This window comes from Nonomuraea harbinensis, from assembly GCF_019396385.1.
GTDB classification, from domain to species: Bacteria; Actinomycetota; Actinomycetes; order Streptosporangiales; family Streptosporangiaceae; genus Nonomuraea; species Nonomuraea ferruginea.
The window spans coordinates 1-52,945 of the sequence record NZ_JAHKRN010000021.1 but is presented as its reverse complement, the minus strand read 5'-3'; the positions used below and the strand labels follow the sequence as shown (position 1 = coordinate 52,945).

Sequence of the window (52,945 nt, the reverse complement as noted above, 5' to 3'; positions counted from 1 at the left end):
GCTGCGCATCTCGGCCGCCAAGCTCGCCGAGAACCCGGAGCTGAGCGTCGCCTCCCGGGTGCGGGAGCTGCGCCGCCCGGAGCGGCAGCAGCGGTTCCCCGGCGACCCGGAGCAGGCTTTCGGGTCGGCGCTGGATCTGGCGTACGAGTCGCTCGGCCCGGCCCAGCGGCGCGCCTTCCGGCACATCGGGCTGCTGCCCGGCGGCCCTTTCACGCCCGAGGTGCTGGCCGCGGCGCTCGGCGTGCCGGTGCCGGAGGCGCTGGCGTCACTGGCCGGGCTGCACCGGGCGTATCTGGTCGAGCCGCTGCCCGGCTCCCGCTACCGGGTGCACGACCTGGTCAAGCGGCTGGCCAGGGAGCTGGGCAGGCACGCCGAGGCGGGCGTGCGGGAGGCCAGGGTACGGCTGCTCGACCACTACCTGATGACCGCCACGGAGCCGGGCACGCCGGGCGAGTGGTTCGAGGCCGAACGGCGTGCCCTGGTGTCGGTGGTGCGCACCGCCGAGGAGAGCGGCGCGTACGGGATCGCCTGGCAGCTCGCGCACGCCGTGTTCGAGCCGTTCAGGCGGCTGCGGTACTACGAGAACAACCTGGAGATCCAGCAGGCGGGGCTGGAGTGCGCGCAGCGGATCGGCAACCGGCGGGCCGTCGCGCTGATGCGCAGCCATCTGGGCTCGATCCACCGCGACATCGGCCCGTCCACCCGGGCGGCCCGCTACATCGGCGAGGCGCTGGCCGACTTCGCCACGCTCGGCGACCGGGAGGGCCGCGCCCGCGCGCTCATCGACCTGGCCGAGGTGCACGGCATCGCGGGCAACCTGGAGGACGCGCTGAAGGCGGCGGACGAGGCGCTCTGCGGCTACCAGGAGATCGGCGACCTGGCCGGGGTGGCCGACAGCCTGCACGCGCTGTCCCGCCTCCACCTGTCCCAGGGACGCCACGAGCCGGCGCTCCACCACGCCGGCCAGGCGCTGGAGGTACGGGAGGAGCTGGGCGACCGGCGCGGCACCGCGCAGAGCCTGATCATGCTGGCCCGGGTGCAGCAGAGCCTCGGCGAGCCGAACGCCGCGCTGTCGGAAGGGCTGGAGGCGCTGTCGATCTGCCACGAGCTGAGCGACGAGCACGCCGAGGCCGAGACGCTGCTCTGCCTGGCCGAGGTGTACGACACACTGCGGCTGCCGCACGACGCCCGGCGCGACGCCGAGCGGGCGCTGGCCGGCTACACCGCCACCGGCGACCAGCACGGCTCGGGCCGGGCGCTGTGCGCGCTGGGCCGCATCGCGCGCAACGGCTCCCGGTACGACGAGGCGCTGGCCCACTTCGAGCAGGCGCTGGCCGTACAGGTCGAGCTCCACCACGAGCAGGGCAAGGCCGAGACGCTCGGCGACATCGGGCTGGTGCACTGGCGGCTGGCCGACTACCTGCGCGCCGACGAGTACCTCACGCAGGCGCTGGCCATCAGCCGGGTGATCCGCGACCTGCCCATGGAGGCGCGCATGCTGAACCGGCTGGCCCGGGTGCGGCGCAGGCAGGGCCAGTCGCAGGTGGCGTTCGTGTACGCGCTGGAGGCGCTGGACATCGTGCAGGCCGCCGGCGGTCGTAGAGCCGAGGCCGACGTCCAGGAGACGCTCGCGAACACGTACCTGTCGCTCGGCCGGCACCAGGACGCGCTCCGCGCGGCCAGGCGGTCGCTGGAGATCAGGGAGGAGATGCGCGACGACAAGGCCAGCGCGCTGCTGTCGATCGCGCTGGCGCTGCACACCGCGGGCCGCCCGTCCTCCGCGCTGGCGTACGCGCGCCAGACCGTCGAGCTGCTGGACGAGACCGGTACGCGCGACCGCTGGGGCGCGGCGCTCACCACGCTCGCCATGATCCTGCTCGACCTGAACCGGCCCGAGGAGGCGTACGTGCACGCGGCGCGGGCCAGGGAGGTCCACCACGCCTGCGGCACCCGCCGCGACCTGGGCTGCGCGCTGCGGGCGCTCGGCCTGATCGCGTGGCGGCGGGGCGACGTCGCGGCCGCCGTGGCCCATCTGGGAGAGGCGGTGCGCACCCTCGACGAGGTGGGCGACGTGGTCGAGGCGCGAAAGGCCGCCCAGGAACTCCGACGAATGTCGTGAATTCCGCCCGGGGGAGGTCGCAGATCTGATCAGGTCACCGGCGTTCAACTGGTCTCACCGGCCACGGACAGCGGAGGTGATCCGGATGCTCAAGAACCATCTGCGTCGAGACCTGCGGTGGTTGAGGCGACAGGCGCGCGGGGACAGGCGGATCACCGTCCTGGTCCTCACCCTGGTACCGGCCGCGTGGACCCGCCAGCTCGCCCCGGGCGACGCGATGCCCGAGCCGGAGCTGCTGTTCCTGCTGTCGGCAGGGCTGCTGGCGGTGTCGGGCGCGGCCTGGTTCACGTCGGCGTACTTCCTGGCCAGGTCCGCGCGGGCGCGGCGGGAGCCGGTCGAGGTGCTGCGCCGCGTCACCCGCGTCTCCAGGGCCAAGGAGTGGGCGTTCATCGCGGCGGGCGCCTACGTGTCCTGGCACGTGCTGCAGTTCGTCACCGTGCTGGTCATGACCTGACCGGGACCGTCAGCCGGGGATGAGCCAGGCGGGGAACGCCGCCTGGTGCGGCCCGTTCTCCGGGTCGAGCTCGTGCCTGATCGTCGCGCACTGGTCCAGCATCGCCCCGTGCAACGACCACAGCTGGACGTTCTCGGTGTCGGGGACGCGCTCGGCGGCCAGCACCTGGTGCTCGCCGCTCTCGCGCAGCGCGGTCCGCAGCCGGCCGAGGTCGCGCACGCTGCCCCGGCCGAGCTGGAGCCGGCCGAACGCGGCGAAGGCCTTGGAGATGGCCAGCAGTTCGTCGCCGAGCGCCGCGGGCACCCGGTGGACGTCCTCCGCGGGTAGCCCGCGCACCCCGGCCGCCAGGTCGGTGAGCGACCTGGCGATGCCGCGCAGTTGCAGGCCCGCGTGGTCGAGGCAGGTCATGGCCTCGGCCACCTGGTCGAGCTGCTCGTCCTGCCGTCGCCGCCGGAGCGGCACCAGCCGGACCGACTCGGCGGCCTGCTCGGCCACCTCCTGGCTCTCCCGCAGGCGGGCGTCCACCTCGCGGGACCGCTCCAGCCAGCTTCTCGCCTCGTCCTCACCCCACGCGCCGCGCACGCCCTTGCCCATGGCGGCGGACAGCGACGACAGGTCACCGGCCAGCTCGGCCATCTCCCTGCGCGCCTCCTCCACGTACCGGGGCGGGAGCACGACCAGGTTGGCCAGGATGCCGATGACGGCGCCCAGCAGCAGGTCGACCAGGCGCTCCAGGCTGTACGTGGCGCCCAGCGCGAACACCAGCAGGGCGGTGATCGGGATCTGCACGTTCTGCTTGGGCAGGTTGAGCAGCCGGGTCACCACCAGCCCGCCCGCGACCAGGATGGCGAGCGTGATCCCGTTGATGCCGAGCAGGAGGATCAGCCCACCGGCGCCGAAGAGCCCGACCGTGACAGCCCCGACCTGCTGCACCCCGCGCACGACCGTGCCGTAGGCGGTGGCCGAGAACGTGAGCAGCACCCCGATCGCCCCCAGCACCGGCATCCTGTCCTGCAGCACCCGGGCCACCAGCCACCAGGCGAGCACGCAAGCGGCCGTCAGCTTGATCCCCTGGAGCAGCGGCTCACGCTCGGCGCGCAGCCATCCGGGCAGTCCCAGGCTGCGAGCGCGCTCCAGGATCAGCCTGCTCTGCCTGGAGATCCGCTCGAACGGCGGCAGCCCCTGCCTCGATCGCTCCCCCATCCCGGCATCGTCGCAGGAAGACAACCGCGTGAGCTGGGTAGACACCCTGCTTGAGTGGAGGTGGTGAGGATGGACGCCGAACTTTCAGGTCAGCTGGTGGTGCCGGACGGGGCGCGCGGCGTGGTGCTGTTCGCGCACGGCAGCGGCAGCAGCGGCCGCAGCCCGCGCAACAGGTACGTGGCCGCCGCGCTGAACGAGGCCGGGCTGGGCACCCTGCTGTTCGACCTGCTGACGCCGGAGGAGGAGTACGACCGGGCCAACGTGTTCGACATCGAACTGCTGGCAGGCAGGCTGCTGACGGCGACGGAGCGGGTGCGGGAGCATCCGGCCGCGGCGAACCTGCCGCTCGGCTACTTCGGCGCGAGCACCGGCGCGGCCGCCGCCCTCAGCGCCGCGGCCGAGCCGGACGCCGACGTGGCCGCGATCGTCTCCCGGGGCGGCCGCCCGGATCTCGCGGGCCCGCGTCTCGCTTCCGTACGGGCGCCGACGCTGCTCATCGTGGGCGGCCACGACGAGCAGGTGCTCGAACTGAACCGGGAGGCCCAGCGGGAGCTGGGCGGCGAGAGCCGCCTGGAGATCGTGCCCGGCGCCACCCACCTGTTCGAGGAGCCCGGAGCCCTGGACCAGGTCGCCGACCTGACCGGCTCCTGGTTCGTCACCCACTTCACGTGACCCGCGTCAGTTCTGCCGGGCGCCGCGGCGCTCCGACAGCCGCTTCCAGACGAACACCCCGACGGCCAGCACGACCAGGCCGATCACCACGTACGTGAAGATCCCGACGTACGTCTCGACGATCGGCCACTGCCGGCCCAGGAAGTAGCCGGCGGTCACGAGGGCGGTGTTCCAGATGAAGCTGCCCACCGCGGTGAGCAGCACGAACGTGGGCAGCGGCATCCGCTCGAAGCCGGCCGGGATCGAGATCAGGCTCCTGAACAGCGGCACCATCCGCCCGAAGAACACCGTCTTGCGACCGTGCCTGGCGAACCACTGCTCGCTCTTGTCCACGTCCTCCGGCTTGAGCAGCGGCACCTTCGCGTACAGCGCGTGCACCCGCCGCCTGCCCAGCAGCGCCCCGACCGCGTAGAGCGCGAGCGCGCCCACCACCGAGCCGATCGTGGTCCACAGCAGGACGTGCCAGAACACCAGCCCGCCCCTGCTCACCGTGAACCCGGCCAGCGGCAGGATGACCTCGCTCGGGATCGGCGGGAACAGGTTCTCCAGCGCGACCGCGATGCCCGCGCCGGGCGCGCCGAGCGTCTCCATGAGACCGGTGACCCACTCGACGATTCCGCCCAGACCGCTGGAAGTCATCCTCGTCCCTTCGTCGCACGTAGTCTCTTCCCGTACGCAGGCGCCTATTCCTCCCGGTCCGTCTCGGCCATCCATCTGAGACATTCCTCGGCGGGGAACGTTGTGGCAACCCTCCATGCGTGAATCCCGCCCCGTGGTGTGGGATCGAATCCGCACACACAATCGAGGAGGAGCGATGAAGTGGTTCTCCCCTGCAGACGTCGCCCGGGTGGCCGTCTTCGCCGCGCTGATCGCGGTGCTGGGGCTGGTTCCGGGGGTGAGCCTCTTCGGCGGCCTGGTGCCCGTCACGGCTCAGACCCTGGGGGTCATGCTGGCCGGGCTGATACTCGGCTCGCGGCGGGGGGCTCTGGCGGTGCTGGTGCTGCTCGCGCTGGTGGCGGTGGGGCTGCCGCTCCTGGCCGGGGGCCGGGGCGGGCTCGGCGTCTTCACCCAGCCGTCCGCGGGGTTCCTGATCGGGTGGCTGCCGGGCGCGTTCGTCACCGGGTGGATCGCGGAGCGCGGGGGGCGCAGCCCGAGCATGGTACGGCTGCTGGTAGCGTGCCTGGTCGGCGGCATGGGGGTCATCTACCTGTGCGGCATCCCGGTGTACGCGATCTTCGGTGATCTCACGCTGGGCGGCGCGGCCCTGTTCACCCTGACCTTCGTGCCGGGCGACCTGGCCAAGGCGGTGCTGGCCTCGTGGATCGCGCGAGGGGTGCAGCGCGCCTACCCGGGCGCGATCCCCACCGTCCACAAGCGTCCGAGATCCGGCGAGGAGGGCTGACCGGGGCATGCCAGTCGCAGCACAGGTCATCCGGCACGCCTCCACCCACCCCGACCGGGTCGCGATCTCCGGCCCGTACGGCGACATCACGTACGGCGCCCTGGCCCGTCGCGCGAGGGAAGAGGCGGCGTCCCTCACGGCCGCCCTCCTCCGGCCGATCCCTGCTCGGGCCACCCCACCGGCGGCCTCCCCGCCCCCGGCGGACGGGCGCGCCATCACGGCGGCTGCCCGGACGAGGGCGCCGGTCGTGGGCATCTGCCTGCGTGACCCCGTCGACCAGCTGATCGCCATCCTGGCCGCCGACCTGACGGGGGCCACACCACTGCTGTACGAGCCAGCCCTGCGCGACGGCGTCCCAGCGGACCTCCTCGTCGAGACCCTGCTCACCACCGGTCCGACCGACCCGGGCGCACAGACCCACCTCGCCGGGGTCGGCTCGGCGGGGCCGGTCACCCGGTCCTTGCCCGGCGGGGGATGGTTCGCGCCGTCGCCTGGTGATCTGGCGTGGGCGTGTTTCAGTTCGGGGAGCACGGGGCGGCCGCGTGCCGTCGTCCGTACGCGGGAGTCGTGGACGGGGTCGTTCGGGCCGGTGAGCGAGATCACCGGGATCGGCGTGGATGATGTGGTGCTGGTCCCGGGGCCGCTGACGTCTTCCCTGTACGGGTTCGCGGCCGTGCACGCGCTGGCCGTGGGCGCGACGGTGCTGGCGCCCGGCCGGTGGGCGCCGGGGTCGCTGCCGGAGCTGGCGCGGCGGGCGACGGCGGTGCACGTGGTGCCGCACCTGCTGCCACGGCTGCTGGACGCCCTGCCCGAGGACGCGCCGCTGCGGGTCGTCGTGGTGGGCGGGGCCGCGCTCCCGGCCGAGGTACGGGAACGCGCCGGGGACGTGCGGGTGGTCGCCTACTACGGCGCCACCGAACTGTCCTTCGTGGCCGTGGACGCCGACGGCGGCGGACTGCGGCCGTTCCCCGGAGTGGAGATCGAGGTCAGGCCGCCGCTGGGTGAGGTGTGGGCGCGCTCCCCCTGGCTGGCCGAGGGCTACCTGGGCGGCGTGGCGGGCCCGCTCAAGGCCGAGGACAAGTGGATGAGCGTCGGCGACCTCGCCGATCCGTACACCCCGGGAGAGCCGCTGCGGCTGCGCGGCCGTGGCGACGGCGCGATCCAGACCGGCGGCGCGACGGTGGTCCCCGAGGACGTCGAGGAGGTGCTCCGGCGCGCGCCCGGCGTGGGTGACGTCGTGGTCGTCGGTTCCCCGCACCCCGAGCTGGGAGCGGTCGTGACCGCCGTGGTCGAGGCCGGCGCCGGCCCGCTCCCGTCCAAGGCCACCCTGGAGAAGGTGGCACGCGACGGCCTGGCCGCCGCCCAGCGCCCCCGCCGCTGGTACGCGATCACCGACCTCCCCCGCACCCCGACCGGCAAGCCCGCCCGCGCCCAGGTAGCGGCCCGCCTGACCACCACCGACCCCGACCTGCGGAGACTCCCATGACGCGCCGCCCGACCACCGGCGACGCCGACCTGCGGGGACTCTCATGACGGGCCCGCACGATCCGGTGATCGTGGCCGCCCGCCGGACCCCGATCGGCACCGCCGGCCACGCGTTCAAAACGGTCACGGTCGACGCCCTGGCCGCCGCGGTGATCGGCGCGGTGGCCCGCGACGCCGTCGGCGATGGGAGGACCCCCACTCTTCTCGACGGTGTCGGTCCGGGGGACCTGTCGCGTGCGCACGTCACCCAGGCGTCCGCAGAGGACGTCGTGCTGGGGAACTGCATGGGGCCCGGAGGGAATGTGGCGCGGGTGGCGGCGCTGAGGGCCGGGCTGGGGGAAGGCGTGCCGGGGGTGACGGTGGACCGGCAGTGCGGGAGCGGGCTGGCCGCCATTCTGATCGCCGCCCAGGCCGTACGGAGCGGGGACATGGAGTTCGTGATCGCCGGGGGCGCCGAGAGCGCGTCGACCGCGCCGGTGCGGGCGTTTCGGGACGGGTCCCCGTACGAGCGTGCTCCTTTCGCCCCGGAAGGGCACCCGGATCCGGACATGGGGGAAGCGGCGGAGGCCCTCGGCGCGGCGCGCGGCGTGAGCCGTGAGCGCCAGGACTCCTATGCGGCCGCCAGCCACGCCAAGGCGGTGGACGCCCGGGCGGCGGGCAGGTTCGCGGCGGAGATCGTCCCGGTCGGGGAGCACTCCAGCGACCAGCGGCCGCGGACGCTGCGCCCGGCGACGCTGGCGCGGCTGCCCGGGGCGTTCGTGCCGGGGGGCGCGGTGACCGCGGGCAACTGCTCGCCCAACAGCGACGGCGCCGCCGCGGTGGCCGTCGTGCCGGAGCGGCTGCGTGATGGCAGGCCGGGGCTGCGGCTGGTGGCGGGCGCGGTGGTGGGGTGCGATCCGGCGCTGCCCGGCTGGGGGCCGGTGCCCGCCGTGCGCCGGCTGCTCGCCCGTACCGGCACGAGCCTGGAACGGGTGGCGGCGGTGGAGATCGTGGAGGCGTTCGCCGCGCAGACGCTGGCCGTCACCGACGCGCTCGGGCTCGACCCGCTGGGCGCGGACGCCGGGCGGGTGTGCGCGGACGGTGGCGCGATCGCGCTCGGGCACCCGTGGGGGGCCAGCGGCGCGGTCGTGGTGACGCGGCTGTTCAGCCGGCTGGTACGCGCCGGGGCGCCCCGGGGGACACTCGGGCTCGCGACGGCGGCGGTCGGCGGCGGGCTCGGCGTCGCCGCCCTGTTCGAGGTGGTTTGAGTGAAAGGGCTCGTCCTCGCCGAGGTGGTCGGAGTGCTCGCGTTCGCTGACGTCTATGTCCGGTCGAGGTGGTGTGAGTGATCGAGCTCGCTGACGTGCGTGTCCGGCTCGGAGAGCGCGAGGTGCTGCGCGGGGTGAGCGCGACGCTGGCCGAGCGGCGGATCGGCGTGATCGGGGCCAACGGGTCGGGCAAGAGCACGCTCGCCCGGCTGTTCAACGGGCTGGCGCTGCCCACCACGGGGACGGTGACCGTGCTGGGTCACGACACGCGGCGGCAGGCGGCCAAGATCCGGCGGCGGGTGGGGTTCCTGTTCACCGACCCGGACGCGCAGATCGTGATGCCGACCGTGGCCGAGGACGTGGCGTTCTCGCTGCGCCGCCACAAGCTCCCCGCCGAGGAGGTGCGGGACAGGGTGGCGGCCGTGCTGGAGCGGCACGGGCTGGCCGGGCACGCCGACCATCCGGCGCACCAGCTGTCCGGCGGGCAGAAACAGTTGCTGGCGCTCTGCTCGGTGCTGGTGCTGGAGCCGGAGATCCTGATCATGGACGAGCCGACGACGCTGCTCGACCTGCGCCACTCCAGGCTGGTGGCCGAGCACCTGCGCGTCCTGCCCCAGCAGGTGGTGGTGGTCACCCATGACCTGTCGCTGCTGGCGGACTTCGACCGGGTGCTGGTGCTGGACGACGGCAGGGTGGTCGCCGACGCGCCGCCGGACGAGGCGATCGGCCACTACCGCGGGTTGATGGCGTGAACGCCCTCACCGGCGCTTACGTGCCGGGCGACTCGTTCCTGCACCGGATGCCGACCGGGGCCAAGCTGGCGGTTCTGGCGGTCTGCTGCACCGGGCTGATCCTGCTGCCCAGCGTGTGGGCGATGGCGGGCGCGGCCGTGGTGGTCGTGCTGCTGTACGCGGTCGCGCGGGTGGGCGCGGCAGCGGCGTGGGCGCAGGTGCGGCCGGTCCTCTGGTTCGTGGCGGCGCTGTTCGTGATCCAGCTCGTCCTCGCCGGTCCGTCGGCCGCGGTCCTGGTGACGTCCCGGATCGTGCTGGCGGTCGCGCTGGCCGGGCTGGTCACGCTGACGACCAGGACCTCGGCCATGATGGCCACGCTGGAGCGCGCCCTGCGGCCCGCCCGGCGGGTGGGGCTGGACCCGTTCCGGCTGTCGCTGCTGCTCTCGCTCACCATCCGCAGCATCCCGGTCATCGCCGCGCTCGCCACCCGCGTACGGGAGGCGCAGCGGGCCAGGGGCGTCGAGTGGAGCATGCGCGCGTTCGCGGTGCCGCTGGTGGTGGGCGCGCTGCGGCACGCCGACGCCCTGGGCGAAGCACTCAGCGCCCGCGGCCTGGACGACTGACCGGCGCGCGGGGGTTCTCGCCCGCCATCACGTACGCGCCGCGCTCCAGGCGCTCGATGAGGCCGCGGGTCCACTCGGCGGCGCTCTCGGCGGTGTGCACCCACATGCCGAGCACCTCCCCCACCATGCCCCACGCCTCCGGGTCCTCGTCCGGCGACCAGTCGCGCCGGACCCGGGAACGCCACTCCTCCAGCGCCCGCACCCGCGTCTTCAGCAGCTCGACCGCCTCGGCCCTGGGCAGGTCGTCCATCAGGCCGGCTCCGGCGCTCAGCATGTCGAGCCGCTGGTCGGCCTTGGAGAGCGCGTGGCGGAGCAGCGCGAAGTAGTCGGCCTCGCCCGCCTCGGTGATCTCGTAGTCGATCCGGGGCGGGCCGCCGGCGGTGCTGGGCGCCTCCTCGTCCGCGCGCAGCAGTCCCTCGACGGCCATCTGGCGCAGCGCGTGGTAGATCGAGCCCGGCTTGAGCCCCGCCCACTCGTGCGCGCCCCACGACTCCAGGTCGGAGCGGACCTGGTAGCCGTGCGCGCTGCCGCGCCGCCGCACGGCCCCGAGCACCAGCAGCCGCACCACCGACATCGCCACTCCCTCGATCTTTGAGCATCCACCATAGTCAGAGCACTCGTGCCGGCGCGTGGTACCGATAGGGGGGTGATCGGGAGGTGGTGCGGCCGGCGGCGTCGTCCTCGTCGCGAACCCTCACGGAGCGCTCGCGGGCACGCGAGCTGGCCTCATGACGGCGACGCCCAGGCTGATCAGATTCCGGGGCGCGGTAGTCCGCGAGGAGGACGGCGTGCCGTGTGGCCGGGGGCTACCCCGGCCACCGATCGGGGAATCAGTCGACAAGGGGACCGGCGATGGTGGTGTAGCCGCCGAACTGGCCGGCCGGCTGGCCGTTGACGTACGGCCGGAAGTTGGACGCCAGCGCGCCGGAGGTCAGCCGGGCCAGCAGGGTCTGGTCGTAAGGGCCGCCGTTGGGGGCGGTGGCGAAGGCCGCGGGATTGCCGGTCGCCTCGCCGTCGACCCGCTCGTAGCCCACGACGCGGTCACGCCGGTAGGCGTAGACGGCGTTGTCGGGCCCGCGGACGTACAGGAAGTTGGTGGCGAGCGCGATGTCGCTGGTCGCGGTGAGGCCGTCCAGCGGCTGCCAGGTGGCGCCTATGGTGACGAGGTTCATGGTCCACACCCGGTTGTCCTCGCCCCGGGCCGCGATCTCGTACGCGTTGATGCCGAAGTCGTCGCGGACGGCGATGTTGCTGTTGACCCGCAGGTCGCCGATCGGCTCGAAGGCAGTGGCGGTGTTCGCGCTCACATTGCTGAAGTAGACGCGGTTGTCACTGCCCCGGACGAAGACGCGGACGTTGAAGGGAAGAGTGAAGAACCCGCGGCTGGCGGTGATGTCACTGGTGGCGAAACCGCCGAGGCTGCGCCAGCCCACCCAGGCTCCGTTGCGGCGGACGTTCGTCCACACCGCGCCATCGGTGCCCCGGGCGAAGAGTTTGACGCTGGCGGGCGGCTCGTCGAAGGCGACGATCGCCTCGACCTCGCCGGTCACCCTCAGACCAGGCACGATGGAGTAGCCGGTGACCACGCCGGACGGGGTGATGGTGTTGGTGTAGACCTGGTCATCGGTGCCGCGGACGTAGAACTCGGTGCCGTAGGAGGTCACCACGACGTTCGGGTCACCGACGATGACCCCTCCCAGCGACTGGAAGGGGCCGAACACACCGCCCGAGAACGTGCTGTACAGCAAGGAGCCGTCCGCGCCGCGCGCCGCCACCCCCTTGGCCGACCGGGTGAGGGTGTAGTCGTGGGCCACGCGCGGAGTGCTCAGGTCGGGCAGGCCGGCAGCGTAGGCGGGCGGAGGAGGACCGGCCGCCGCAGCGGGAGAACCGAAGGCCAGCAGGCCCAGAGTGAGTGCCAGGGCGGTGCCTGCCGCGAGTGGCCGGCGTAACCAGTGGCGTGGATGCTTCATCGCAGAGTCCTTTCGTCGACTTGGCGAAGCAGACTCTGATTCGTCGGCGTGCCACGGATGGATCACAAGAGTTTTGACTCACCCGAGTCAGGCAAGGTCCCGGGACGCGGCGCAGGCGCCGATCGTCGACCGCGCGCGACGTCACTCGACCGGATGCTGCCCGAGTCCCCGGTCGCGGGCGCGCGCGACGAGCGCGGCACGGTCGCGCGCCTGGAGCTTGGCGAGGATGGCGGCGACGTGGTTGCGCACGGTCTGCGCGAAGCGCTTGAAAGGCGAAGCCCGTCAGCGCCGAAGGCACGGAGGCCGAAGGCGCCTTGTGGGAACGCCTGAGCTGCAATGCGCGAAGCGCCCGCTGGGCGAAGCCCTTTGGGCGCCGCAGGCGCCGGGGTTGCGCCGGAGGCGCCTCAGAAGAACGGCTCAGCTGCGACTCTGGTCCAGGGGTCAGGCCTTGGATGCCGCTTCACGGATGCGGGTGGCGTAGTCACGCCAGTAAGGGTCGCCCGGCTCAGGGAAGGACGTGTCGCCCGGGTGGCGCCCGCCCGAGCCGTCGATGAGCTCCCTGATGATGTCGGCGTGGCCGGCGTGCCGGGACGTCTCCTGGATCATGCGGACCACCAGCTGCCGCAGCGACGCCTCCCTGCGCCCCTCCGGCCACCACGGGACGGTGCCGACGGCGGCGAGGTCGAGGGCCTCGATGGTCTCGTCGGCGTGGGTGCAGGCGCGGCGGTAGAGGCCGGTGAGGTAGTCGGTGGTCTCGCCTTCGGCCGCCCACATGTCGGCGCCGTCCCAGATGGTGCCGTCGTCTTGCCATGACATCCGCTCCGGCGCTGGCCGCCCGAACACCTCGCCCAGATAGCCGTACTCCAGGCCGGCCAGGTGTTTGACCAGGCCGAGCAGGTTGGTGCCCGAGGGCACCATGGGCATCCGCATGTCGGCGTCGCTCAGCCCGTCGAGCTTGAACAGCATCGCGTCGCGTACCTCTTGGAGGCTCGCGCGCAGGATCTCCTTCTCGGTCACCCTCCACACCGTACGAGACGCCACCGACAGATGAGAGCGCCCTCATCTTCCGCTCACTGACCGCTCACCACGGAACGAAAGGCTTTAACCAGTACGAACGAGAAAGAGGACTGACATGAAGAAGATCTCCCTGGTTCTGGCCGGCGCCCTGCTCGGCTCCGTTTTCGCCGCCGCTCCCGCCTACGCGGACGACCGGACGTGCCGGGGCGTCATCCGCGCGGTGTCCGTCGACGGCGACATCAAGGTGCCCAAGGGCAAGAAGTGCACGCTCGTCGGTACGAAGGTGGACGGCAACGTCAAGGTGGGCGAGGGCGCCACCCTTGTAGCGCGCGGCATCCGGGTGGACGGCGACATCCAGGCCGAGGAGGCGCGGCGCGTGTCGGTGACCAAGGGCTCGAAGGTGGACGGCAACATCCAGGTCAAGGAGAGCGGGACCGTCACCGTCAGCTCGGCCCGGGTGGACGGCGACATCCAGATCGAGGAGAACCGCGGCCGGGTCAAGATCTACAAGAACAAGGTCGGCGGCAACCTCCAGTGCGAGGAGAACCGCCCCGCGCCCACCGGCAAGGGCAACCGTGTGGAGGGCGACAAGGAAGGCCAGTGCCGCCGTTTCTAACAGCTCCATTGCGGAGGGATTACCCCGGTCAAAACAGCGTTTTGGTAGTCAATAACCCGGGTAAGGGCGTCTTTAGCTTCTGAGCACCAATTATTTCAGGAGCCCCAGATGTCTCGCATCACGCTCACGGCCGCCGCACAGGATTTCCTTCGCGCCGACGAAGTGGTCTTCTTCGATTGGCACGTCACGGGCCTCTGCTGCGCCGACGCCGGCGAGTTCTCAGTCAGGCCGTTGCGGCGGTCCCGGTTACCGCGAAGGGCCCGGAGGCTGGGGACCGATCTGGTGTACGCCCACCCCTCCGCCTGGGTGCATCTAGTCGAGCTGCCCGTGACGATCGACTGCCGTCCGCTGTGGCGCTGGCGGCGCTTCACCACCGATCTGCCACCGGACGCCGGACTCCGCTGCTGCCTGGGCCGTCCCATATATGGGAGGTAATCGGTGAAGGTGCGCTCCATCATCATCTGGACAGCGGTCGCCTTGATAGGCGCCGCCGGCTGGGGCGTGCTCGCCCTGTCCAGGGGTGAGAACGTCAACGCGGTCTGGTTGCTCGCCGCCGCACTCGGCTCGTACGCCATCGCCTACCGCTTCTACGCCCGGTTCATCCAGCGCAAGGTCCTCCGCACCGACGACCGGAGGGCGACGCCGGCCGAACGGCTCGACAACGGCATCGACTACCAGCCCACCGACCGGCGGATCCTGTTCGGTCACCACTTCGCCGCCATCGCCGGGGCGGGCCCGCTGGTCGGGCCGGTGCTGGCGGCCCAGATGGGCTACCTGCCCGGCACCATCTGGATCGTGGCCGGCGTGATCTTCGCCGGGGCGGTGCAGGACATGGTGATCCTGTTCTTCTCCATGCGCCGCAACGGGCGCAGCCTCGGTCAGATGGCCCGCGACGAGATCGGGCCGGTCGGCGGGGTGGCGGCGCTGATCGCGGTCTTCGCCATCATGATCATTCTGCTGGCGGTGCTGGCGCTGGTCGTGGTGAACGCGCTGGCGCAGTCGCCGTGGGGCGTGTTCTCGATCGCGATGACGATCCCGATCGCCCTGTTCATGGGCTTCTACCTGCGGGTGCTCCGGCCGGGCAAGGTCGTGGAGGTCTCGGTCATCGGCGTCGCGCTGCTGATCCTCGCCATCGTCGCCGGCGGGTGGGTGCAGGACTCGAGCTGGGCCGGGGTCTTCACGCTGAGCCCGTCGGCGCTGGCGCTGTGGCTGATCGCGTACGGGTTCATCGCGGCGGTGCTGCCGGTGTGGATGCTGCTCGCGCCGCGCGACTACCTGTCGACGTTCATGAAGATCGGCACGATCGCGCTGATGGCGGTCGGCATCCTGGTCACGATGCCGGCGATGCAGAACACCGCGTTCACCGAGTTCGCGTTCAACGGCAAGGGGCCGGTGTTCGCCGGGTCGCTGTTCCCGTTCGTGTTCATCATCATCGCCTGCGGCGCGCTGTCCGGGTTCCACGCGCTGATCTCCTCCGGCACGACTCCGAAGATGATCCAGAAGGAGTCCCAGGTACGGATGATCGGCTACGGCTCCATGCTGATGGAGTCGTTCGTGGCGGTCATGGCCATCGCCGCGGCCTCCATCCTGAGCCCCGGCCTCTACTTCGCGATGAACTCGCCCGCGGGGGTGCTCGGCGCCACGGTCCAGACGGCGTCCGAGGCGGTCACCAACATGGGCTTCGTCATCACGCCGCAGGAGCTCCAGGCGGCCGCGGCGGCGGTCCAGGAGGAGACCCTGATCGCCCGTACCGGAGGAGCGCCCACGCTGGCCGTCGGCATCTCGGAGATCTTCTCCGGGTTCCTCGGCGGCGCCGCGCTGAAGGCCTTCTGGTACCACTTCGCGATCATGTTCGAGGCGCTGTTCATCCTCACCACGGTCGACGCCGGCACCCGTGTGGGCCGGTTCATGCTGCAGGACACGCTGGGCAACGTGTGGAAGCCGATGCGCAAGGTCAGCTGGTGGCCGGGGCTCCTCGCGACCAGCGCGATCGTGGTGGGGGCCTGGGGCTACTTCCTCTACCAGGGCGTCAACGATCCGCTGGGCGGCATCAACCAGCTCTTCCCGCTGTTCGGCATCGCCAACCAGTTGCTCGCGGCGGTGGCGCTCACCGTCGCCACCACGCTGCTGATCAAGAGCGGGCGGCTGAAATGGGCCTGGGTGACCGGTGTCCCGCTGGCGTGGGACGTCGCGGTCACGCTGACGGCGAGCTACCAGAAGGTGTTCTCGCCCGACCCGGGCCTCGGGTTCTTCGCCCAGCGCGACCGCTACCAGACCGCACTCGACCAGGGAGAGGTCCTGGCCCCGGCCAAGTCGATCGGCGACATGGAACGGGTCGTCTTCAACTCCACCGTCGACGGCGTCCTTGCCGCGCTGTTCGCGATCCTCATCATCATCGTGATCGTGGACGCCGCACGGGTCTGGATCGTCGCGATCCGCTCCCGGGCGCCGCTGCCCGACACGGAGGCCCCGTACGAGGAGTCGAAGATCGTGGCGCCGGCCGGGCTCATCGCGACGCGTGAGGAGCGCGAGCTGATGGCCGGCGCGGCCGGTCCTCCGAAGGGAGACTGACGCGGGACCGGCAGGGCGGCGACCCGCCCTGCCGGTCCGGTCAGGCCAGCAGCCCGGCTATCTCGGCGATGGTGGCCCGCTGATTTTTGATCATCTCTTTCGCCAGGCGCAGGGTCGGCTGGTGTCTGCCCTGGTCGAGCACCTTCTCGGCCATCTCGGTGCCGGAGGCCAGGTGTCTCGACAGCACCGTCAGCCAGGACTTGTCGAACTCCGCGCCCGACATCCCTTCCAGCACCTTGATCTGCTCGGCCGACAGCATGCCGGGCATGGAGTGCGCGACCTTCGCGTCGTCCGGCGGCACCTTCCGCTTCCACTCGCGCAGCCAGGACGCCATCTTGTCGATGTCGGCCTGCTCCAGGGCGATCAGCCTCCCGCCCAGATCCTGCACGTACAGGTTGTCCGCCCGGCCCTCCGCCAGTCCGGCGAGCTGGATGGTCTGCCGGTGGTGCGGGATCATCTCCTGGGAGAACCGGATGTCGGCCTCCCCGTACGCGGCCTGCGCGGCGGGCAGCGGCTCTCCGGTGGCGGGCGCGCACGCGGCGGACGCGGGCACGCACAGGGCCAAGGCGGCGATCAGCAGGCGGGTCCGCACCCGCATCAGCTCCCCTCGATGGTTCGATCACTCCGAGGTACGCGCCGGTTGCGGAGAAAGTTCACGATTGGTTCTGAGCCCTCGGTGGATCCAGTCGTACGCGACGGCCATGGGTGAGGGCTCGGGGTCGAGGCCCCGTACGGCCGCGACCAGCTCCCAGTAGCGCGCGGCGCGCGGATCGTGCCGGTCGAAGGCGCGCAGGACCTCGTCGCGGTCGCCGCCCATGACGGCGAGGGCGCGTTCGAGCACCGGGACCGCCTCGGGCGCGGCGGGCGAGACCCCCGCCTCGACCGCCCGCAGCGCCTCCTCCGCCATGGCCGCGCTCTCCCGCTGCCATGTCCCGTGGTCGTACGGACGGTCCCAGAAGTCCGCGGACGTCTCCCGCAGGTTGCGCCGGAACCCGTCGTCGGCCAGCAGGTCCATCAGCTCCAGCCACGCGTCGAGCTGGGCGGCCGTGGGGTCCTCGGGCAGCTCGGGGGCCATGCACGCGCGCATGTCCGCCAGCCACTCCCGCTGGGCGGGGCTGCCGCCCACGTCGTCGATGAACGCGTCCAGCAGCGTCTCCATCTCGGCCGCGCCCAGCCGCCCGAGGGTGTGCAGCCGGCGCAGGTCCTCGTCGGCGGGGTCGTCCTTGGCGAGGGTGGCGCGCAGCACGGCCCGGGCCCGCTGCAGCGCGGCGAGCTGGGTCTCCACGGCCCGCAGGTGGAGGGCGAGCACGTCCTTGAGCCCGCGCCGCCCCAGCGAGCGGATCGTGGCCAGGTCGACGCCGATCTCCCGCAGTGTGCGCACGAGCTCCAGGTGGACGCGGTGCTCGTCGGTGTAGCGGCGGTAGCCCGAGGGGGTGCGGCCGGGCGCGGGCAGCACGCCCTCGTCGGAGTAGAACCGGATGGTCTTGACGGAGAGACCGGTCAGCTGCGCCAGCTTGCCGATCGAATAATCCATTTGAGTCTCCTGTTACGGGAGACTTTAGCTTAGCCCGCATGGCGAAGAACAAGGTGACCAGGGTCGTCACCATGCACCTGAACGCGGGCGAGGCCGGCCCGGCGACCGTCGGCAAGGACCTCGGCCCGCTCGGCATCAACCTCATGCAGTTCTGCAAGCAGTACAACGAGCTGACCGCCGGCCGGCGCGGCTACGTGATACCGGCCGTGGTCACGGTCTACGAGGACCGGGCCTTCGACATCACCGTCAAGCAGCCCACCACGGCCTCGCTGATCCGCCAGGTGACCGGGCTGAACGGCGGCAGCCCCCGCCCCGGCCACCAGAGCGGCGGCGTCGTCACCACGGCCCAGCTCAGGCAGGTGGCCGAGGCCAAGCTGCCCGACCTCAACACCGACGACCTCGACCAGGCGGTCAAGATCGTGGCGGGCACGGCCAGGTCCATGGGGCTGGACGTCAAGGACTGATCATCAGAAGGCGGCGGGGCGGGCCACGTAGCCGGCCTTCTTCACCGCGGCGACGAGTTCGTCGGCACCGACCTCCGCCGGGTCGTGGACGACTTCGACGCGGGACGAGGCGAAGTGCACCTTCACGGACTCGACACCGGGAAGCCGGCGGACCTGCTTCTCGATCTTGTTCACGCAGGACGGGCACGAGAAGCCCTCGGCACGGAGGATGGTCTTGGTGGTCTCTGTGACGGACATGGTCCTGGTCTCCTTCCTCACCGGTCTTTCCTGGTGACGACCTCAAGCTACCGATCCGGCGCTCCGGCTTCCTTGACCTACGTCAAGCTCCGGGCCGTGTGACAGGCTGGTGCCATGGCCGAGGACGACCTGTGCGTGACACGTGTTCCGATCTTCCAGGGGCTGACTCGCCAGGAACAGATCGACGTCGCGCGGTTCGCGCGCCCGGTGGCCGTGGTGAAGGGGGAGACCGTCTACGGCCCCGGGCGGGCGGTCTCCCGCCTGCTGGTGATGCACAGCGGCCAGCTCAAGATCAGCCATGTGGCGGCCAACGGCCAGGAGCAGATCCTGCGCACGGCGGCCAACGGCGACGTGGTGGGCGAGCGCGCCTTCCTGACCGGTCACAGGCCGGACCACTTCGCGGTCGCTCTCGAGGACAGCCGGATGTGCGTGTTCGACCACGGCGACCTCGCGGCGTTGCTGCGCGACTACCCGGACATCGGCCTGCGGATGCTGCGCACGCTGTCCGACCGGCTCACCTCCGTCGAGCGGCTGCTCGCCGCGATCACCTCCAGTGATGTCACCGCGCGCATCGCGGCCTATCTGCTCGACCTGCCGGCCGACGTACGGGACGGGGTACCCGTGGTCCGGCTGCCGATGGCCAAGAAGGACGTCGCCGCCTACCTGGGAACCAAGCCGGAGACCCTCAGCCGATCCCTCGCCGCGCTCTCCGCGGGTGGCGTCATCCAACTGCACGGGCGCCGCGACGTCGGCATCCTCGACGTCGAGGCTCTGGATCGGGCGGCCGTCCCGGCTTGACCTGCGTCAAGGAACTCCAGGGCGTCCCGGCCTAACGTCGAGATCAGACGTGGACCAGGAGAAGGAGCTGACGCAGATGGACAGGGTCCGGGCCTGGGGTTCGTGGCGGTGGAGTGTGCCGCTGGTGAGCGGCCTCCTGATCGTCGCGTCGTTCGCGGCGTCGGCCGCGCTGGGCGCCGAGATGCCCGGCGACGTGCTGATGGTCGCGGCGGCGGTGGTCGCCGGCTGGGGAATCGTCGTCAAGGCGGCCCGAGCCCTGATGGCGCGCGTGGTCGGCATCGACCTGCTGGTCTCGGTGGCCGCGATCGGCGCGCTGATCATCGGCGAGTACTGGGAGGCGGCTGCGGTGACGTTCCTGTTCGCCGTCGGTCACGCGCTGGAGAACGCCACGCTGAGCAGGACGAGGTCCGCCCTGGCCGAGCTGGTCGCGGTGGCCCCCGAGGTGGCCGTGGTGCTTCGCGACGGCCACCAGGTGGAGGTACCCGCCGCCTCGGTGGCGACCGGTGAGACGGTGCTGGTCAAGAACGGCGCGAAGGTGCCGGTCGACGGGGTCGTGATCGACGGTACGGGGGCGCTGGACGAGGCGTCGATCACCGGTGAGTCGATCCCGGTGGAGAAGACCACCGGTGACCAGGTGTTCGCAGGCACGGTCTCCATGGGCGGCTTCCTGCAGGTGCGTGCCACCGGTGTCGGTGCCGACACCACGCTGGCCCGGATCATCCACCGGGTCGAGGAGGCGCAGGACGCCAAGGCGCGTACCGCGGCGTTCATGGACCGCTTCTCGGCCTGGTACACCCCGGCGATCATCGTCCTGTCCCTCGTCCTCGGCCTGGCGACCGGCGACGTCGTGCTGGCGCTGACGCTGCTGGTCATCGGCTGCCCCGGCGCGCTGGTGATCTCCATCCCGGTTGCGATCGTCGCCGGCATCGGTCGTGGCGCCAAGGACGGCATCCTGATCAAGGGCGGGGAGTTCCTGGAGACCTCGGCCAGGGTCGACGCCGTCGCGCTGGACAAGACCGGCACGCTGACCGAAGGACGGCCGTACCTGACCGACGTGGTCTCCCTGGACGAGGTGTGGAGCCGCGCCGACGTGCTCGGCTGGGCGGCCCGCGCGGAGGCCGGCTCGGAGCATCCGCTGGCGCGCCCGATCGTCGACGCCGCGCGTGCGGAGGGCCTGGACGTCGCCGGTCTTCCGGAGGCCACCGAACCGGTGCCGGGAAAGGGGATCGTCGCGACCCTCGACGGTCGCCGCGTCGCGGTGGGCAACCTGGCGCTGCAGGAGGACGAGGGCGTTCCGTACGCCGCGGCCGCCGGCGTGGTCGACGGGATCGCCGCCGCGGGCCGCACCCCGATGGTCGTGGCCGTGGACGGCCGGTTGGCCGGTGTCGTCGCCGTGGCCGACCGGGTCCGCCCCGACGCGGCGCGGATGGTCGCCGACCTGCACGCGGCCGGCGTGCGCAGAGTCGTCATGCTCACCGGGGACACCCGGCGGGTCGCCGAAGCCGTCGCCGCTCAGGTCGGCGTCGACGAGGTCCATGCGGGCCTGCTGCCGGAAGACAAGCTGGAGGTCGTTCGCGACCTGCAGGCCCGTGGACACGTGGTCGCCATGGTCGGCGACGGCGTCAACGACGCCCCTGCCCTGGCCACCGCCGACATCGGCGTCGCGATGGGCGCGGCGGGCACGGGTGTGGCGATCGAGACCGCGGACATCGCCCTGATGAAGGATGACCTGTCCAAACTGCCCCGGGCCGTCAGCCTGGCCCGCCGCACCGTCTCGGTCATGCGCCAGAACATCGCGGTCGCCCTGGTCACCGTGGGCGCGCTCCTCGCGGGGGTGCTCCTGGGCGGCGTCACGATGGCGATCGGGATGCTCGTGCACGAGATGTCCGTCCTGGTGGTCATCGGCAACGCGATGCGGCTGCTGCGCCGCCGCGGCGCGCCTCGGGACGGCGGCAGCGCCACCGGGCGGGCGCCGGACCGGCTCGATGTCCGCGACAAGGACCGGCAGCGAGCCTGACTCATCGAGGTACGGCCGGGCCCACGGGCCCGGCCGACGGCATGTGCCAGGATGATCGAAATCCGATTTCTGGGGGAATGTCGCATGTCTCTCGCATGGTTCGCCGACACAGCCGCACACCCGTACCCGCTCATCAGGGGCGGCGGGTTATTCCTGCTGGGGGTGGGGACGGGGTTCCTGCTCAGCTGGTTGTTCCAGAAGTACTGGCTGCAGTTCCTGATCGGTGGGTTCGTGGCCGGGTTCGTCGGGAGCGGGCTGAGCGCCCTGCTGCCGAGCCTGGGCCCGCCCTCGGTGGCGCAGATCGGAGGCCTGGTGGGATCGTTCGTCCTGGAGGCCGGCCTGATCTATTGGGTGCTCACCAAGACCAAGGGGGCCGACTACCGGACCGTCATCCTGTGGATCCTGTTCGTGGTCGGAGTCCACTTCGTCCCCATGGGCCTGGCGCACGGGCCGCTGATCAGCATCCTCGGCGTCGTGACGATGGTCAACGCCTACGTCGGGCTCAGGACCGGGGCGCCGCTGCGGATGTTCGGCTTGATCGACGCCCTGCTCAAGTTCGGTTTCGGGGCCGTCATGCTGTTCGTCCATCCGGCGCTGACCTTCACCTGAGCACCGCGGATCCCACCCGGTTATCGTGGACGGGGTGACCGCTGATGAGACGCGCGACGAGGTGCGGCTGACCAATCTCGACCAGCCGCTGTTCGACGGGGCTGACGCGACCAAGCGTGATCTGGTCGACTACCTCGACGCGGTACGCGACCGCATCCTGCCCGCCCTGCGCGGGCGGGCGCTGTCGGTCATGCGGGTGCGGCCGGGGCAGGCGCCGTTCATGCAGAAGAACCTCCCCAAGTACGCCCCCTCGTGGATCCGCACGGTGACCATCTGGGCGGAGGCGTCGCACCGCCAGGTCTCCTACGCGCTCTGCGACGACCGGCGGACGCTGCTCTGGTTCGCCAACCAGCGGGCCGTCGAATACCACCCCGCCCTGCTCGTCGGCGACCACTTCACGCACCTGGTGCTCGACCTCGACCCGCCGGAGGGCGGCGACTTCTCGCTGGTGGTGCGGGCCGCCGGGCTGATCAGGGAGGCGCTCGCCCAGGCCGGGCTGTCCGGGGCGGTCAAGACCTCCGGGGCCAAGGGCCTGCACGTGTTCGTGCCGGTCGTGGCCGGGATCCCCATGGAGGACCTGGCCGCGGCCACCCGGGCCGTCGCCGCGCGGGCCGAGCGGCTCGACCCCGCCCTGGCCACCACCGCGTTCATCAGGGAAGACCGCCAGGGCAAGGTGTTCCTCGACTCGACCAGGGCCGGCGGGGCCACCGTGGTGGCCGCCTACAGCCCGCGGATCAGGCCCGGGACGCCGGTCTCGTTCCCGGTCGGGTGGGACGAGCTCGACCGGGTGACGCCGCGCGACTTCACCATCAGGACCGCCCCCGGCCTGCTGGGCGACGGCGACCCGTGGGCCGCCCACCTGCCGTCTCCCCAGTCGCTGCCCGCCGACCTGATCGAGGAGGGCCACACCATCCCGGTCGCCCGCGTCCAGGCCATGCACGAGGGCAAACGCCGGGCCGCCCGCGCCCGGCGCGGCGAGTGATCAGCCGTCCAGGACCCGCGCCAGCTCGCCGCTCGACGTGACGCGGACGAACCTCAGGTGCCCGTACGCCGGATCCACGGCGGCCTTCGCGTACCGCTCGCGGTATTCGTCATGCTTCACCCACGCCCAGCGCAGGATCGACTCGTCCTTCGTGAACAGGAACCGGAACCTCTCCCGGTTCCCGTTCCACAACTCGGCCCCGGTGGCCATCCGGCGCAGCGTCCTGACCGCGAGCCTGCGCATCACCGTGGCCCTCGGCGGATCCACCCAGACCACGGTGTCACTACGCGACCACACCAGCTCCCGCACGGCCGAGTAGTTCCCGTCGACCACCCACCCGTCGCCCGCGGTGAACGCGTCGACCTCGGCCCGGAACTCGTCCACGGGGCGCGGGGTCCAGCCCGGCATGTGGAAGATCGAGTCCAGCTCCAGCCACGGCACACTCAGCCTCCCGGCCAGCTCCGCCGCCACCGTCGACTTGCCCGACCCGGAGTTGCCCACGACAGAGATGCGACGCACCGGAAGAATGTACTCTCACCCCGCCTCCCCTGCTTCACCAGACCACGGCCCAAATGGTCTTCACTCGTCAGGCGCTCCGCGCCCCCACAGCTCAGGCGTCTCCTTTGAGGCGCCTCCGGCGCAAACCCCGCGCCTTCGGCGCCCTCGCGCGTGCCGCGGGCCGGCCGGAAACAGAGCGAGCCGGGTAAGCCCGTCTTCCGACGGCTCCCCGTCAAGGGTCCGCGCGCGTTCGTCGAATCCCACGGCCGACAGGGCACGCGAAGGCGCCGCAGGCGCTGGGGTTGCGCCGCAGGCGCCTCATCGGAGCGCCTGAGCTGAGACGGCGCGGAGCGCCTGGGGGCGAAGCCCTTCTCTACGCCCCGATTTGGGTCCGCTGGTGCGCCAGGTCCACACGGCGCGTGCGGCGTCATCTTCGAACGCGAGCGGTCCGTCAGGTGTCGCTTCCCATGTCGGCAACATGATTCATTACTTTAAGTGATTGTCATGTCACAATAAGTGGCATGCCGTCTCCCCCACACGACGCCCTCATCCAAATGATCAGTGAACGTCCCCAACTTGCCGTGGACATCCTGCGCGACCTCATGGGCGTCGACGTGCCCGCCACGCCGCTGATCCGCGTGGAAGACAGCACGTTCAACACCCGCCCCTCCGGCGACTTCGAGGCCGATCTGGTCCTCGTCATGGGCCCGCCCCAGAGCCCCGCACACGCCATCATCGTGGAGATCCAGCAGGACAAGTCCAAGGCGCCCCACCAACTCGCCCGCTACGCCGCCGCGCTGTGGCTGCTGCTCGGCTGCGACGTCACCGTCCTGGTGATCTGCCCCGACCGTGCGGCCGCCGCCTACTACGCCCAGCCGATCGACTCCGGCCTGACCGGATACCGCCTCCAGGCCCACGTGCTGGGACCGGACGACATCCCCGCCATCACCGACCCCCACCAGGCCGCAGCCCAGCCCGGACTGGCGGCCATGGCGGTCATGGTCCACGGCCGCGCCCGAGATCCGGCGCCTCCTGGAGGAGATCATGAAATCCACCACCTGGCCCGTCTACAGCCCTTTCGCGCGCGAACACTTCGGCCGCGGCCTCGAAGAAGGCCAAGCCCGAGGCAAAGTCGAGGGCAAAGCTGAAGGTAAGGCTGAAGGCAAGGCAGAAGGCAAGGCGGAAGAGGCCGCACGCCTGGTGCTGCTGCTCCTGGAAACCCGCGGCCTCGACATCCCGGACGACACCCGGGCCCGCATCACCGCCTGCACCGACCTCGACCAGCTCGAAACCTGGGCCACCCGGGCCATCACCGTCCAGACCCTCGACGACCTGTTCGACTGACCCGGCAGGCGTCACCGGTAGACCGCGAAGACCTTGTTCGAGTTGAACACCTCGGTCTCCACGAACGCCGACCACTGCGGCACCGGCCGGCCGAGCGCCTCCATGGCCGCCACCAGGGGGAACCAGTTGAGCAGCTCGTGCTGCCCCGCCGCCTCGACGTCCGCCAGCGTGGTGGCGCGCCACACGTCCAGGTCACCCTTGACGAGGGCCTCGTACAGGCGGGCGTCGGCGGGCGTGTCGGGCCACATCCGCCAGGTGCGGTCGCACAGGAAGGCGTGCGACCAGCTGGAGGAGGCGAGCAGCGCGATCCGCCACGGCGACTCGGCGCAGAGCCGCGCCACCTCGGCCCCGACCTGCATCAGCCGGGCGGGCGACGGCGACGGCGGGTCCAGCTCGCGCTGGTCCCCGATCTCGCTCATGAAGCCGCGGTAGCTGACGACCCGCCGGCCGTAGCAGTTGATGGGGAACGGGATGACCGGGTAGTCGAAGCCGGTGCGGTGGTAGTCCAGATAGAGGATGGCGTTGAGGAACGCGTGCGGCAGCCCCGGATGGTGCGCCTGCTTGTAGGCGTAGGCCACGTCGACGCCGCGTTCCAGCAGCCCGGAGGCGAGATGCCGGGCGATGTCGGGCCGGCCGCGCACCCGGAAGGTGGTGTCGTACGGCTCGTCCCACACGTTCGGCTTGCCCTGCATGTCCGCCGAGTAGCCGGCCTGCGCCCAGGGCCGGAGCTCCAGGTCGGGGTAGGCGAGCACCGCGTAGGGCGGGATGAGGTCCTCGTGGAAGTTCTCGTACTGGTCGTCGCCCCAGATCAGGACGGCGTCGGGATTGAAGTCGTCGATGGCGGCCCGTACCTGCTCGAAGCCCTTGATCAGGGCCTCGCGGTGCTCCGCGGCACCGGTGGCGCCGCCGTCGTCGCCCCACTCGCGGCGGGCGTTATCGGTCCAGTTGGCGGGGTCCTTCACCTCGGCGGGGATGCCGGGGTCGGCCATGGTGCGCCGTAAGAGGCCGGCCATGTCCGCATCCGTGCCGCTGAAGGGAGGGTAGTGCGTGACGCCGACGCCCAGGACTTCGCCCATTCCGGGCCCTCCAGGATTTCGAAGTGGATCTGTATTATCATCCACCATAAATATCTACGTTTCGAATAACCAGGGGGCCGCGTGGCCGAAGAGCCCGGTTTCCAGGACGTCGAGTGGCAGGTCGCCCGCGCGGCGGACGAGCACGGCCCGGAGTTCGACCCCGACCTGCTGAAGCTCACCCTCACTCTCTACCGCGCGATGTCGTCGTTCGACCGGGCCGGCACCGCCGAGCTGGCGCCCCACGGGCTGACAGTAAGCCAGCTCAACATCCTCACCGTCCTGCACCGCGCCGACCGGCCGCTCAACATGGGCGAGCTGGCCCAGGCCATCTCGGTGCGCCCGGCCAACCTGACGAGCGTGGTCGACGGGCTGGTGGCGCGGTCGTACGTGGAACGGCGGGTCAACCCCGGCGACCGCCGCTCGTTCCTGGTGGCCAACACGGAGGCGGGCGAGCGGTTCCTGGCGGGGTTCCTGCCGTCCCACTGGCGCTACCTGGACGCGATCGCCTGGCAGCTCAGCGGCGACGAGCGCCGCACGCTGACCGCGCTGCTGGCCAAGCTGCGCGGGTCCATCGAGACCGCCCAGGTGGTGGCGCCGTGACCGTCGACGTCCACACGCACGCGATCCCGCGCGACCTGCCGCGCCTGTCCGAGAGGTATGCGGGAGCCTGGCCCGGCCTGCGGGCCACCGGACCGTGCACGGCCGACCTCCAGCTGGGCGGCCGGTTCTTCCGCGCCCTCGACGACCGCTGCTGGGACAGCGGGCGGCGGCTCGCCGACATGGCGGCCGAAGGCGTGACCTCCCAGGTGGTGTCCCCGATCCCGGTCACGTTCGGCTACGGACTCCCGGTCGACGGCGCGATCGAGCTCTCCCGCGCGCAGAACGAGTGGATCGCCGGTCTCGTCGCCGCCGAGCCCCGCCGCTTCACCGGGCTCGGCACGGTGCCGCTGCAGGAGCCGGACGTCGCCGCCGCCATGGTCGGCGAGTGCGTCGACGGGCTCGGGCTGGCCGGCGTCGAGATCGGCACCAACGTCGACGGCCGCCCGCTCGACGACCGGGCGCTGGACGTCTTCTACGCGGCCGTCGCCGAACGCGACGCGGTGCTGTTCGTGCACCCCTGGCAGGTGCTGGGCGCCGACCGGCTCGGCGCGCACGGGCTGCTGTACGCGGTCGGCATGCCGGCCGAGACCGCCGCCGCGGCCGCCACGCTCATCCTCGGCGGCGTCCTGGACCGGCACCCGGGCCTGCGGGTCGTGCTCGCGCACGGCGGCGGCGCGCTGCTCGCCATGCTGCCGCGCATCGAACGGTGCGTGGCCATGCTCCCCGGCGTCCGGGCGCCCGAACGACCGGTGCGGGAGTATCTGCGCCGGTTCTGGTACGACTCGCTCGTCTACGACCCCGGCACGCTGCGCACGCTCGTCGAGACCGTCGGCGCCGACCGCGTCATGGTCGGCACCGACTACCCCTTCCCCATCGCCGAACGCCCCGCCGGAGCCGCCCTGGCCCCGGCCGGCCTCGCCCCCGACCAGGAACGTGCGGTCCGCACCGGGACCGCCGCCGACCTCTTCCCAGGTGGTGTCCATGCCTCTCGTTGAAGTCACACTCATCCAGGGCCGTCCGGCCGAGAGCATCCGCGCGCTGATCTCCAACGTCACCGAGGCCGTCGTCGCCTCCGTCGGCTCACCCGAGGAGAGCGTCCGCGTGATCGTACGGGAGATCCCGCCGACCCACTGGGCCGCCGGCGACGTCACGATCGCCGAGAGGGGGCCGCGCTCATGACCGGCTTCTACGGTCACGTCATCGACGGCGAGGAGACCGGATCCCTCGACGGGCGTCGGATGCCCAGCGTCGACCCGTGGACGCGGGAACCGTGGGCCGAGGTGGCGCTCGGCGGGGCCGACGACGCCGCGCGGGCGGTGGCGGCGGCCCGGCGGGCGTTCGACGAGGGGCCGTGGCCCCGGATGGGGTTCGCCGAGCGCGGCAGGCTCCTGCACCGGCTCGCCGACCTCGTCGAGGAGCACCGCGCCGAGCTGAGCCTGGCCGACACCCGCGACATGGGCAAACCGGTCGCCCAGAGCGGCCACGACGTGCTGCGCGCCGCCGCCAACCTCCGCTTCTTCGCCGACCACGCCCGCCTGTCGACCGGGCAGGCGCTGCCGATGGACTCCGGCCACCACGCCTACACCCGCTACGAGCCCGCAGGCGTCGCCGCCGCCATCGCGCCGTGGAACTTCCCGCTCATGCTGGAGTCGTGGAAGATCGCCCCCGCGCTGGCCTGGGGCAACACGGTCGTGCTCAAGCCCGCCGAGGACACGCCGGTCTCCGCCACGCTCCTGGCCAGGCTCGCGCTCGAAGCCGGGCTGCCGCCGGGCGTGCTCAACGTCGTGCACGGCTACGGCCCCGACTCCGCCGGCCAGGCGCTCACCGAGGACCCGCGGGTCGACCGCGTCACGTTCACCGGCGAGTCCGCGACCGGCCGCGCCATCACCCGCGCCGCCGCCGCCAACCTCACCCCGGTCAGCCTGGAGCTCGGCGGCAAGGGTGCCAACCTGGTGTTCGCCGACGCCGACCTCGACAACGCCGTCCACTGGTCCGCCGAGGCGATCTTCCGCAACGCCGGCCAGGTGTGCCTGGCCGGCAGCAGGCTCTTCGTCGAGCGGGCCGTCTACGGCGAGTTCCTGGACCGGTTCGTCAAGAAGGCCGAGTCGCTCCGCACCGGCGACCCCAAGGACCCGGCCACCGAACTCGGCCCGCTCGCCAGCGAGTCCCACTTCGCCAAGGTCCGCTCGTACGTCGAGGACGCGCCCGGCACGATGCTGACCGGCGGGCTCGGCGACGGCTGGTCGGTCCGGCCGACCGTGCTCGCGGACGTCGACCCGTCCGCCCGCCACTGGCGCGAGGAGATCTTCGGCCCGGTGGTCGTCGTCCAGCCCTTCGACACCGAGGCCGAGGCCGTCAGCGCGGCCAACGCGACCCGTTACGGGCTGAACGCCATGCTGTTCACCGAGAACGTCAACCGCGCCCACCGCGTCTCGGCGGCGCTCCGCGCGGGCACGGTCTGGCTCAACTGCTTCTTCATCAGAGACCTGCGGGCCCCGTTCGGCGGCGTCGGCGACTCGGGCATCGGCCGGGAGGGCGGCGACTTCAGCCGCGAGTTCTTCACCGAGCCGAAGGCGGTGGTCATGCAGATCGCGGACGCGTGAATCGTCGTACGCGTGTGGGAGCCTTGCCGGCCGCACCCACAGCGTGATCATGGGCGCGGGCGCCTGTCTCGGCGAGATGCTCGTACGCGACCACGGGTGGCGATGGCGGTACGACACCGACCGGCAGGGCCGGCGAGGCGCGCGAGGTCAAGCCGCCGCAGTGGCGGCGGTTGAGAGGGAAGCGGCCTCGCGGAGTTGTCGGAGGGCGGCGGTAGCCTCGCGGGCATGGGTGAGCCAGAAGCATCGGATCTGCTGGAGCAGCACCGGATCGCCCTGACGGGTTACTGCTACCGGATGCTCGGGTCGCCGTTCGAGGCGGAGGACGCGGTGCAGGAGACCCTGGTGCGCGCCTGGCGGAGTCTCGACCGGTTCGACGAGAGCCGGGCGCCGATGCGGTCGTGGCTCTACGCCATCGCCACCAACGTCTGTCTCGACCTGCTGCGGGGCGCGCGGCGCCGGGCCCGGGCGATCGACCTCGGCCCGTCCGCGCAGGCCGGGCCCGACCTCGGTGAGCCGCTCCCCCACAGCGCGTTCGTCGAGCCGGTCCCCGACGGCCGCGTGCTGCCGGCCGGCGGCGATCCGGCGGAGCTGGCCGCGCGGCGTGACACGATCCGGCTGGCGTTCGTCGCCGCGCTGCAGCAACTGCCGCCCCGGCAGCGGGCGGTGCTGATCCTGCGCGACGTGCTGTGCTGCAGAGCTGACGAGGTCGCCCGGCTGCTCGACACCTCCGTCGCGTCCGTCACCAGCGCGCTGCAACGCGCCCGGTCGAAGCTGCGGGCCGCCTCCGTGAGCCCCGACGAGCCCCACCCTCCGCTCGACCAGGCGCAGCGGCGGCTTCTCGCCCGTTACTGCGACGCCTTCGAGCGGTACGACGTCGAGGCCATGGTGGCGCTGCTGCACGAGGACGTCGTCATGTCGATGCCGCCGTTCCGGTGGTGGCTGCGCGGGCGGGCGGAGATCCGCCGGACGCTGCTCGCCGCCGGGCATCCCTGCGCGGGCGCACGCCTCGTGCCGACCGCGGCCAACGGCTCGCCCGCGTTCGCCCAGTATCTGCCGGGACCTGACGGCAGGCTTGAGCGGTTCGCGCTGGTGACCCTCACCCTGTCCGGCGGGCTGATCACGGAGGTGACGACCCACCTCGACGCCGACCGGCTGTTCCCGCTGTTCGGCCTGCCCGGTGTGCTGGAAACCGTGTCCTGAGGCGATGAGTTTCCGCCCTCCGCGCCGTATGACCTGTGTACCCCGGTGACGGTCACCGGGGCGGCGACGAAGGGACGACCCGATGGCGGGCTATGTGGACGTGAACGGCGTGCGCACCTGGTACGACGAGCGCGGCGAAGGGGAGCCGCTGGTGCTGCTGCACGGCGGTTTCTCCGACAGCAGGGACTTCCACGGCAACCTCGGCGCGCTGGCCGGCCGTTTCCGGGTGCTGCTGCCCGAACGCCGCGGCCACGGTCACACGGCCGACGTGCCGGGGCCGATCACGGTCGAGTTGATGGCGCAGGACACCATCGCGTTTCTGGACGAGGTCGTCGGCGGGCCGGTGCGGCTCGTCGGCTACAGCGCCGGTGCGACCGTGGCGCTGTGGGTGGCCGTGCGCCGCCCCGACCTCGTCGACCGGCTTGTCCTGATCAGTGGCGCCTTCGACATGGAGGGCATGATCGTGCGGCCCTCCGGTGAGGGGCCGCTGCCTCCGCCCCTGGTGGAGGCGTACGCGGAGGTGTCCCCTGACGGCGCCGGCCATCTCCCGGTGGTGGTGGCCAAGATCGTGCGGGCGGTGGCCGAGGAACGCGGGCTGAAGCCGGCTGATCTCGGTGCCGTGACCTGTCCGGCGCTGGTCATGGCCGCCGACGACGACATCGTGACGCTGGAGCACACCGTGGAGCTGTACCGGAGCCTGCCCGACGGATATCTGACCGTCGTCCCCGGCACGTCCCACACCCTCCTCCAGGAGAAGCCCGACTGGTGCACCAGAGTGGTCGAGGACTTCCTGACCACCGGCCCCCAGCCCACCTGGATGCCTCTCCGAAGGTCACCGGCAAGCCCCAGGTGATCTCCCGTACCGACGCCACCCTGGGCAGCCGCTAAACCGCTTTTTCCGCGTCGGGGGCCGTTGGTAGGGTGCCCGGGTTGCACCGCTTGGGGAGGATGGCTCGCGACGATGCAGACAGCAGATGCCACGCGTGCGGTGGCCGCGGCCACGTCGGTCGCCTCGTCACTCGGCCTGACGGCGGACGACGCGATCGTTCTGCACGACTCGAACGCGCTCACCCTGCGTCTGCTGCCCTGTGACGTCGTGGCCCGGGTGGCGCCCGTGGCGCAGCCGGTCGCGCGGTTCGAGGTCGAGCTCGCGCAACGGCTCGTCGACGCAGGGTGCCCGGTGGCCGCGCTCGACCCCCGGGTGGAGCCACGCGTCCATGAGCGTGACGGTTTGATGGTCACGCTGTGGACCTACCACGAACCTGTGTCACGCCGGGAGATCCCACCGGCCGACTACGCCGACGCGCTCGGGCGGCTGCATGCCGGCATGCGCAAGCTCGACGTCCCGGCGCCGCACTTCACGGACCGGGTCGAGCAGGCTCAGCGACTCGTGGCGAGCCGCGACCGTACTCCGGCGCTCGCCGACGCCGACCGGGAGCTGCTCGCCGGCACGCTGAGCAGCCTGAAACGGGCGATCGGCGAACGCGGCGGCGCCGAGCAGCTGCTGCACGGCGAGCCGCACCCGGGCAACGTGCTCACCACGAGGAGCGGCCTGCTGTTCGTCGACCTCGAGACGTGCTGCCGCGGACCTGTCGAGTTCGACCTCGCCCATGCGCCCGAAGAGGTCGGCGAGCACTACCCGGGTGTCGACCAGGACTTGCTGCGCGAGTGCCGGATCCTCATGCTGGCGATGATCACAACCTGGCGCTGGGATCGGGGCGACCAGCTCCCCGACGGACGCCGGCTGGGCATGGAGTGGCTCGGACAGATCCGCGCGGCGCTCGCGTGAGTCAAAAGGCTCCACTGTAGGCGTTGAGTGCGGGCTGGCCGCCGAGGTGGGCGAACAGGACGTTGGAATCCTTGGGGATGTCGCCGTTCCGTACGAGGTCGATGAGCCCGGCCATGGACTTGCCCTCGTAGACGGGGTCGAGGATCACCCCTTCCAGGCTCCCGGTGAGCCGGATGGCGTCGGTCGTAGACCGTACGGGAACGCCGTAGAGGTCGCCCGCCCATCCCTGCAGCAGCGTGATCTCGTCGTCGCGCAGGTCGCGGCCCAGGCCGATCAGCTCGGCGGTGGCGCGGGCGATCTTCTCCACCTGGGCCCGCGTCTCGGCGGGCTTGGCGGAGGCGTCGATGCCCAGGACGCGGCGCGGGCGGTCCTGGCCGGCGAAACCGGCGATCATCCCGGCCTGGGTGCTGCCGGTCACGCTGCACACCACGATGGTGTCGAAGAAGACGCCCAGCTCGCGCTCCTGCTGACGTACCTCGTACGCCCAGTTGGCGAAGCCGAGCCCGCCGAGCGGGTGGTCGGAGGCGCCCGCCGGGATGGCGTACGGGGTCCCGCCCGAGGATCGGACGCCTTCGATGGCGTCGGTCCAGCTGTCCTTGTAGCCGATGCCGAACTCGGCCTCCACGAGCCGGACCTGCGCGCCCATGATCCTCGACAGCAGGATGTTGCCCACCTTGTCGTTGACCGCGTCGGGCCAGTCGACCCAGCTCTCCTGTACGAGGACGGCCTTCAGCCCGAGCTTGGCCGCCACCGCCGCGACCTGCCTGGTGTGGTTGGACTGCACGCCGCCGATGGTCACCAGCGTGTCGGCGCCCTGCCGGAGCGCGTCGGGGATCAGGTACTCCAGCTTGCGGGTCTTGTTGCCGCCGAAGGCCAGGCCGCTGTTGCAGTCTTCGCGCTTGGCCCAGATCCGCGCCCCGCCCAGCTGGTCGCTGAGCCGCTCCAGCGGGTGGACGGGGCTGGGGCCGAAGGTCAGGGGGTAGCGCTCGAAGTCGTCGATGGACACGCCGCAGCTCCTCGGGTTGGCGATGTGCAATATATTGCATGCATCATTCGGCCAACTGTCAAGAGCGGTCTCACTCCCGCAGGATGGCCCAGAGCAGGTAGACGACGCACAGGAGCCCGGGAACGGCCAGGAAGAGGACGATGACGGCGGGCAGTTCCGCCCAGCCCACCAGGCAACTCAGGGTCACCGAAGTCACCAGGCCGATCATGGCGACGGATCGGTACCGGTCCTGTTCTGGTTCAGTCACTGTCTCGTCCTTTCGGGGGGCGGATCGGGTCAGAGCAGTGGCCTGATCTCGCCGTACGCGCGGTAAAAACCGCCGCGGCCGGCGAGCGCACGCCGTCGACCAGGTAGCGGGCGCCCGCTTCGCGGATGTCCTTCGGGAACTGTACGTTCCCCGACTCGTAGCCGGGGCTGACCACGCGGACCCGGAGCCGCTCGCCGTCCCTGACGCACTCCACCACCACGCCGTCGCCCTTGGCCAGGCGGTGCACGGTGCGGCGGGCCGTGCCTGCGTAGATCCAGAAGTCGTCGGCCACGATGCACTTGACGCCGTCGGGCAGCCGGAAGCGGCCGGTCACGGTGCCGGAGTGGGTGACGGTGCAGACGTCGCCTCGCTGGTTGCCGACCCAGCAGCGCTCGCCGTCCACGAAGATGCCGAACGCGGGCGCGCCGCTGTCGAAGCGCCACAGGACCGGCGCCTGCCGGGCGGTCGAGCGGGTGCTGGCGATGGCGCGGCGGGTCACGGCCCGGCGCTGCCGCACCCCGCGCACGGCGGGCGCGTAGCCCTCGCGGGTCTTCTCGCCAATCTTCTTCGCCGTCTGGCCGGCCTTCATGTCCGTGCTTCTCCAGGCTCGCCGGGCTTGATCAATGGCTGGAGACTAGAGCACCTGGGCGACAGAAACGGCGACGACGTCAGTCGGTGTCCGGGACGTAGGTCAGGTCGAGGACCCCGGTCTGGAACGTCTGGGACTCGACCAGCTTGAGCGGGTGGGTCGGGGTGTCCTCGAACAGCCGCTGGCCGCGGCCGACGACGATCGGGTGGACGAGCAGCTTCAACTCGTCGAGCAGCCCGTTCGCGAGAAGCCACCGCACGGTCGTCGCGGAGCCGGACATCTGGATGTCGCCGTCGAGCCGCTCCTTGAGTTCGCGAAGCCCGGCCGCGACGTCGCCGCCGATGACCGTGGTGTTGTTCCAGTCGGCCTTCTCCAGGGTGCTCGACACGACGTACTTGGGGGCGGCGTTGAAAAGCGCGGCGATCTCCTGGTCCTGGTCGGTCGTGGTCCAGTAGGCCGACGACTCCTCGTACAGCTTGCGGCCCATCAGCATCGCCGCCTGGCTCTGCAGGCCCGCCTGGACCACGGCGCCCATCTCGTCGTTCCAGTACGGGAAGTGCCACTGGTCCGGCGACTCCACCACGCCGTCCAGCGAGATGAAGAAGTTGGAAATGATCTTCGCCATGACTCTGCTCCTCTGTCGTTCGGATCGACAGTGGAGACTAGGCGCGAAGGGACGCTCAGGTCTTGTACAGAAGCGACAGCGGCTCCGACGGGTCGCTCAGCCGCGTGGCGGTCCGCCCGATGTAGCGCGAGAGCGACCGCACCAGGTGCGGCTGGTCGAAGTATCCGAGCCGGTCGATCACGTCGGGGATCGGCACCTCCTCCTGGATCAGGACGGCCGCCCGCCTGGCCCGGTCGATCTGCCGGATGGCGCCGCGGGTGAGCCCGGTGGCCGCCACGAACCGCCGCTGGATCGTGCGCTCGGACAGGTCCGGCGACGCGCCGCGGAGCACCTCGGCGACGATCGGGTCGCGCTCCAGCACGCCCTCACGGACCATCCGCCGTACGAACGACTCCGCGTTGTCGTAACCGGGGAGATGCCAGGCGGACCCCTTCAGCCAGAACGACCTGCGCGTCACCTCGGGGATCTCCACATCGAGGTCGACGAGCCGGTGGAAGGGCAGGTGCGGCATCAACGTGCCGGCGGAGAAGACGATCCCGAAGAACGTGGCGTCCTCGGGCACCGGAGCCCGGCTCGCCCGCGTCTCCGGCCCCCGGACCGAGACGCTGACCCGGCCGCGTTCCTCCCAGAGGACCAGCTCCCCATGGGCCGTGGCCACCGACGTCATCCGTTCGAGCCCGTCGCCGCTGCTGCTCCGCCACACCCGCTCGATGTACGGCGAATCGGACGGCCGGCTCTCGACCTCCAGACCCATCCGCGTCGACCTCCTCCCTGGGCAGCCGCTTCCACAGTACGACGTCACGGATCCCGCGCAGCCGCACACCGTGGTCGCCGCCTGGTCGAGGAGTACGGTGTGCGGGGCTTCACGTTCCCACCCCAGCGTGCCGCAGCTCGTCCGGCAGGCGAACTCGCTGTTGAGCTCCGACCACAACCTGATCACGCCGGACCGGTGGCCGGCCGACTTCGCCGAGCTGGAGATCAACGACGAGGTGAGGTCACTGGTCATGAAGGACGACGCCGCCCGGCTGCTCCGGCTCCACCAGGACTGACCCGTTCACTCGTCCTCGCCGCCGACCCGGCGGAACGCGCCCGGCAGGCCGCGCGGGGCGCGGCGCGGCAGCGGCCCCGCGCCGGGGTCCTCGCGCAACTCCTTCACCAGCGCCAGGCAGAGCAGGAGCATGACGATCATGAACGGCAGCGCGACCACGATCGTCGCCTGCTGCAGCGCCGTCAGGCCCCCGGCCAGCAGCAGCGCCAGCGCGACCACCCCGACCAGCACGCCCCACATCACCACCAGGAGCCGGGAGGGATCGAGCGAGCCCCGGGAGGAGAGCGACCCGAGCACCAGAGAGGCCGAGTCCGCGCTGGTCACGAAGTAGAGCCCGACGAGCAACACCACGAGCACGGTGGAGAGCAGGGCGAGCGGCAGCTGGTCGAGGAGGGCGAACAACGCCGCCTCGGCGCCTTGCGCGATCTCCGCCGTGAAGTCCGCCGTACCCGACAGTTGCATCCAGACGGCGCTGCCGCCGCTGATCGAGAACCACAGCAGGCTGGCGCCGGACGGGACGAGCAGCACGCCGATGACGAACTCGCGGATGGTGCGGCCCCGTGAGATCCGGGCGATGAAGGCGCCCACGAACGGCGCCCAGGACATCCACCACGCCCAGTAGAAGAGAGTCCAGGTGCCGAGCCAGGCCTTGTCGACGAACGCGCCCGTACGGGACGACATCGCGAGCAGGTCGTTCAGGTAGCCGCCGAGCGAGGCGGGGATCAGGTTGAGTATCGCCACTGTCGGGCCGAACAGGAAGATGAACACCGCCAGCACGGCCACCAGGTAGACGTTGACCGTGCTGAGCACGCGTACGCCGCGGTGCACCCCGGTGAACGCCGAGAGGACGAACGCGCCTGTCAGCACGACGATGACGCCCACCTCCAGCCGCCGCCCGCTGACCCCGAACAGCTCGTTCAGGCCGTACTCCACCTGGAGCGCCCCCAGGCCCAGGCTGGTCGCGGTGCCGAAGGCCGTGGCCAGGATCGCCAGCAGATCCAGCGCCCGCCCCACCATCGGCCTGGACCGTCCGCCGAACAGCGGGGTGAACGCCTCGCTGAACCGGTTGCCCCGCCCCATGCGGAAGGTGGAGTAGGCCAGCGCCATGCCGGTGACGGCGTAGATGGCCCACGGGTGCAGGGCCCAGTGGAACAGGGAGTACTCCATCGCCGTCCGCGCGGCCAGGGGCGAGCCCGCCTCGATGCCCAGGCCGGGCGGCGGGCTGAGCATGTGCGTGATCGGCTCGGCGACGCCGTAGAACATCAGCCCGATGCCCATCCCGGAGCTGAACATCATCGCCGTCCAGGCCAGGTTGCTGAACTCCGGGACGTCGTCATCCTTGCCGAGCCGGATCCGCCCGTACCGGCTGAGCGCGAGCACCACGGCCAGGATCAGGAAGAAGTCGGCGGCCACCACGAACAACCAGCCGAAGTTGCCCACCACCCAGCCGAGCGCGGCGTCCCCGGCCACGGTGAGGGACTCGGTGAAGACCGCCCCCCACAGGACCACCGCCAGCAGCAACCCGACGGCGACGGCCAGCAGCGGGAGATCGGGCCTCTGCCGGCGCATCATGCCTCCAGGATCACTACTCTCGGTGAGATCAGTAATCCCCTCCGTCAATACCCCTAACCCCGCTCCACCCCCGCTCGGATACCCCGCCTATCCTGCACGCGTGCTGATCACAGACGAGGAAGTGGCCGTCAAGGCGGCGCAGGCCGGAGCGGCCGTCGTGGCGGCCCGATACGGCGCGCCGCTGGCGCGCTTCCCGAAATCCGGGGGCGACTTCGCCACGTCCGCCGACCTCGAAGCGGAGCAGGCCATCCTGGACGTCATCCGTACGGCTCGGCCGGACGATTCCGTCACCGGTGAGGAAAGCGGCCGCACGGGTTCAGGAGCCGCGGAGCGCATGTGGCTGGTCGACCCCCTGTGCGGCACGCTGAACTACGCCGCGCGGAACATGCTGGTGGCGGTGAACGTCGCCCTGCGGGTGGGCCCGGACGTCACGGTGGCGGCCTCGGCCGATCCGTTCGCCGGCGAAGTCTTCCGGACGGACGGCGCTCACGCGTACCTCCGCCACGACGGCGTGGACGAGCGGCTCACACCGTCGCCCGACACGCGCCTGGTCGACGTCAACCTCGACCCGCCGTTCCCGAACGAACCGGCCTTCCTGGCTGTGCGACTGCTCGCCGAGCCCGCGTTCGCCGAGCGGTTCCGCCCCCGCGTCGTCTCCACGACCCTCGCCGTGGCGTGGGTCGCCGCCGGCCGGCGAGCCGCGTACGTCACCGACGGCCATCTCCAGGACAGCGTCCACTTCGCCGCCGGGATCGCGCTGTGCCGGGCCGCCGGATGCATGGTGACCGACCTGCACGGCCGGCCGCCCCACACCGGCGCCGGCGGCCTGGTCGCGGCCGCCGACGAAGAGACGCACGCCGCCTTGCTGGAACTGATCGCCGCCCAGTTCCCACCGCCTACGGCCGGCACCGGACCATGAAGACGCCCACCTCATCCGCGGACTCATTCGTCAGAGACTGTGGCCGACCGGCGTCCTCACTGAAGATCAACGCTGGGAAGAGTGGTTCGCGCATCACGACGTCCCGGAGGAGGAGTGGGATGAGGGCGCCTATCTCTCCAACCCCGACGGGGTAGGTCCTGACTTGTCCTTCCTGCAGGTGCCGGAGTCGAAGGCGGTCAAGAACCGGCTTCACCTGACCGCCGAGGGCGCGACGGTGATCCGCCAGGACGACCTGCGGGACCGGATCACGTGGTGATGGCCGACCCTGAGGGAAACGAGTTCTGCCTGGTCTGACGCGAGGGCGGAGTAGCGTGGCCCGCCATGACCGACTTCGTCTCCCTTCCCTTCTATGACCTGTTCCACGAGAACGAGCACGGGGCCGAGGTCCGCCGGAAACTGCCTCCGCTTCTCTCCGGCGTACGGCGGAGCATCCTGGAGATCGGTGCCGGAACCGGGCTGATCACCACGTCGCTGGCCGACTCGACACCGGCCGAGATCTTCGCGCTGGAGCCCTCGGCCGGCATGCGCGGGATGTTGCTGTCGCGGCTGAACGCGCGCCCGGAACTGCTGGAACGCGTGACCGTGCTCTCCTGTGACGCGCTGAGCCTGGACCTGGACGAGCCGGTCGAGGCCATGGTGATGATCAGAGTGATGTACGCCCTGGAACCGGACTATCGCCGACGACTCTGGCCCGTGCTGGCGGCACATCTGGAACCGGGCGGCCTGCTGATCTTCACCTGGCGCGACGGCGGCCCTCCGGCCCCGTCCCCCCTCCGGGAGCTGGAGTCACGCCAGGTGGGCCGGCACACCTACACGGTCCTGTCAGAGATCATCGAGTCGAGCGGGGAAGCCTGCAAGGCCCGTTACCTCTATCGGGTCACCGAGGGCGACAAGGTGCTCAGCGAGGAGGAGATCGTCGGCAACGCCTACCGTCCTGTGCGGGAGGTGATCCAGGAGGAGCTGGTCACGGCGGGTTTCGCCCAGGCGGACGCGCCTGAGGGGCTCCTCGCCTGGCGGCTCACCTGAGTCGGGCGGAACACGACATGGCTGCCGGGCTCAGGTCCGGCAGCTTCTCCTCCATTGGGACTCAGAGCTTGTAAAGCTTGTTGAACGGTGTAGTGATCCGCTCCTGGCGCGATCCGAAATCGACGAACACGGCGATCTCGTCTTCCACGGCGATGACGACGCCGAGACCGTACCGATCGTGGGTCACTCGGTCGTCCACGCTGAACCGCTCGACAGGCGGGGCGGGAGGCCGGGGCTTGAAGGGACTTGTGGGCAGGTGGCGATGGGACGCACCGCTGGCTGGCTTCATCCCCTCCAGTATGTGCCGCCCGTGAGAACGCTCGCCACCGGGGGACTGAAATCGTCCAAAATGATCAAGATCTTCCCGGCGCTGGAGACGCTGATCGTCATGAGCACAGGTGGGGCGTCGCTGCGGCTGGAGGACGTGACATCGGCGCTGGAGACGGCGCTCACCGCCCTGGGAGCCGGCCCGGCGTACCGCGTGGGCGGCACGAGCGCCGCTCTGCTGCAAGGTGTCCGGCTTCCTGCCGGGGACGTCGACCTCCTGGTGGCGGATGGAGTGCATCGGCCGCGGCCCGTGGGAGCACTACGTCCTGGTCCCCTGTGGCCCGCATCGCGTTCCCGTGGTGCGCCTCGAACTGCGGCTGGCCACCGAGCTCCCGCGTGACCGGCCTGACCGGCACGAACCCCTCATCGACCACCTGGCGCGGCGGGGGTTCGACCCGGACCTCTTGGAGCGGGCCATGACGGCTCGCGGGCTGTCTCCGGAACGACGGCGGCTGGTCAGCGACCGCCTCGCCCGTTGACAGCCGTCAGGGACGGTTGACGGGGGTAGTGCCCGGGCTACCCGGAAGGCTCGCCCTTCCGCCAATGTGCGACGAGGGCGCCACGGGTTGGATCGACGGCATGACAACCGTCTCGTTCGTGTTCCCCGGTCGCTGGGTCGAGGCGGCAGGGCTTCGCCTCGGGCCGCTTCTGATGCTCGCCGGCGTCCTCCGCCGCGGGGACGCGGACGGCTTCTTCCCCGCGCAGCTCGCCGCCTTCGCCACGAGCCCGGGCCGGATCAGCCTGTCGTACAGCGCCTTCGTCGCCGGGAACGTCCTGCTGTGGCCCGCGGTCATCGCCCTGGTCCGGCGGGTGTGGGTGACGCAGCCGCGATGGGCGCTGTGGGGCGGCGTGCTGGTCCTGTTCGGCCTGTTCGCCCGGACCTTCCACGCCGGGGTCGACCATCTCGCCTTCCAGCTCGTCGACGTCCAAGGGCTGCGGACGGCTCAGCAGGCCGTCGCCGCCTCCTACGGCGCCTTCCACGTGTTCCACGCCCTGGCCTTCGCGATCTTCTTCGGCTGGATCGTGCTGGCCGTGGGGACGTGGCGGGCGCGCGTGCTGGGGATCACCGGACCATGGGTACCGCGGCGGTGCTCCTGGGGCATGGCCGGTTGAGCGGGGCGGCTACCGCCCGGCCACCGACACGCTCTCCACGCGGCTCGGGCGAAGGCCCCGCGCCAGCCCGATCAGCCCGGCGGCCATCAGCGCGCTCACCACGAGTTTGGGCGCCAGGCCGCTGGAGACGGCCTCGAGCACCATGCCGGCGGTGAGGACGAGCGGCACCCACAGGGACACGAGGCGTGCTCGCCACGCGCCGAAGGCCAGGATCAGGAGCCCGATCAGCCAGCCCAGGATCCAGACCAGGAACGACGCCACCACCAGCGGGTCGTTGTCGAGGGCGTCGACCACCGGCCGGGCCGCGTCCGCCGTCACTCCCCCTCCGGCGAGGGCCCCGAAGAAGGCGTTGTAGTACCAGAGGTGGACCGCCGAGAAGCAGAGAGCGGGAACGACGAAGGCCCCGCCTGGTGGCGACCAGGCGCTTGCGGCGGCCGACCGCCACGATCAGACCCCGCCATCGCAGGCAGGAGCAGCAGGTGCGCCAGCGCGAAGAGGAGCGTCTCCACCCGCCAGGCGCCGAGGGCGGAAGCGGCCACATCCGCGTTCGCCGCGGTCTCGGACACCTCGTCCGGGAACATCGCCCAGTAGAAGGCGCCCGCCGCGCTGTAGAGAACACCGCCGCCCGCCATCGCGACCGCCGCGCAACGCGAGCCGTACGGTCTGGTGGTCTGGTCATCCATCGACATCTCCTGTCATGATCCGGCCGACGACGCAGAGGCTAGGAGCGCCGCACCGCCCAGGTCGTGGCTCCGGGGCATGGAGCGGCGTGACCTCGTGACTGTCGCCGCGGGTCTCGCGCTGTTCGGGTTCGGCCCGGCCGAGCTCTACGTGCCGCTCGCCCCGTACGTCGAGGGCGACGGTCCCATCCCCACCGAGTTGTCCGGCGGCTGGATGGCCGTGCTGACCGTGCTGCTCGCCTGATCGCCGCCGTCTCCTACTTCCTCGCGGCCGGGATCGAGACCACGATCGCGGACGACCCCGACTGGGCCTTCATCGTCTTCGTCGCGCTCGCCGTCATGGGACCGGCCTACGCCGTACGCATGCGGCGTGCCGAGGCCGAACGCCTGGTCGCGCTCGCCGCCGAACGTGAGGCCGCCGCCCGCACCGACGAGCGGCTCCGGGTGGCCCGCGAGCTGCACGACATCGTCTCGCACGGCGTCGCCGTGATGGTGCTGCAGGCGGGAGCCGCCCAGGCCGTGCTCGACTCCGACGTCCGGCAGGCCCATGAGTCGCTGGACGCGGTGCAGGACGTCGGTCGTGACGTCGTCACCGAGTTGCGCCGCCTGCTCGTCGTCCTCCGGGCTGAGGGGAGTCTGGAGCGGCTGCCCTCGTTACGGCACCTCGATCCGCTCCTGAGCGGAGTCCGGGCCGCCGGCGTACGGGTCGACGTCACCGCCGACGGCGACCTCGGCAGGGTTCCCGCAGCCGTCGACGTCAGCGGCTACCGGGTGCTGCAGGAGGCCCTCACCAACGTGGTCAAACACGCCCCGGGGGGCCGCGGTCTCCGTCACGATCGAGGTCGGACACACCGATCTGAGGATCCACGTCGTCGACGACGGCCCGCGGGTCGTCCGCCGGAGCGACGGCAGTGGCCTCGGGGTGACGGGGATCAGCGAGCGTGTCGAGCTCTTCGGTGGCACGGCCACCACCGGTCCGGGGAAGGGCGGCGGGTTCGAGGTGCGGGTGGAGCTGCCCTTGAGCGGAAGCTCCGCGCCGTCGCGTACGGGAGCGTCGGTGTGACGCGCGTTCTCATCGCGGACGACGAGATGCTCGTACGCACTTCGCGGACCGCCCCGACCGCCGCGTCGTCATGCTGACCACGTTCGACCTCGACGAGTACGTCTACCGATCGTTACGCGCCGGCGCCTGCGGATTCCTGCTCAAGACCACTCCGCCGAAGGAGCTGGCGGGCGCGCTGCACGCCGTCGTCCGTGGAGACACGCTGCTCTCACCGGAGATCACCCGCCGTCTGATCGACCACTACACCTCCTTGGCGCCACCGGTCAGCGCTCCCGGGCTGACCGACCTGACCGCCCGGGAGGCCGAGGTGCTGCGGTTGCTGGCTCGGGGGCTGTCCAACCGGGAGATCTCCGGTGAGCTGCATCTCGGCGAGGCGACCGTGAAGACGCACATCAACCGCATCTTCGCCAGACTCGGCGTGCGGGACCGCGTGCAGGCGGTGGTGCTCGCGTACGAGGTCGGCGTGGTGCTGCCCCGGCGCGCGGCGCGCGAGTGGTGAGGCGACGTCAGGCGCGCTTGCGCGCTGTGAGGAGGAGATACTCCCATTCCATCACCGCTTTCTCCTCACCGCGCAGATGGTCGCGGGCCAGCTCGGTGAGAGCGTGGTCCAGGGCGGCGACCCGTTCGGGGTCCCCGGCTATCCCCCGGTAGGCGGCGATGGTCGGGCCGTAGTTGGCCTTGAAGTAGTCGAGGAACGCGCCGGGGTGGGCGAACCGGTCGACCGTGACCATCTGCCGGCGCGCGACGACCTCGGTGACCGCGTCCCCGAGCAGCGCACGGACGTGGTCCTCGTCGCCCCACAGCGGAGGGGGTTGCGCGCCGGGCGGAGGCGGGGCCACGAACGGTTTCATCGTCGCGAACATCTGGCCGATGAACCCTTCCGGCGTCCAGCTGAGCAGGCCGATCGTGCCGCCGGGGCGGCAGACCCGGATCAGCTCGTCGGCACTGGCCTGGTGGTGGGGAGCGAACATGACCCCGACACAGGACACGACCGTGTCGAACGCGCCGTCCGCGAACGGCAGGGCCTCCGCGTCGGCCTGCCGCCACTCGACCTCCGCGCCGCGCCGCGCCGCCAGGGCCCGTCCGGCCTCCAGCAGCTCGGGGGTCAGGTCGCCCGCCACCACGCTCGCCCCGGCCAGCGCGGCGGGAATGGCGGCGTTGCCGGACCCGGCGGCCACGTCCAGCACCCGGTCCCCGGGCCCCACCCCGCAGGCCTCGGTCAGGATCGCGCCCAGGTCGGGGATGACCTCGGCGGCGACCGCGGCATAGTCGCCCTGCGCCCACATGGCGCGGTGCTTGGCCTTCAGGGCACGGTCGGCCTCTGTCGGGTCGCTCGGGACGGTCATCGCACTGCTCCCTCGTCGTGATCGGTGGACTGGAATCGACGGTAAGGAGGTACGGATTCGCTAACTAGTACACGATCTGTACCGGCATCCGGCTGCCACTGGCATTCGTGGCGGCCGAATCTAGACTCCGGGACATGGGCTCCTCCTACCACCAGTTCTGTCCCGTGGCCAAGGCCGTCGAACTGCTCGACGAACGCTGGACCCTGCTCGTCATCCGGGAGCTGGTGTGCGGGACCGAGCGTTTCAACGAGCTGCGCCGCGGTCTGCCGCGCATGTCCCCCACGCTGCTGTCCCGGCGGCTGCACCAGCTCACCCAGGCCGGCATCGTGGAGAGGCACGTCAAGGGCAACGACGTGCGATACGTCCTGACCCAGGCCGGCCACGAGCTGCGCCCCGTGGTCGAGGCACTCGCCGCCTGGGGCATCCGCTGGATCGGAGAGCTGGGCGACGAGGACCTGGACCCGAAGCTGCTGCTGTGGGACATGCACCGCAACGTCGACCGGACCGCCGTTCCGGACGGGCGGACGGTCATCGAGTTCCGGTTCCCCGACGTGCCGTCCAACAGTCGCCGCTGGTGGCTCGTGATCACCAGTGACGCGGTCGACGTCTGCGACACGGACCCCGGCCACGCCGTGACCGTGACGGTGACCGCCGGTGTGCGCAGCATGGTCGAGGTCTGGCGCGGCAACCTGAGCTGGCCGGACGCCCTGCGCCTCCAGGCAGTCGAGGTGCAGGGTCCCGAGGCGCTACGCCGCGCCGTGCCCCGGTGGTTCACCCTCCCCGAGTGGGCCTCCGTGCCCCGTCCTGCCTAGCGCCGGTGTCGCGTGGAACTCATCTTCGCCCCTGCAGCAGTTCCAGACGACGCTTGTACTCGTCGACGTCGACCTCTCCTCGGGCGAGCCGCTCGGCGAGCACGTCCTCGGGCCGCAGCGATCCCTGCCGGTTCCACGGCATCCCCGTGTTCCGGGAGCCGCCGATGTAGCGGACCAGCGCCACGATCGCAGTGATGATCAGCGCCCAGATCAAGATCATGGTGATGCCCCCGACCAACCAGGAGCCGGCCCCGTAATCCCACATCATGTCCCCCGACCCTCCTCTCAGGAGGTTCCTCCCTTTCAACATGCCACGACGGCAAGATTGATCGGTAGGTCCGTCGGCCGCATCGCCCTCGCGCGACCGGTAGCCGTACAGGCTGAAGCTCCCACCACCGCGCCGTACGCATCCAGAACCGAGCCACGACCCGGGTGCCGGCGGGAATCGACCGCTCTCCGGCGTGAAACCGCCGAGATCGAGTGGACGCGGGGGTAGGCCTGACACTCGTACCTGCCATGAGTTACCATCGAAGGCATATACTATTGATGGTATGTCTCAGTGGGAGATCGACCTGGAGCCGGAGGTGGAGTCTTGGCTGGACGGACTTTCCCTTCCGCTCTACCAACGGGTTATGCGAAACGTGGACGACTACCTCGTCACTGGCGGCATCCCTGACGGGACCACGTGAAGAAGCTGAAGGATGCCGAAGGTGTGCACGAGTTGCGTGTCGCTCTCGACCGCACGACCTGGCGGTTGACCTTCTGGAAACCGTCCAACAAGGTGATCGTGGTGCTGACGGTCTTCCGCAAGACACAGGACGGGACGCAGACCGCCGACATCGATCGAGCGATCGCTGCCAAGAAGCGGTGTGAGGCAGAGCACGACCTGACCACCACGCACGTGTTCGAGAGGAGCGCATGATGGGTCACAGCCGTTGGGAAACCTACAAGGCGAAGCGTCTGCGCGAGATGGAAGCGGACGCGCAGCCCCACCCCGAATACGAGCAGGCAGGCCGCGATCTGGAGCTCGGAGACCAGTTGCGCGAGATTCGCAGGCGCCGAGGCTTGTCTCAGAAGGTCGTAGCGGAGCGCTCCGGGATGTCCCAACCCGCCCTGTCTCGTATCGAGGGCGGCGGCGGCATCCCGGATATAACGACACTGCTGCGCCTTGGTGCGGCAATGGGGGTTCGGTTCCGCGTCGAACTCGTCGTCGACGACGACACCACTGAAATCGAACCTCTGACGGTGCATCACCGACAGCTCGCGAACACCTAAGTTGCAGGTGGCAAGGCCCGATCCGCAGGCGTCCACTGCTCCCGCGACAGGCTTGCTCGGGAGTCCTTCTGCCGTCACCCGATGACACAGGGCCGGACAATCCGTTCGCCCCTCAACGAGTCGTACGACAACACCGCCCACCTCAGCCATACCGGCAGCGGCCCGGACAGAAAATCCAGTGGACTCCAAATATAGAGTCTGCTTAAAGTTTTCTCATGTCGGAAGGGCTACGGGCACGCAAGAAACGCGAGAGCCGGCGGCACATCAGGGAGACAGCCATCCGGCTGTTCGTCGAGCGGGGCTTCGAGCACGTCACCATCACCGAGGTCGCCACCGCCGCCGGAGTGTCGGCCAACACCATCTACAACTACTTCGAGACGAAAGAAAACCTCGTCCTGCCGCCCGACGAGGCGTCCCCCCAACGGCTCGCCGACATGGTGCGCGACCGCCGGCCCGGCGAAGCCGCCGTACCGGCCGTGCTGCGCACTCTGCGCGACGAGGTGCAGCGCCGCGACCGCAGGCTCGGCCTGACCGACGGATTCGGCCGGGTCTTCGAGATGATGCGGGCCGCGCCCACGCTGACAGCCCGGCTTGAGGACCTCGGCCGGCAGATGACCGACGCGCTCGCCGCCGTACTCGCCGAGGAGACCGGCGCGTCCCCCACCGCCCCGCTACCCCGCGTGGTGGCCTGGCAGGTCGGCGCCCTGCACTCCCTCGTGTACACCGAGATCGGCAGGCGGACGGCCATCGGGGAGGAGCCCGACACCATCGCCGCGGCCGTCCTCGGCATCCTCGACGCGGCCGAGGAACTGCTCGGCGGCCACATCCTCACCTACGCCGTCAGAAAGGACCCACAGTGTTCAGAGTGATCATCTCCGGCAAGTTCGGCGATCTCGACGAGGCCGGCCGCGCGGCCGTACTCGCCGCGTCCGAGGTGGGCTTCACCGAGCGGGGCGCCTTCACCCACGACGGCACCCTGTCCACTTTCACATTCCGCTGCCAGGTGCCGGCCGGGCCGGACGACGGCGAGCAGGACGCCACCCGGCGCGCCCTCGCGGCGCTCGACGCCTACGGTCAGGCGTACGACGTCCTGCGTGTCGCGGTGACCGACATGCGCGACATCAAGATGCGCCGACGTCCCGCACGATGACCATCCACTGAAAGCGTGGAGACGGTCCTATGCCACAGCGGCCAGCAGAAGGCACAGTCGCCAACGACGGGATGCGGCGCGCACCCGGGCCTGCCCGATCACCCCGTCGCTCAATGAGTCGCCGGAGGCGGATCGTTCCGCAGTCTGCTGTACATCCAGCCGTCACGCCACTGACCGGCACGGAACTCCACCGCGCGTAGGACGCCCTCCAGTGTGAAGCCGGCCTTCTCCAACGACTTCTGCTCTGCGATGTTCTCCGGGTGGGTGGACGCTTGGATCCGCTCGGCTGGGGTGTGAGTGAACAGGTAGTCGCACAGCATCGCCTGAGCGCGCCAGCCGATGCCGCGCCCGCGCCAGTCCGGAAGCAGGGCGATCCCTATCTCCCAGTATCGGGAGACCCCGAACCCTCGCGCCGACCAGCTCATCAAGCCCGCGGCCGTGCCATCGACCTCGACCATGACCCTGCTGTCAGCTTCGCCTAGGTAACCGTCGGTAGCGTAGCGTCGCGCCGGGGCCTGCGCATCGCGGAACCCTGTCCAGTCCAGCCCGATCAATCCCGGCTCCGTGGCGAAACGCCGGAACATGGCGAGATCGTCCTCTGTCACCGGCCGCAGTCGTACCTCAAGCGTGCTCATCGCGTCACCTCCCTTGTGACGCGTTCGTACACCAAGATCGCGTCATTGGCCTGGAGCCTACCTCGCCGGATCTTGGGGCGCGGGACATGTCAGCCGTCGCCGTCAGAGCCGCGCCCTTCGGCATGGCGGTCCGCGCGAGGTGCCACCTGGTCGAACGCGATCTCAGTGAATCCGATGACCGCGCCCAGGACCTTCCTTCAAATCATGCAATGGGGCGACAGAGCCAAATCCTGATCGAGGTGACGTGCGCCCCCACGCCTGCACGTTCGGGGAGGTCTTCCGCATCGTCAGACGACCGTCCGGCACTCTCCACCTTCGCGACCAAACGAGAGGCGGAGATCTGGCTGTCGAAGAAAGAGATCGAGATCCAAGAAGGGGACTGGTCGAACCCGAACCTCGGGAAGATCACGTTCAAGGTGTACGGCTCGGACTGGATCGATGAGCGGCCTGGCCTGCGTCCAAAGACTGTCCAGCTCTATAAGGGCCTCCTTCGGCTGCACCTCATCCCGACTTGCGGCAACCAGGCCGGTACCTGTCAAGCACTCCGGACGTTCAACACGCACGTGAACCGGGTTGAGGTCATCACGTACAAGGAACTCATCGACAACGCCAGACGCTCCCTCGGGGACCTCTGAGACATAGTGGTTACGTCATGGCTCAACGCCGGAGTGCCGGCGCCCTCAGGTCTCTGAGTGAGCGGGGCACAGCGTGAACGAGCCTACGGTGGGGACGAACTGGCAGCACTCTCGCCGAAGAACGCGCAGGTGGAAGCGGAAACGACGGCTTCCACTTCATGGCCACCGACACACTGGCAACACCCTCGCCGCCCCATCCTCCGGAAGTCCGTGCGGCGGTGGAGAGCTTCGTCCGTACAGCGGGCGTCATAGTACGGAAGGTATGAGTACGTGGCTCGCGCGGGCGCTTGGTCGCTCTCCTGACGGGCACGTAGCGGGCGCGGGAGGCCGCTCCCTCGTCACGACGGTGCCCGGTGGGCTGAGGCACGAGGCCCAGGCCGTCGATCGCCCTCGACCCTGTGCGGTGATCAGGCGATTGTGAGGGTGGTGTGGTCCGGTGCTGTAGCTGTATAGGTGGCTTGATGTCGTCGTGAGGTGGAGGCATGTCCAGTGATCAAGACGCTGTGTCCTCGGGACTACAACGAGGCAATCCAGGTGGGCCACTTCTTTCGCACCGGTACTCCTGTCGTGATGGACCTCACCAAGCTGCCCGACAGCGAGGCCAAGCAGTTCGTGGACTTCGCCGCCGGCCTGGTGTTCGGCAGGCGCGGGGACATGGAACGTCTTTCACCCCAGGTCTTTCTGCTGGCGCCTTACGGAATGATCGCGCGGTCCTCTGATGAAGAGGGAGAGTAGGCAGGCGGCGTGGCCCCAGAACGGCGAGTGACTCGGTGCGGCGGGTGGTGGTCGGTGCACGGCCCGAGTGCGGCCCCGGCCATGACCAGCCTCAAGCGACATGCGCGGCCGGGGTCCGCGACGCTGGGCCGTGCGGCGGCGCCGAGACCGAGATCGGGCGCACAGTGGACGCGGAAGCCTGAGGATCCGGCCCTCGGAAGCGCGTTGGTCATCGATCCTCAACGAGGTGCCCTGCGGCCGGTCGGTGACCACCAGGACCTTCCGCATCTTGAACGAGCCGATCAGGTTCGCAGCCGTGCCGGCTGGCGAGAGGACGGCGCGTCTACTGAAAGAACGAAGGGCCTGACAGGACGCCCCGAGGCGCTGAAAGCCGGCCCTGAGTGGCCGCGAGTGCCCCTTCATTACCCCTGTTAATGGCTCGCTCATGGCCCAGCGATCAGGAGTCCGGATCGCCATCCCAGGGGATTGGGGGCATAAGTGCCAGAGCCTGGCAGGCCAGAACTCTCAGGCGCTGCCATGTGGGATGGCTTTGCAGCCCCTCGGCGCTCCATGGCGCCGGGCCTTCCTCTGTCAGCTCGGCGGTGAGCTGATCGATCTCGGCGAGAAGTCGTGACAGTTCGTCTCTGATCCACCCGGCTTCCCTGGGCATCCACGACACCCGGTACGCGTGATCGTAATCCAGGGCCAGTTCATCAGGGTGCATCACGGATCCGAGCCAGGCGATCTGATCGGGGGCAGACCAGGCCAGATGTCCCAGAGCGTCCCGCAGGAGTCTCCAGGCTCCCCTGAGCATCGCCTCGTCTTCGTTGGGGGGCGGCATGGGTCCATCCTGCCGCGCGACGCGCGCTCACCGCCCGCCTGATCACCCCGTCTGCCGTCGACCTGCCGAAGGGGAAGCGCGCCAGGGCCACGCGGCGATCACCCCGGAACCGGAGTCCCCCACCGAAGGCGCGTTCTGGAGGGATGATGAGTGCTGTGCCTGACCTGCTGTGGGATGACGTGAAGGTCCTCTTCGACCCTGAGGTCAACGGAGCGTTGCCTGACGTTGTCGTAGAGGGAACGGCTCTCGAGGACTGGCAGGTCCTGCTGGATCTCCTTCGGGAGCAGGGTTGGCAGTACGCCTACTCGGTGGGTGGCGAGCCGATGGAGCTCACTTCGGCTGCTGACATGGCCGTGGCTGCCTATGCCGACGGAGTGCCTGAGCTAAGAGTCTGTCTGGCCCTCGACATGCTGGTCATCTTCCGCATGTACCGAACCGAGTCGATCGACTTCGACGTCGATCTCAGAGAGTTGCAGGGGCAGGAGCGGCTGGACGTCCTCGTGGATTTCTTCTGCCTGCTCGGACGGCGTCTCGGGAAGTCCGTGTTGATGAGTGCGGAGGGATCTCCCGACCATCCGGATCTCGGGTTCGATGTCGACGCTGACCGGGTGGTGCTGATGTAGATCCGATTGATCCGAGCGGGCGGTAGCAACTGTTGAGGGGCTTGATCGAAAGCCAGGTCGGGAACCCCTCTGGCTTTTCGCGTTGAGAGCGGGCGGGCGACGGGAATCGAACCCGCGCTGTGTCGACTCGGAGCGCGACGCTGCCGAAGTAGAGCTCCTTCATGTGCACGCGAGAAGCCGTACCTGTCACGGTGTGAAACAGAGCCGAGGGCGTGAGTCTGATCCGCCCGGCCTGGTTTCCGCCGGGTGATCGCCAGGCGAAGAAGGGTGGCGCACCATGAAGACGTCCACCTCGTCCTCGGTCTCGGCCGTGAACCCATGTCGCTCGTACAACTGGCGGGCCGAACTGCCCTGCAGCACGTTCAACCGAACCACGGCGCCTTCGCGGTCGCACCACTCCAACAGCCTGCTCAGAACGGCAGTGCCGATGCCCCTGCCCTGCGAATCCGGGTCCAGGTAGAAGTGCTCCAGCCAGTAAGTGTCCTTGGCCGGCCGCAGCGCCACACAGCCGGCCGACGCGCCATCCACCTCGATCATCCAGGTGTGCGCTGGGGTGAACCCATCCCGCAACCGCTGTCGTACACGTTGTTCGTCGTACCGCCCGAGCCGCTCGAGATCCGGCCTCAGCACCACGGCCCGCAACTCGGCCACCATCTCGACGTCCGCCACCGAAGCCGACCGAATCTCCCAGCCCACCATGATCGTGATGTTATCGCCCCGATTCCTGCCGACCCGGGCCCGCTAATGGCCCGGCGATCAACCCGCGACCCGGTGTTTCCCGCGCGACGCGCACCCCGCCCGACTGATCATCCCGGAGCCAGAGCGACCCAACCGGAGGCTTCTAGGAGGCGAGCCGATCGGTGGTGGAACGGTCGTCAGCAAGGGTTCGGACGATGTCAGGACCCCATGTGTACTCGACGACGGGTAGTTCGAATCCTGCGGGGAAGCGTTCTATGAACTCTTTGGTGGGCCGGCCACCGAGGCGCCGGTAGAAGGTGATCGCGACGACGTTGTCGCGCAACACCTCCAGGTAGATCGTCTTGTCAGAGTGTTGTTCGGAGGCCCAGCCAAAAGCGTGGTAGACGAGTTGGCGGCCGATGCCGGACTGCTTGCGCTCCGGCTGGACGTGCAGGTTGTCGAGCAAAAGGCGCCCGTCGGTTGCGACGGCGAGATAGGCGAACCCCAGGAGGGCGTTGTCATCGACAGCAACGAGCAGGCAGCGGCTGTGATCCTGTTCCGCAGTGACAGTGGCGAGCCGCGTACTCCACATGGCCTTGCGCTCGTCGAGCAGGGGCCCATCCAGACAGCTGGCGGGCATGATCTCGGCATAGGCGGTCATCCAGCTACGAGTGTGGAGCTCTGCGATGTGCTCAGCGTCGTCTTTGGTACCGGATCTGATGTGCATGGCGTAGAGGTTGGCATAGTGGCTGATAGGGGCGTTAATCGCCGGGAGCGTCTTCTTGAGGCCGAGTGGTCAATCGGACCGTAGCGGATTGCTTCGATCCGAGGTATCAGCAGGTCAACGTAGCGGTCACTGAAGGGCGGCCTAGCGGCGGCGTGCCGCGGGAATCGGTGGGCGACATCGGATATGGCGGGGCCGCGCTACGGCGATGCCCAGCCCGGCGCTCGCGCCGTGACCGGCCCCAGGCCGCAGGCGCCGCTTGATAGCGAAATCAAGCCCGTACAAGATCAAAGCCCAGGTCCCGAATCCCTCGGTCGACCTGGGCTTTCACATCGAGAGCGGGTGACGGGAATCGAACCGCGCTGTCAGCTTGGGAACTGCACGGATCACCGCACGTGAGGGCTCTGAGCTGGGCGGAAACCCGGTCGCGAGTGACCATGATTGACCCCTCGTCAACCCTGGCCAATTGCACGACGATCAGCCTGCGACCTAAGGTTTCACGCCTCGTACGGATCAGACAGAGCGATGGCGTCCCGTGCAGGAATCCCCCGACGGCCCGCTACCTGGAGGCGTTCCCGGACCTGTCGGGGCGTCCGCGGGCGAAAGCCCGGACCCCCGCAACCGCACGAGTGGAAGTCCAAGCCGGCGTACAGGACGGCACCCAACGCTCGCCAAGCCGGGCTATCACGCCGACGTGGTGCAGCGAAGTCTCGCCCCGCGTCAATCATGTGCTCCTGGCAGCGATTACAGAGCTGGGGTCGCTGCTCCGGGCGTCGCTTGGTAGTCACACGGCAAGGCAAACACACGTAGTGGACCTTGTAGGTGTCCGCGCTATACCGGCACATGCCGCCAGGCTACGTGAGTATCGGCGCACCGCGCGCACGCCGGCCGCCTGCCTGACGCTCCTATGTACAAGGGCGTTGCGCGAAGTTCCATCACGACCTTGGCTTGCCGGAGGACAAGGCGAGGTAAGCGACGCCGGCCGAGTTCAGGACGTTGATCCACTCAGGATGGTCGAGATAGGCGTTGTCTGGAGCGGTAGGGCCGAGGTCATCGAGAACGCGCAAGAGGGCGTCCACCACCATCTGGACGAGGTCGGCTTCTCGCTGATCAACGAAAAGGTGGGGGATCAGTGCTCGTGCGCCGTGTTGGTCGATGAAGGTGTCGTCGATGAGCCAGTGCACGGCAGCAGTGAGATCCGGCAATCCCTTCTCAGAGGACGATCCGTGAGCCTATGCCCGTGATGTCGTAGTGTGATCGAGTGAATCTGTAGCGTTATGCCCGGCTGGTGAGCGTGGACGTGTTGAGATAGCCGGGTGAGTGAACGCAAGCCGTACGCGACGGACTTATCCGATGAGCGGTGGGCCCTGATCGAGCCGGTGATCACGGCGTGGAAGGCCGCGCACCCCTCGGTC

The 52,945-nt window shown here is 70.3% G+C and carries 67 protein-coding genes and 1 pseudogene (1 of these 68 cut by a window edge); 42 read left to right on the top strand and 26 right to left on the bottom strand.

Features of this window, described 5'->3' with window-relative positions; all coding sequences use genetic code 11:
* Both KME79_RS22245 and KME79_RS22240 read left to right on the top strand, forming a co-directional pair.
* Window positions 1-2,119 carry the 3' portion of a tetratricopeptide repeat protein gene (locus KME79_RS22245; protein WP_219546138.1) on the top strand. 1,334 nt of this gene lie to the left of the window's left edge, so 2,119 of the gene's 3,453 nt are visible here — the last part of the coding sequence; its start codon lies beyond the left edge, outside the window; it ends in the stop codon at window positions 2,117-2,119.
* 85 nt (window positions 2,120-2,204) lie between these two features.
* Window positions 2,205-2,573: a hypothetical protein gene (locus tag KME79_RS22240; protein WP_219546137.1), complete on the top strand. Its 369-nt coding sequence runs from the start codon at window positions 2,205-2,207 to the stop codon at window positions 2,571-2,573.
* Window positions 2,574-2,582: 9 nt separating this feature from the next.
* On the opposite strand, the gene KME79_RS22235 is transcribed toward KME79_RS22240, so the two are convergent.
* The gene (locus tag KME79_RS22235) at window positions 2,583-3,776 is read right to left on the bottom strand and encodes an FUSC family protein (protein ID WP_219546136.1); all 1,194 of its coding nucleotides are present in this window, start codon (window positions 3,774-3,776) and stop codon (window positions 2,583-2,585) included.
* A gap of 69 nt (window positions 3,777-3,845) precedes the next feature.
* On the opposite strand from KME79_RS22235, the gene KME79_RS22230 reads away from it, so the two are divergent.
* On the top strand, window positions 3,846-4,448 hold the full coding sequence (locus KME79_RS22230; protein ID WP_219546135.1) for a dienelactone hydrolase family protein: 603 nt from the start codon (window positions 3,846-3,848) through the stop codon (window positions 4,446-4,448).
* Between the two features lie 6 nt (window positions 4,449-4,454).
* On the opposite strand, the gene KME79_RS22225 is transcribed toward KME79_RS22230, so the two are convergent.
* Window positions 4,455-5,087 (bottom strand): DedA family protein, encoded by a 633-nt coding sequence (locus KME79_RS22225; protein ID WP_219546134.1) that lies wholly within the window; start codon window positions 5,085-5,087, stop codon window positions 4,455-4,457.
* Window positions 5,088-5,262: 175 nt separating this feature from the next.
* Between KME79_RS22225 and KME79_RS22220 the strand changes: the two genes are divergently transcribed.
* From KME79_RS22220 to KME79_RS22200, 5 genes are all read left to right on the top strand, one after another.
* The gene (locus tag KME79_RS22220; RefSeq protein WP_148036642.1) at window positions 5,263-5,850 is read left to right on the top strand and encodes a biotin transporter BioY; all 588 of its coding nucleotides are present in this window, start codon (window positions 5,263-5,265) and stop codon (window positions 5,848-5,850) included.
* A 7-nt stretch (window positions 5,851-5,857) separates the two neighbouring features.
* Window positions 5,858-7,336, top strand: coding sequence for a class I adenylate-forming enzyme family protein (locus KME79_RS22215; protein WP_219546133.1), 1,479 nt, complete (start codon window positions 5,858-5,860; stop codon window positions 7,334-7,336).
* 43 nt (window positions 7,337-7,379) lie between these two features.
* Window positions 7,380-8,582, top strand: a complete 1,203-nt coding sequence (locus tag KME79_RS22210; protein ID WP_219546132.1) for a thiolase family protein — start codon at window positions 7,380-7,382, stop codon at window positions 8,580-8,582.
* A 77-nt stretch (window positions 8,583-8,659) separates the two neighbouring features.
* Window positions 8,660-9,334 (top strand): energy-coupling factor ABC transporter ATP-binding protein, encoded by a 675-nt coding sequence (locus KME79_RS22205; RefSeq protein ID WP_219546131.1) that lies wholly within the window; start codon window positions 8,660-8,662, stop codon window positions 9,332-9,334.
* Window positions 9,331-9,936 carry an energy-coupling factor transporter transmembrane component T family protein gene (locus KME79_RS22200; protein ID WP_219546130.1) on the top strand — a complete coding sequence of 202 codons (606 nt, stop codon included), beginning with the start codon at window positions 9,331-9,333 and terminating at the stop codon, window positions 9,934-9,936. Before KME79_RS22205 ends, KME79_RS22200 begins: the two co-directional genes overlap by 4 nt.
* On the opposite strand, the gene KME79_RS22195 is transcribed toward KME79_RS22200, so the two are convergent.
* The 3 genes from KME79_RS22195 to KME79_RS22185 all read right to left on the bottom strand — a co-directional run bounded on the left by KME79_RS22195 (window position 9,911) and on the right by KME79_RS22185 (window position 12,923).
* Entirely contained in the window at window positions 9,911-10,510 is a 600-nt protein-coding gene (locus KME79_RS22195; protein WP_219546129.1) for a PadR family transcriptional regulator, read from the bottom strand. The genes KME79_RS22200 and KME79_RS22195 overlap by 26 nt on opposite strands.
* A gap of 256 nt (window positions 10,511-10,766) precedes the next feature.
* Complete coding sequence (locus KME79_RS22190) at window positions 10,767-11,906, bottom strand: DUF8189 domain-containing protein (RefSeq protein ID WP_219546128.1); 1,140 nt, start codon at window positions 11,904-11,906, stop codon at window positions 10,767-10,769.
* A gap of 441 nt (window positions 11,907-12,347) precedes the next feature.
* A complete protein-coding gene (locus KME79_RS22185) occupies window positions 12,348-12,923 on the bottom strand; it encodes a DinB family protein (protein WP_219546127.1) in 576 nt (191 codons plus the stop codon).
* A gap of 115 nt (window positions 12,924-13,038) precedes the next feature.
* On the opposite strand from KME79_RS22185, the gene KME79_RS22180 reads away from it, so the two are divergent.
* Complete coding sequence (locus tag KME79_RS22180) at window positions 13,039-13,539, top strand: bactofilin family protein (RefSeq protein ID WP_219546126.1); 501 nt, start codon at window positions 13,039-13,041, stop codon at window positions 13,537-13,539.
* A gap of 438 nt (window positions 13,540-13,977) precedes the next feature.
* Window positions 13,978-16,110, top strand: coding sequence for a carbon starvation CstA family protein (locus tag KME79_RS22175; RefSeq protein WP_148036631.1), 2,133 nt, complete (start codon window positions 13,978-13,980; stop codon window positions 16,108-16,110).
* A gap of 40 nt (window positions 16,111-16,150) precedes the next feature.
* Here the strand turns inward: KME79_RS22175 and KME79_RS22170 are convergent, their stop codons facing one another.
* Both KME79_RS22170 and KME79_RS22165 read right to left on the bottom strand, forming a co-directional pair.
* Window positions 16,151-16,708: a DUF305 domain-containing protein gene (locus tag KME79_RS22170; protein ID WP_219546125.1), complete on the bottom strand. Its 558-nt coding sequence runs from the start codon at window positions 16,706-16,708 to the stop codon at window positions 16,151-16,153.
* A gap of 21 nt (window positions 16,709-16,729) precedes the next feature.
* Window positions 16,730-17,644 (bottom strand): MerR family transcriptional regulator, encoded by a 915-nt coding sequence (locus KME79_RS22165; RefSeq protein WP_219546124.1) that lies wholly within the window; start codon window positions 17,642-17,644, stop codon window positions 16,730-16,732.
* 38 nt (window positions 17,645-17,682) lie between these two features.
* Here KME79_RS22165 and rplK point away from each other — a divergent pair, with 38 nt between their 5' ends.
* Window positions 17,683-18,108, top strand: a complete 426-nt coding sequence (gene rplK / locus KME79_RS22160) for a 50S ribosomal protein L11 (RefSeq protein WP_219546123.1) — start codon at window positions 17,683-17,685, stop codon at window positions 18,106-18,108.
* Between the two features lie 3 nt (window positions 18,109-18,111).
* Here the strand turns inward: rplK and KME79_RS22155 are convergent, their stop codons facing one another.
* Window positions 18,112-18,345 carry a heavy-metal-associated domain-containing protein gene (locus tag KME79_RS22155; RefSeq protein ID WP_219546122.1) on the bottom strand — a complete coding sequence of 78 codons (234 nt, stop codon included), beginning with the start codon at window positions 18,343-18,345 and terminating at the stop codon, window positions 18,112-18,114.
* A 114-nt stretch (window positions 18,346-18,459) separates the two neighbouring features.
* Here KME79_RS22155 and KME79_RS22150 point away from each other — a divergent pair, with 114 nt between their 5' ends.
* The 4 genes from KME79_RS22150 to KME79_RS22135 all read left to right on the top strand — a co-directional run bounded on the left by KME79_RS22150 (window position 18,460) and on the right by KME79_RS22135 (window position 22,751).
* On the top strand, window positions 18,460-19,143 hold the full coding sequence (locus tag KME79_RS22150) for a Crp/Fnr family transcriptional regulator (protein ID WP_219546121.1): 684 nt from the start codon (window positions 18,460-18,462) through the stop codon (window positions 19,141-19,143).
* A 76-nt stretch (window positions 19,144-19,219) separates the two neighbouring features.
* Window positions 19,220-21,160 (top strand): heavy metal translocating P-type ATPase, encoded by a 1,941-nt coding sequence (locus KME79_RS22145; RefSeq protein WP_219546120.1) that lies wholly within the window; start codon window positions 19,220-19,222, stop codon window positions 21,158-21,160.
* 84 nt (window positions 21,161-21,244) lie between these two features.
* Entirely contained in the window at window positions 21,245-21,769 is a 525-nt protein-coding gene (locus KME79_RS22140) for a DUF6609 family protein (protein WP_219546119.1), read from the top strand.
* A gap of 34 nt (window positions 21,770-21,803) precedes the next feature.
* On the top strand, window positions 21,804-22,751 hold the full coding sequence (locus tag KME79_RS22135; protein WP_308249006.1) for a DNA polymerase domain-containing protein: 948 nt from the start codon (window positions 21,804-21,806) through the stop codon (window positions 22,749-22,751).
* On the opposite strand, the gene KME79_RS22130 is transcribed toward KME79_RS22135, so the two are convergent.
* Entirely contained in the window at window positions 22,752-23,270 is a 519-nt protein-coding gene (locus KME79_RS22130; RefSeq protein WP_219546117.1) for a P-loop NTPase family protein, read from the bottom strand.
* Window positions 23,271-23,803: 533 nt separating this feature from the next.
* On the opposite strand from KME79_RS22130, the gene KME79_RS22125 reads away from it, so the two are divergent.
* Both KME79_RS22125 and KME79_RS45095 read left to right on the top strand, forming a co-directional pair.
* Complete coding sequence (locus KME79_RS22125) at window positions 23,804-24,397, top strand: hypothetical protein (RefSeq protein WP_246640228.1); 594 nt, start codon at window positions 23,804-23,806, stop codon at window positions 24,395-24,397.
* A gap of 52 nt (window positions 24,398-24,449) precedes the next feature.
* Entirely contained in the window at window positions 24,450-24,593 is a 144-nt protein-coding gene (locus KME79_RS45095) for a hypothetical protein (RefSeq protein ID WP_246640227.1), read from the top strand.
* A gap of 11 nt (window positions 24,594-24,604) precedes the next feature.
* Here the strand turns inward: KME79_RS45095 and KME79_RS22120 are convergent, their stop codons facing one another.
* Window positions 24,605-25,669 (bottom strand): class III extradiol ring-cleavage dioxygenase family protein, encoded by a 1,065-nt coding sequence (locus KME79_RS22120; RefSeq protein ID WP_219546116.1) that lies wholly within the window; start codon window positions 25,667-25,669, stop codon window positions 24,605-24,607.
* Window positions 25,670-25,750: 81 nt separating this feature from the next.
* Here KME79_RS22120 and KME79_RS22115 point away from each other — a divergent pair, with 81 nt between their 5' ends.
* The 7 genes from KME79_RS22115 (at window position 25,751) to KME79_RS22085 (ending at window position 31,861) form a co-directional block, all read left to right on the top strand.
* Window positions 25,751-26,269, top strand: coding sequence for a MarR family winged helix-turn-helix transcriptional regulator (locus KME79_RS22115; RefSeq protein ID WP_219546115.1), 519 nt, complete (start codon window positions 25,751-25,753; stop codon window positions 26,267-26,269).
* The gene (locus tag KME79_RS22110; protein WP_219546114.1) at window positions 26,266-27,264 is read left to right on the top strand and encodes an amidohydrolase family protein; all 999 of its coding nucleotides are present in this window, start codon (window positions 26,266-26,268) and stop codon (window positions 27,262-27,264) included. Before KME79_RS22115 ends, KME79_RS22110 begins: the two co-directional genes overlap by 4 nt.
* On the top strand, window positions 27,251-27,448 hold the full coding sequence (gene thmT, locus KME79_RS22105; RefSeq protein ID WP_219546113.1) for a 2-hydroxymuconate tautomerase: 198 nt from the start codon (window positions 27,251-27,253) through the stop codon (window positions 27,446-27,448). The genes KME79_RS22110 and thmT overlap by 14 nt, the downstream gene beginning before the upstream one ends.
* Window positions 27,445-28,872 (top strand): aldehyde dehydrogenase, encoded by a 1,428-nt coding sequence (locus tag KME79_RS22100; protein ID WP_219546112.1) that lies wholly within the window; start codon window positions 27,445-27,447, stop codon window positions 28,870-28,872. Before thmT ends, KME79_RS22100 begins: the two co-directional genes overlap by 4 nt.
* Window positions 28,873-29,097: 225 nt before the next feature.
* A complete protein-coding gene (locus KME79_RS22095; protein WP_219546111.1) occupies window positions 29,098-30,072 on the top strand; it encodes a sigma-70 family RNA polymerase sigma factor in 975 nt (324 codons plus the stop codon).
* 82 nt (window positions 30,073-30,154) lie between these two features.
* Complete coding sequence (locus KME79_RS22090) at window positions 30,155-30,925, top strand: alpha/beta fold hydrolase (protein WP_219546110.1); 771 nt, start codon at window positions 30,155-30,157, stop codon at window positions 30,923-30,925.
* Window positions 30,926-31,033: 108 nt separating this feature from the next.
* The gene (locus tag KME79_RS22085; protein WP_219546109.1) at window positions 31,034-31,861 is read left to right on the top strand and encodes a phosphotransferase enzyme family protein; all 828 of its coding nucleotides are present in this window, start codon (window positions 31,034-31,036) and stop codon (window positions 31,859-31,861) included.
* Window position 31,862: 1 nt separating this feature from the next.
* On the opposite strand, the gene KME79_RS22080 is transcribed toward KME79_RS22085, so the two are convergent.
* The 5 genes from KME79_RS22080 to KME79_RS22060 form a co-directional block, all read right to left on the bottom strand.
* Window positions 31,863-32,867, bottom strand: a complete 1,005-nt coding sequence (locus KME79_RS22080; RefSeq protein ID WP_219546108.1) for a 1-aminocyclopropane-1-carboxylate deaminase — start codon at window positions 32,865-32,867, stop codon at window positions 31,863-31,865.
* 70 nt (window positions 32,868-32,937) lie between these two features.
* Window positions 32,938-33,114, bottom strand: a complete 177-nt coding sequence (locus KME79_RS22075; RefSeq protein ID WP_219546107.1) for a hypothetical protein — start codon at window positions 33,112-33,114, stop codon at window positions 32,938-32,940.
* A complete protein-coding gene (locus KME79_RS45090) occupies window positions 33,107-33,703 on the bottom strand; it encodes a hypothetical protein (protein ID WP_246640225.1) in 597 nt (198 codons plus the stop codon). Before KME79_RS45090 ends, KME79_RS22075 begins: the two co-directional genes overlap by 8 nt.
* 79 nt (window positions 33,704-33,782) lie before the next feature.
* A complete protein-coding gene (locus KME79_RS22065; RefSeq protein ID WP_219546106.1) occupies window positions 33,783-34,328 on the bottom strand; it encodes a dihydrofolate reductase family protein in 546 nt (181 codons plus the stop codon).
* A gap of 55 nt (window positions 34,329-34,383) precedes the next feature.
* A complete protein-coding gene (locus tag KME79_RS22060; RefSeq protein ID WP_219546105.1) occupies window positions 34,384-35,082 on the bottom strand; it encodes a helix-turn-helix domain-containing protein in 699 nt (232 codons plus the stop codon).
* Between the two features lie 127 nt (window positions 35,083-35,209).
* Between KME79_RS22060 and KME79_RS22055 the strand changes: the two genes are divergently transcribed.
* Window positions 35,210-35,377, top strand: a complete 168-nt coding sequence (locus KME79_RS22055) for a hypothetical protein (RefSeq protein ID WP_219546104.1) — start codon at window positions 35,210-35,212, stop codon at window positions 35,375-35,377.
* A gap of 5 nt (window positions 35,378-35,382) precedes the next feature.
* On the opposite strand, the gene KME79_RS22050 is transcribed toward KME79_RS22055, so the two are convergent.
* A complete protein-coding gene (locus KME79_RS22050; RefSeq protein WP_219546103.1) occupies window positions 35,383-36,948 on the bottom strand; it encodes a BCCT family transporter in 1,566 nt (521 codons plus the stop codon).
* Between the two features lie 100 nt (window positions 36,949-37,048).
* Here KME79_RS22050 and KME79_RS22045 point away from each other — a divergent pair, with 100 nt between their 5' ends.
* The 3 genes and pseudogenes from KME79_RS22045 to KME79_RS22035 all read left to right on the top strand — a co-directional run bounded on the left by KME79_RS22045 (window position 37,049) and on the right by KME79_RS22035 (window position 38,914).
* The gene (locus tag KME79_RS22045) at window positions 37,049-37,867 is read left to right on the top strand and encodes an inositol monophosphatase family protein (protein WP_219546102.1); all 819 of its coding nucleotides are present in this window, start codon (window positions 37,049-37,051) and stop codon (window positions 37,865-37,867) included.
* A 267-nt stretch (window positions 37,868-38,134) separates the two neighbouring features.
* Window positions 38,135-38,182 (top strand): annotated as a pseudogene (locus tag KME79_RS47460) (hypothetical protein); the annotation flags it as partial.
* A gap of 27 nt (window positions 38,183-38,209) precedes the next feature.
* Window positions 38,210-38,914 carry a class I SAM-dependent methyltransferase gene (locus KME79_RS22035; protein WP_219546101.1) on the top strand — a complete coding sequence of 235 codons (705 nt, stop codon included), beginning with the start codon at window positions 38,210-38,212 and terminating at the stop codon, window positions 38,912-38,914.
* 61 nt (window positions 38,915-38,975) lie between these two features.
* On the opposite strand, the gene KME79_RS22030 is transcribed toward KME79_RS22035, so the two are convergent.
* Window positions 38,976-39,203 carry a hypothetical protein gene (locus tag KME79_RS22030; RefSeq protein ID WP_148036611.1) on the bottom strand — a complete coding sequence of 76 codons (228 nt, stop codon included), beginning with the start codon at window positions 39,201-39,203 and terminating at the stop codon, window positions 38,976-38,978.
* 223 nt (window positions 39,204-39,426) lie between these two features.
* Here KME79_RS22030 and KME79_RS22025 point away from each other — a divergent pair, with 223 nt between their 5' ends.
* Both KME79_RS22025 and KME79_RS22020 read left to right on the top strand, forming a co-directional pair.
* Window positions 39,427-39,720, top strand: coding sequence for a hypothetical protein (locus KME79_RS22025; protein WP_219546100.1), 294 nt, complete (start codon window positions 39,427-39,429; stop codon window positions 39,718-39,720).
* 100 nt (window positions 39,721-39,820) lie between these two features.
* A complete protein-coding gene (locus tag KME79_RS22020) occupies window positions 39,821-40,354 on the top strand; it encodes a hypothetical protein (protein ID WP_219546099.1) in 534 nt (177 codons plus the stop codon).
* A 9-nt stretch (window positions 40,355-40,363) separates the two neighbouring features.
* On the opposite strand, the gene KME79_RS22015 is transcribed toward KME79_RS22020, so the two are convergent.
* On the bottom strand, window positions 40,364-40,672 hold the full coding sequence (locus KME79_RS22015) for a hypothetical protein (protein WP_219546098.1): 309 nt from the start codon (window positions 40,670-40,672) through the stop codon (window positions 40,364-40,366).
* Window positions 40,669-41,037 carry a hypothetical protein gene (locus tag KME79_RS22010; protein ID WP_219546097.1) on the bottom strand — a complete coding sequence of 123 codons (369 nt, stop codon included), beginning with the start codon at window positions 41,035-41,037 and terminating at the stop codon, window positions 40,669-40,671. The genes KME79_RS22015 and KME79_RS22010 overlap by 4 nt, the downstream gene beginning before the upstream one ends.
* A gap of 94 nt (window positions 41,038-41,131) precedes the next feature.
* Between KME79_RS22010 and KME79_RS22005 the strand changes: the two genes are divergently transcribed.
* The 3 genes from KME79_RS22005 (at window position 41,132) to KME79_RS21995 (ending at window position 42,596) form a co-directional block, all read left to right on the top strand.
* Entirely contained in the window at window positions 41,132-41,278 is a 147-nt protein-coding gene (locus KME79_RS22005) for a hypothetical protein (protein ID WP_219546096.1), read from the top strand.
* 95 nt (window positions 41,279-41,373) lie between these two features.
* Complete coding sequence (locus tag KME79_RS22000; RefSeq protein WP_219546095.1) at window positions 41,374-42,174, top strand: sensor histidine kinase; 801 nt, start codon at window positions 41,374-41,376, stop codon at window positions 42,172-42,174.
* The gene (locus KME79_RS21995) at window positions 42,168-42,596 is read left to right on the top strand and encodes a LuxR C-terminal-related transcriptional regulator (protein ID WP_219546094.1); all 429 of its coding nucleotides are present in this window, start codon (window positions 42,168-42,170) and stop codon (window positions 42,594-42,596) included. The genes KME79_RS22000 and KME79_RS21995 overlap by 7 nt, the downstream gene beginning before the upstream one ends.
* A gap of 7 nt (window positions 42,597-42,603) precedes the next feature.
* Here the strand turns inward: KME79_RS21995 and KME79_RS21990 are convergent, their stop codons facing one another.
* Window positions 42,604-43,443 (bottom strand): class I SAM-dependent methyltransferase, encoded by an 840-nt coding sequence (locus KME79_RS21990; RefSeq protein ID WP_219546093.1) that lies wholly within the window; start codon window positions 43,441-43,443, stop codon window positions 42,604-42,606.
* Window positions 43,444-43,577: 134 nt separating this feature from the next.
* On the opposite strand from KME79_RS21990, the gene KME79_RS21985 reads away from it, so the two are divergent.
* A complete protein-coding gene (locus KME79_RS21985; RefSeq protein WP_219546092.1) occupies window positions 43,578-44,255 on the top strand; it encodes a winged helix-turn-helix transcriptional regulator in 678 nt (225 codons plus the stop codon).
* 19 nt (window positions 44,256-44,274) lie between these two features.
* Here the strand turns inward: KME79_RS21985 and KME79_RS21980 are convergent, their stop codons facing one another.
* Window positions 44,275-44,523, bottom strand: a complete 249-nt coding sequence (locus KME79_RS21980) for an SHOCT domain-containing protein (RefSeq protein WP_148036604.1) — start codon at window positions 44,521-44,523, stop codon at window positions 44,275-44,277.
* Window positions 44,524-44,940: 417 nt separating this feature from the next.
* Here KME79_RS21980 and KME79_RS45085 point away from each other — a divergent pair, with 417 nt between their 5' ends.
* The 4 genes from KME79_RS45085 (at window position 44,941) to KME79_RS21960 (ending at window position 46,680) form a co-directional block, all read left to right on the top strand.
* Window positions 44,941-45,177, top strand: coding sequence for a type II toxin-antitoxin system RelE/ParE family toxin (locus KME79_RS45085; protein ID WP_308249004.1), 237 nt, complete (start codon window positions 44,941-44,943; stop codon window positions 45,175-45,177).
* Window positions 45,174-45,530 carry a helix-turn-helix domain-containing protein gene (locus tag KME79_RS21970; protein WP_246640224.1) on the top strand — a complete coding sequence of 119 codons (357 nt, stop codon included), beginning with the start codon at window positions 45,174-45,176 and terminating at the stop codon, window positions 45,528-45,530. The genes KME79_RS45085 and KME79_RS21970 overlap by 4 nt, the downstream gene beginning before the upstream one ends.
* Window positions 45,531-45,745: 215 nt before the next feature.
* Window positions 45,746-46,399, top strand: a complete 654-nt coding sequence (locus tag KME79_RS21965) for a TetR/AcrR family transcriptional regulator (RefSeq protein WP_219546091.1) — start codon at window positions 45,746-45,748, stop codon at window positions 46,397-46,399.
* Complete coding sequence (locus KME79_RS21960) at window positions 46,387-46,680, top strand: DUF6204 family protein (protein WP_308249003.1); 294 nt, start codon at window positions 46,387-46,389, stop codon at window positions 46,678-46,680. Before KME79_RS21965 ends, KME79_RS21960 begins: the two co-directional genes overlap by 13 nt.
* Before the next feature lie 110 nt (window positions 46,681-46,790).
* Here the strand turns inward: KME79_RS21960 and KME79_RS21955 are convergent, their stop codons facing one another.
* A complete protein-coding gene (locus tag KME79_RS21955) occupies window positions 46,791-47,315 on the bottom strand; it encodes a GNAT family N-acetyltransferase (protein ID WP_219546090.1) in 525 nt (174 codons plus the stop codon).
* An 86-nt stretch (window positions 47,316-47,401) separates the two neighbouring features.
* On the opposite strand from KME79_RS21955, the gene KME79_RS21950 reads away from it, so the two are divergent.
* Both KME79_RS21950 and KME79_RS21945 read left to right on the top strand, forming a co-directional pair.
* Complete coding sequence (locus KME79_RS21950) at window positions 47,402-47,950, top strand: hypothetical protein (protein ID WP_219546089.1); 549 nt, start codon at window positions 47,402-47,404, stop codon at window positions 47,948-47,950.
* A 489-nt stretch (window positions 47,951-48,439) separates the two neighbouring features.
* Entirely contained in the window at window positions 48,440-48,685 is a 246-nt protein-coding gene (locus KME79_RS21945) for a cell division protein SepF (RefSeq protein WP_308249002.1), read from the top strand.
* A 436-nt stretch (window positions 48,686-49,121) separates the two neighbouring features.
* On the opposite strand, the gene KME79_RS21940 is transcribed toward KME79_RS21945, so the two are convergent.
* Window positions 49,122-49,505 carry a hypothetical protein gene (locus KME79_RS21940; RefSeq protein ID WP_219546087.1) on the bottom strand — a complete coding sequence of 128 codons (384 nt, stop codon included), beginning with the start codon at window positions 49,503-49,505 and terminating at the stop codon, window positions 49,122-49,124.
* 146 nt (window positions 49,506-49,651) lie between these two features.
* On the opposite strand from KME79_RS21940, the gene KME79_RS21935 reads away from it, so the two are divergent.
* On the top strand, window positions 49,652-50,128 hold the full coding sequence (locus tag KME79_RS21935) for a hypothetical protein (protein WP_246640236.1): 477 nt from the start codon (window positions 49,652-49,654) through the stop codon (window positions 50,126-50,128).
* Window positions 50,129-50,314: 186 nt separating this feature from the next.
* Here KME79_RS21935 and KME79_RS21930 read toward each other — a convergent pair whose 3' ends face one another.
* The 3 genes from KME79_RS21930 to KME79_RS21920 all read right to left on the bottom strand — a co-directional run bounded on the left by KME79_RS21930 (window position 50,315) and on the right by KME79_RS21920 (window position 52,735).
* On the bottom strand, window positions 50,315-50,827 hold the full coding sequence (locus tag KME79_RS21930) for a GNAT family N-acetyltransferase (protein WP_219546085.1): 513 nt from the start codon (window positions 50,825-50,827) through the stop codon (window positions 50,315-50,317).
* A gap of 142 nt (window positions 50,828-50,969) precedes the next feature.
* Entirely contained in the window at window positions 50,970-51,533 is a 564-nt protein-coding gene (locus tag KME79_RS21925) for a GNAT family N-acetyltransferase (RefSeq protein ID WP_219546084.1), read from the bottom strand.
* 932 nt (window positions 51,534-52,465) lie between these two features.
* A complete protein-coding gene (locus KME79_RS21920) occupies window positions 52,466-52,735 on the bottom strand; it encodes an SCO4402 family protein (RefSeq protein WP_417629145.1) in 270 nt (89 codons plus the stop codon).
* A gap of 111 nt (window positions 52,736-52,846) precedes the next feature.
* Between KME79_RS21920 and KME79_RS47455 the strand changes: the two genes are divergently transcribed.
* Window positions 52,847-52,945: transposase (locus tag KME79_RS47455; RefSeq protein ID WP_372452453.1), on the top strand; the 99-nt coding region annotated here is incomplete at its 3' end.

Bases quoted from the DNA above. Each gene is read 5' to 3' on its own strand.
- KME79_RS22150 (WP_219546121.1), top strand. From the start codon at position 18,460: ATGGCCGAGGACGACCTGTGCGTGACACGTGTTCCGATCTTCCAGGGG.
- KME79_RS21935 (WP_246640236.1), top strand. From the start codon at position 49,652: ATGAGTGCTGTGCCTGACCTGCTGTGGGATGACGTGAAGGTCCTCTTC.
- KME79_RS22120 (WP_219546116.1), bottom strand. From the start codon at position 25,669: ATGGGCGAAGTCCTGGGCGTCGGCGTCACGCACTACCCTCCCTTCAGC.
- KME79_RS21985 (WP_219546092.1), top strand. From the start codon at position 43,578: ATGGGCTCCTCCTACCACCAGTTCTGTCCCGTGGCCAAGGCCGTCGAA.
- KME79_RS22060 (WP_219546105.1), bottom strand. From the start codon at position 35,082: ATGGGTCTGGAGGTCGAGAGCCGGCCGTCCGATTCGCCGTACATCGAG.
- KME79_RS22190 (WP_219546128.1), bottom strand. From the start codon at position 11,906: ATGAAGCATCCACGCCACTGGTTACGCCGGCCACTCGCGGCAGGCACC.
- thmT (WP_219546113.1), top strand. From the start codon at position 27,251: ATGCCTCTCGTTGAAGTCACACTCATCCAGGGCCGTCCGGCCGAGAGC.
- KME79_RS22225 (WP_219546134.1), bottom strand. From the start codon at position 5,087: ATGACTTCCAGCGGTCTGGGCGGAATCGTCGAGTGGGTCACCGGTCTC.
- KME79_RS21965 (WP_219546091.1), top strand. From the start codon at position 45,746: ATGTCGGAAGGGCTACGGGCACGCAAGAAACGCGAGAGCCGGCGGCAC.
- KME79_RS22090 (WP_219546110.1), top strand. From the start codon at position 30,155: ATGGCGGGCTATGTGGACGTGAACGGCGTGCGCACCTGGTACGACGAG.
- KME79_RS21955 (WP_219546090.1), bottom strand. From the start codon at position 47,315: ATGAGCACGCTTGAGGTACGACTGCGGCCGGTGACAGAGGACGATCTC.
- KME79_RS21980 (WP_148036604.1), bottom strand. From the start codon at position 44,523: ATGATGTGGGATTACGGGGCCGGCTCCTGGTTGGTCGGGGGCATCACC.
- KME79_RS21950 (WP_219546089.1), top strand. From the start codon at position 47,402: ATGTCAGCCGTCGCCGTCAGAGCCGCGCCCTTCGGCATGGCGGTCCGC.
- KME79_RS22240 (WP_219546137.1), top strand. From the start codon at position 2,205: ATGCTCAAGAACCATCTGCGTCGAGACCTGCGGTGGTTGAGGCGACAG.
- KME79_RS22180 (WP_219546126.1), top strand. From the start codon at position 13,039: ATGAAGAAGATCTCCCTGGTTCTGGCCGGCGCCCTGCTCGGCTCCGTT.
- KME79_RS21995 (WP_219546094.1), top strand. From the start codon at position 42,168: ATGCTGACCACGTTCGACCTCGACGAGTACGTCTACCGATCGTTACGC.
- KME79_RS21970 (WP_246640224.1), top strand. From the start codon at position 45,174: ATGATGGGTCACAGCCGTTGGGAAACCTACAAGGCGAAGCGTCTGCGC.
- KME79_RS22230 (WP_219546135.1), top strand. From the start codon at position 3,846: ATGGACGCCGAACTTTCAGGTCAGCTGGTGGTGCCGGACGGGGCGCGC.
- KME79_RS22155 (WP_219546122.1), bottom strand. From the start codon at position 18,345: ATGTCCGTCACAGAGACCACCAAGACCATCCTCCGTGCCGAGGGCTTC.
- KME79_RS21990 (WP_219546093.1), bottom strand. From the start codon at position 43,443: ATGACCGTCCCGAGCGACCCGACAGAGGCCGACCGTGCCCTGAAGGCC.
- KME79_RS22030 (WP_148036611.1), bottom strand. From the start codon at position 39,203: ATGAAGCCAGCCAGCGGTGCGTCCCATCGCCACCTGCCCACAAGTCCC.
- KME79_RS21930 (WP_219546085.1), bottom strand. From the start codon at position 50,827: ATGGTGGGCTGGGAGATTCGGTCGGCTTCGGTGGCGGACGTCGAGATG.
- KME79_RS21925 (WP_219546084.1), bottom strand. From the start codon at position 51,533: ATGCACATCAGATCCGGTACCAAAGACGACGCTGAGCACATCGCAGAG.
- KME79_RS22095 (WP_219546111.1), top strand. From the start codon at position 29,098: ATGGGTGAGCCAGAAGCATCGGATCTGCTGGAGCAGCACCGGATCGCC.
- KME79_RS22035 (WP_219546101.1), top strand. From the start codon at position 38,210: ATGACCGACTTCGTCTCCCTTCCCTTCTATGACCTGTTCCACGAGAAC.
- KME79_RS22085 (WP_219546109.1), top strand. From the start codon at position 31,034: ATGCAGACAGCAGATGCCACGCGTGCGGTGGCCGCGGCCACGTCGGTC.
- KME79_RS22010 (WP_219546097.1), bottom strand. From the start codon at position 41,037: ATGGATGACCAGACCACCAGACCGTACGGCTCGCGTTGCGCGGCGGTC.
- KME79_RS22050 (WP_219546103.1), bottom strand. From the start codon at position 36,948: ATGATGCGCCGGCAGAGGCCCGATCTCCCGCTGCTGGCCGTCGCCGTC.
- KME79_RS22140 (WP_219546119.1), top strand. From the start codon at position 21,245: ATGTCTCTCGCATGGTTCGCCGACACAGCCGCACACCCGTACCCGCTC.
- KME79_RS22000 (WP_219546095.1), top strand. From the start codon at position 41,374: ATGGGACCGGCCTACGCCGTACGCATGCGGCGTGCCGAGGCCGAACGC.
- KME79_RS22125 (WP_246640228.1), top strand. From the start codon at position 23,804: ATGATCAGTGAACGTCCCCAACTTGCCGTGGACATCCTGCGCGACCTC.
- KME79_RS22065 (WP_219546106.1), bottom strand. From the start codon at position 34,328: ATGGCGAAGATCATTTCCAACTTCTTCATCTCGCTGGACGGCGTGGTG.
- KME79_RS22170 (WP_219546125.1), bottom strand. From the start codon at position 16,708: ATGCGGGTGCGGACCCGCCTGCTGATCGCCGCCTTGGCCCTGTGCGTG.
- KME79_RS22195 (WP_219546129.1), bottom strand. From the start codon at position 10,510: ATGTCGGTGGTGCGGCTGCTGGTGCTCGGGGCCGTGCGGCGGCGCGGC.
- rplK (WP_219546123.1), top strand. From the start codon at position 17,683: ATGGCGAAGAACAAGGTGACCAGGGTCGTCACCATGCACCTGAACGCG.
- KME79_RS22145 (WP_219546120.1), top strand. From the start codon at position 19,220: ATGGACAGGGTCCGGGCCTGGGGTTCGTGGCGGTGGAGTGTGCCGCTG.
- KME79_RS22100 (WP_219546112.1), top strand. From the start codon at position 27,445: ATGACCGGCTTCTACGGTCACGTCATCGACGGCGAGGAGACCGGATCC.
- KME79_RS45090 (WP_246640225.1), bottom strand. From the start codon at position 33,703: ATGAAGGCCGGCCAGACGGCGAAGAAGATTGGCGAGAAGACCCGCGAG.
- KME79_RS22210 (WP_219546132.1), top strand. From the start codon at position 7,380: ATGACGGGCCCGCACGATCCGGTGATCGTGGCCGCCCGCCGGACCCCG.
- KME79_RS22215 (WP_219546133.1), top strand. From the start codon at position 5,858: ATGCCAGTCGCAGCACAGGTCATCCGGCACGCCTCCACCCACCCCGAC.
- KME79_RS21940 (WP_219546087.1), bottom strand. From the start codon at position 49,505: ATGCCGCCCCCCAACGAAGACGAGGCGATGCTCAGGGGAGCCTGGAGA.
- KME79_RS22235 (WP_219546136.1), bottom strand. From the start codon at position 3,776: ATGGGGGAGCGATCGAGGCAGGGGCTGCCGCCGTTCGAGCGGATCTCC.
- KME79_RS22220 (WP_148036642.1), top strand. From the start codon at position 5,263: ATGAAGTGGTTCTCCCCTGCAGACGTCGCCCGGGTGGCCGTCTTCGCC.
- KME79_RS22020 (WP_219546099.1), top strand. From the start codon at position 39,821: ATGACAACCGTCTCGTTCGTGTTCCCCGGTCGCTGGGTCGAGGCGGCA.
- KME79_RS22165 (WP_219546124.1), bottom strand. From the start codon at position 17,644: ATGGATTATTCGATCGGCAAGCTGGCGCAGCTGACCGGTCTCTCCGTC.